The sequence below is a fragment of the Mucilaginibacter sp. P1_A3 genome (assembly GCF_056406855.1).
In genome coordinates this window covers 230,687-288,357 of the sequence record NZ_JBFTZJ010000010.1, presented here as the reverse complement: position 1 = coordinate 288,357, position 57,671 = coordinate 230,687, and the positions used below count along the sequence as shown (strand labels likewise).

Annotated in this window: 47 protein-coding genes (2 of these 47 running past the window's edge); 12 read left to right on the top strand and 35 right to left on the bottom strand. The window is 41.5% G+C overall.

All coding sequences use genetic code 11. The features are described from left to right. Positions 1-1,225 carry the 5' portion of a TCR/Tet family MFS transporter gene (locus tag AC1D0K_RS22425; RefSeq protein WP_477395220.1) on the bottom strand. 14 nt of this gene lie to the left of the window's left edge, so only the first 1,225 of its 1,239 coding nucleotides appear in the window; its start codon is at positions 1,223-1,225; its stop codon lies off the left edge, out of view. 94 nt (positions 1,226-1,319) lie between these two features. Then, positions 1,320-2,594, bottom strand: a complete 1,275-nt coding sequence (locus AC1D0K_RS22420; RefSeq protein WP_477395218.1) for a TCR/Tet family MFS transporter — start codon at positions 2,592-2,594, stop codon at positions 1,320-1,322. A gap of 141 nt (positions 2,595-2,735) precedes the next feature. Between AC1D0K_RS22420 and AC1D0K_RS22415 the strand changes: the two genes are divergently transcribed. Then, positions 2,736-3,920, top strand: coding sequence for an acetyltransferase domain-containing protein (locus AC1D0K_RS22415; protein WP_477395216.1), 1,185 nt, complete (start codon positions 2,736-2,738; stop codon positions 3,918-3,920). A gap of 87 nt (positions 3,921-4,007) precedes the next feature. Here the strand turns inward: AC1D0K_RS22415 and AC1D0K_RS22410 are convergent, their stop codons facing one another. From AC1D0K_RS22410 to AC1D0K_RS22400, 3 genes are all read right to left on the bottom strand, one after another. Further along, on the bottom strand, positions 4,008-4,715 hold the full coding sequence (locus tag AC1D0K_RS22410) for an LOG family protein (RefSeq protein WP_477395214.1): 708 nt from the start codon (positions 4,713-4,715) through the stop codon (positions 4,008-4,010). Between the two features lie 153 nt (positions 4,716-4,868). Beyond that, positions 4,869-6,362, bottom strand: a complete 1,494-nt coding sequence (locus AC1D0K_RS22405) for a sodium:solute symporter (RefSeq protein WP_477395212.1) — start codon at positions 6,360-6,362, stop codon at positions 4,869-4,871. 459 nt (positions 6,363-6,821) lie between these two features. Further along, positions 6,822-12,665 (bottom strand): carboxypeptidase-like regulatory domain-containing protein, encoded by a 5,844-nt coding sequence (locus AC1D0K_RS22400; protein WP_477463103.1) that lies wholly within the window; start codon positions 12,663-12,665, stop codon positions 6,822-6,824. 169 nt (positions 12,666-12,834) lie between these two features. Between AC1D0K_RS22400 and AC1D0K_RS22395 the strand changes: the two genes are divergently transcribed. Both AC1D0K_RS22395 and AC1D0K_RS22390 read left to right on the top strand, forming a co-directional pair. Further along, positions 12,835-14,196, top strand: coding sequence for a pyridoxal-phosphate dependent enzyme (locus tag AC1D0K_RS22395; protein ID WP_295715005.1), 1,362 nt, complete (start codon positions 12,835-12,837; stop codon positions 14,194-14,196). A 112-nt stretch (positions 14,197-14,308) separates the two neighbouring features. Continuing rightward, positions 14,309-15,184, top strand: coding sequence for a hypothetical protein (locus AC1D0K_RS22390; protein WP_477397818.1), 876 nt, complete (start codon positions 14,309-14,311; stop codon positions 15,182-15,184). A gap of 165 nt (positions 15,185-15,349) precedes the next feature. On the opposite strand, the gene AC1D0K_RS22385 is transcribed toward AC1D0K_RS22390, so the two are convergent. The 3 genes from AC1D0K_RS22385 to AC1D0K_RS22375 form a co-directional block, all read right to left on the bottom strand. Next, positions 15,350-16,915: an ArnT family glycosyltransferase gene (locus AC1D0K_RS22385; protein ID WP_477397820.1), complete on the bottom strand. Its 1,566-nt coding sequence runs from the start codon at positions 16,913-16,915 to the stop codon at positions 15,350-15,352. A 134-nt stretch (positions 16,916-17,049) separates the two neighbouring features. Then, entirely contained in the window at positions 17,050-18,357 is a 1,308-nt protein-coding gene (gene murA / locus AC1D0K_RS22380; protein ID WP_477441568.1) for a UDP-N-acetylglucosamine 1-carboxyvinyltransferase, read from the bottom strand. A gap of 425 nt (positions 18,358-18,782) precedes the next feature. Next, positions 18,783-19,526, bottom strand: a complete 744-nt coding sequence (locus AC1D0K_RS22375) for a DUF4290 domain-containing protein (protein ID WP_295714995.1) — start codon at positions 19,524-19,526, stop codon at positions 18,783-18,785. A gap of 342 nt (positions 19,527-19,868) precedes the next feature. On the opposite strand from AC1D0K_RS22375, the gene AC1D0K_RS22370 reads away from it, so the two are divergent. Both AC1D0K_RS22370 and AC1D0K_RS22365 read left to right on the top strand, forming a co-directional pair. Beyond that, positions 19,869-20,978, top strand: a complete 1,110-nt coding sequence (locus tag AC1D0K_RS22370; protein ID WP_477397824.1) for a mandelate racemase/muconate lactonizing enzyme family protein — start codon at positions 19,869-19,871, stop codon at positions 20,976-20,978. A gap of 19 nt (positions 20,979-20,997) precedes the next feature. After that, a complete protein-coding gene (locus AC1D0K_RS22365; protein WP_477397826.1) occupies positions 20,998-21,456 on the top strand; it encodes an N-acetyltransferase family protein in 459 nt (152 codons plus the stop codon). A 614-nt stretch (positions 21,457-22,070) separates the two neighbouring features. On the opposite strand, the gene AC1D0K_RS22360 is transcribed toward AC1D0K_RS22365, so the two are convergent. The 7 genes from AC1D0K_RS22360 to AC1D0K_RS22330 all read right to left on the bottom strand — a co-directional run bounded on the left by AC1D0K_RS22360 (position 22,071) and on the right by AC1D0K_RS22330 (position 25,708). Beyond that, positions 22,071-22,271 (bottom strand): hypothetical protein, encoded by a 201-nt coding sequence (locus AC1D0K_RS22360; RefSeq protein WP_477397828.1) that lies wholly within the window; start codon positions 22,269-22,271, stop codon positions 22,071-22,073. A 74-nt stretch (positions 22,272-22,345) separates the two neighbouring features. Continuing rightward, on the bottom strand, positions 22,346-23,716 hold the full coding sequence (locus AC1D0K_RS22355) for a dipeptidase (protein WP_477397830.1): 1,371 nt from the start codon (positions 23,714-23,716) through the stop codon (positions 22,346-22,348). 338 nt (positions 23,717-24,054) lie between these two features. Then, positions 24,055-24,225, bottom strand: a complete 171-nt coding sequence (locus AC1D0K_RS22350; RefSeq protein ID WP_295714981.1) for a hypothetical protein — start codon at positions 24,223-24,225, stop codon at positions 24,055-24,057. A 52-nt stretch (positions 24,226-24,277) separates the two neighbouring features. After that, the gene (locus tag AC1D0K_RS22345) at positions 24,278-25,072 is read right to left on the bottom strand and encodes a hypothetical protein (RefSeq protein WP_477441566.1); all 795 of its coding nucleotides are present in this window, start codon (positions 25,070-25,072) and stop codon (positions 24,278-24,280) included. Between the two features lie 67 nt (positions 25,073-25,139). Beyond that, entirely contained in the window at positions 25,140-25,295 is a 156-nt protein-coding gene (locus AC1D0K_RS22340) for a hypothetical protein (protein ID WP_295714975.1), read from the bottom strand. Between the two features lie 44 nt (positions 25,296-25,339). Beyond that, a complete protein-coding gene (locus AC1D0K_RS22335) occupies positions 25,340-25,483 on the bottom strand; it encodes a hypothetical protein (RefSeq protein ID WP_295714972.1) in 144 nt (47 codons plus the stop codon). A gap of 69 nt (positions 25,484-25,552) precedes the next feature. After that, positions 25,553-25,708, bottom strand: coding sequence for a hypothetical protein (locus tag AC1D0K_RS22330; protein ID WP_295714970.1), 156 nt, complete (start codon positions 25,706-25,708; stop codon positions 25,553-25,555). Positions 25,709-26,276: 568 nt separating this feature from the next. On the opposite strand from AC1D0K_RS22330, the gene AC1D0K_RS22325 reads away from it, so the two are divergent. Then, positions 26,277-27,716, top strand: coding sequence for a tetratricopeptide repeat protein (locus AC1D0K_RS22325; RefSeq protein WP_295714967.1), 1,440 nt, complete (start codon positions 26,277-26,279; stop codon positions 27,714-27,716). Between the two features lie 385 nt (positions 27,717-28,101). Here AC1D0K_RS22325 and AC1D0K_RS22320 read toward each other — a convergent pair whose 3' ends face one another. The 4 genes from AC1D0K_RS22320 to AC1D0K_RS22305 form a co-directional block, all read right to left on the bottom strand. Beyond that, the gene (locus tag AC1D0K_RS22320; RefSeq protein WP_477397184.1) at positions 28,102-28,407 is read right to left on the bottom strand and encodes a hypothetical protein; all 306 of its coding nucleotides are present in this window, start codon (positions 28,405-28,407) and stop codon (positions 28,102-28,104) included. Positions 28,408-28,639: 232 nt separating this feature from the next. Further along, positions 28,640-29,008, bottom strand: a complete 369-nt coding sequence (locus tag AC1D0K_RS22315) for a helix-turn-helix domain-containing protein (protein ID WP_295714961.1) — start codon at positions 29,006-29,008, stop codon at positions 28,640-28,642. 138 nt (positions 29,009-29,146) lie between these two features. After that, the gene (locus AC1D0K_RS22310; RefSeq protein WP_477431641.1) at positions 29,147-31,441 is read right to left on the bottom strand and encodes an ATP-dependent helicase; all 2,295 of its coding nucleotides are present in this window, start codon (positions 31,439-31,441) and stop codon (positions 29,147-29,149) included. A gap of 155 nt (positions 31,442-31,596) precedes the next feature. After that, positions 31,597-31,989 carry a hypothetical protein gene (locus AC1D0K_RS22305; protein ID WP_477397180.1) on the bottom strand — a complete coding sequence of 131 codons (393 nt, stop codon included), beginning with the start codon at positions 31,987-31,989 and terminating at the stop codon, positions 31,597-31,599. A 194-nt stretch (positions 31,990-32,183) separates the two neighbouring features. Between AC1D0K_RS22305 and AC1D0K_RS22300 the strand changes: the two genes are divergently transcribed. After that, entirely contained in the window at positions 32,184-34,400 is a 2,217-nt protein-coding gene (locus tag AC1D0K_RS22300) for a transferrin receptor-like dimerization domain-containing protein (RefSeq protein WP_477397178.1), read from the top strand. A gap of 92 nt (positions 34,401-34,492) precedes the next feature. On the opposite strand, the gene AC1D0K_RS22295 is transcribed toward AC1D0K_RS22300, so the two are convergent. Together AC1D0K_RS22295 and arsB are read right to left on the bottom strand one after the other, a co-directional pair. Continuing rightward, complete coding sequence (locus tag AC1D0K_RS22295) at positions 34,493-35,230, bottom strand: metallophosphoesterase family protein (RefSeq protein WP_477397176.1); 738 nt, start codon at positions 35,228-35,230, stop codon at positions 34,493-34,495. Beyond that, the gene (arsB, locus tag AC1D0K_RS22290; protein WP_477397174.1) at positions 35,230-36,315 is read right to left on the bottom strand and encodes an ACR3 family arsenite efflux transporter; all 1,086 of its coding nucleotides are present in this window, start codon (positions 36,313-36,315) and stop codon (positions 35,230-35,232) included. The genes AC1D0K_RS22295 and arsB overlap by 1 nt, the downstream gene beginning before the upstream one ends. Positions 36,316-37,278: 963 nt before the next feature. On the opposite strand from arsB, the gene tnpA reads away from it, so the two are divergent. Then, complete coding sequence (tnpA, locus tag AC1D0K_RS22285) at positions 37,279-37,740, top strand: IS200/IS605 family transposase (protein WP_295714943.1); 462 nt, start codon at positions 37,279-37,281, stop codon at positions 37,738-37,740. A 361-nt stretch (positions 37,741-38,101) separates the two neighbouring features. Here tnpA and AC1D0K_RS22280 read toward each other — a convergent pair whose 3' ends face one another. Further along, on the bottom strand, positions 38,102-40,258 hold the full coding sequence (locus AC1D0K_RS22280; protein WP_477397171.1) for a M1 family metallopeptidase: 2,157 nt from the start codon (positions 40,256-40,258) through the stop codon (positions 38,102-38,104). A gap of 67 nt (positions 40,259-40,325) precedes the next feature. On the opposite strand from AC1D0K_RS22280, the gene AC1D0K_RS22275 reads away from it, so the two are divergent. The 3 genes from AC1D0K_RS22275 (at position 40,326) to AC1D0K_RS22265 (ending at position 45,021) form a co-directional block, all read left to right on the top strand. After that, positions 40,326-42,335, top strand: coding sequence for a thioredoxin domain-containing protein (locus AC1D0K_RS22275; RefSeq protein WP_477397169.1), 2,010 nt, complete (start codon positions 40,326-40,328; stop codon positions 42,333-42,335). Between the two features lie 26 nt (positions 42,336-42,361). Then, entirely contained in the window at positions 42,362-42,859 is a 498-nt protein-coding gene (locus AC1D0K_RS22270) for an FKBP-type peptidyl-prolyl cis-trans isomerase (protein ID WP_295714936.1), read from the top strand. 275 nt (positions 42,860-43,134) lie between these two features. Continuing rightward, the gene (locus tag AC1D0K_RS22265; protein ID WP_477397166.1) at positions 43,135-45,021 is read left to right on the top strand and encodes a S9 family peptidase; all 1,887 of its coding nucleotides are present in this window, start codon (positions 43,135-43,137) and stop codon (positions 45,019-45,021) included. A gap of 62 nt (positions 45,022-45,083) precedes the next feature. Here AC1D0K_RS22265 and AC1D0K_RS22260 read toward each other — a convergent pair whose 3' ends face one another. The 13 genes from AC1D0K_RS22260 to AC1D0K_RS22200 all read right to left on the bottom strand — a co-directional run bounded on the left by AC1D0K_RS22260 (position 45,084) and on the right by AC1D0K_RS22200 (position 56,079). Next, positions 45,084-45,383 carry a type II toxin-antitoxin system RelE/ParE family toxin gene (locus AC1D0K_RS22260; RefSeq protein WP_295717183.1) on the bottom strand — a complete coding sequence of 100 codons (300 nt, stop codon included), beginning with the start codon at positions 45,381-45,383 and terminating at the stop codon, positions 45,084-45,086. Then, positions 45,370-45,597 (bottom strand): hypothetical protein, encoded by a 228-nt coding sequence (locus AC1D0K_RS22255; RefSeq protein WP_477397163.1) that lies wholly within the window; start codon positions 45,595-45,597, stop codon positions 45,370-45,372. The genes AC1D0K_RS22260 and AC1D0K_RS22255 overlap by 14 nt, the downstream gene beginning before the upstream one ends. A gap of 139 nt (positions 45,598-45,736) precedes the next feature. Then, positions 45,737-46,627: a polysaccharide deacetylase family protein gene (locus tag AC1D0K_RS22250; protein WP_295717188.1), complete on the bottom strand. Its 891-nt coding sequence runs from the start codon at positions 46,625-46,627 to the stop codon at positions 45,737-45,739. A 176-nt stretch (positions 46,628-46,803) separates the two neighbouring features. After that, positions 46,804-48,030 (bottom strand): Gfo/Idh/MocA family protein, encoded by a 1,227-nt coding sequence (locus AC1D0K_RS22245; protein ID WP_477441563.1) that lies wholly within the window; start codon positions 48,028-48,030, stop codon positions 46,804-46,806. A 36-nt stretch (positions 48,031-48,066) separates the two neighbouring features. Continuing rightward, positions 48,067-49,089, bottom strand: a complete 1,023-nt coding sequence (gene ruvB / locus AC1D0K_RS22240; protein WP_295717193.1) for a Holliday junction branch migration DNA helicase RuvB — start codon at positions 49,087-49,089, stop codon at positions 48,067-48,069. Between the two features lie 231 nt (positions 49,090-49,320). Beyond that, a complete protein-coding gene (locus AC1D0K_RS22235) occupies positions 49,321-50,052 on the bottom strand; it encodes a polyprenol monophosphomannose synthase (RefSeq protein WP_477396834.1) in 732 nt (243 codons plus the stop codon). Between the two features lie 45 nt (positions 50,053-50,097). Further along, positions 50,098-51,597 carry a POT-type proton-dependent oligopeptide transporter gene (locus AC1D0K_RS22230; RefSeq protein ID WP_477396832.1) on the bottom strand — a complete coding sequence of 500 codons (1,500 nt, stop codon included), beginning with the start codon at positions 51,595-51,597 and terminating at the stop codon, positions 50,098-50,100. A gap of 129 nt (positions 51,598-51,726) precedes the next feature. Then, positions 51,727-52,653 carry a hypothetical protein gene (locus AC1D0K_RS22225; RefSeq protein WP_477396830.1) on the bottom strand — a complete coding sequence of 309 codons (927 nt, stop codon included), beginning with the start codon at positions 52,651-52,653 and terminating at the stop codon, positions 51,727-51,729. Between the two features lie 84 nt (positions 52,654-52,737). Continuing rightward, a complete protein-coding gene (locus tag AC1D0K_RS22220; RefSeq protein ID WP_477396828.1) occupies positions 52,738-53,916 on the bottom strand; it encodes an acetyl-CoA C-acyltransferase in 1,179 nt (392 codons plus the stop codon). Positions 53,917-53,999: 83 nt separating this feature from the next. After that, positions 54,000-54,515 (bottom strand): hypothetical protein, encoded by a 516-nt coding sequence (locus tag AC1D0K_RS22215; protein ID WP_477396825.1) that lies wholly within the window; start codon positions 54,513-54,515, stop codon positions 54,000-54,002. Further along, positions 54,512-54,682, bottom strand: a complete 171-nt coding sequence (locus AC1D0K_RS22210) for a type II toxin-antitoxin system antitoxin (RefSeq protein WP_477396823.1) — start codon at positions 54,680-54,682, stop codon at positions 54,512-54,514. Before AC1D0K_RS22210 ends, AC1D0K_RS22215 begins: the two co-directional genes overlap by 4 nt. Before the next feature lies 1 nt (position 54,683). Continuing rightward, complete coding sequence (locus AC1D0K_RS22205; RefSeq protein WP_477396821.1) at positions 54,684-55,217, bottom strand: hypothetical protein; 534 nt, start codon at positions 55,215-55,217, stop codon at positions 54,684-54,686. Positions 55,218-55,221: 4 nt separating this feature from the next. Further along, positions 55,222-56,079, bottom strand: a complete 858-nt coding sequence (locus AC1D0K_RS22200) for an SPFH domain-containing protein (protein ID WP_477396819.1) — start codon at positions 56,077-56,079, stop codon at positions 55,222-55,224. Positions 56,080-56,388: 309 nt separating this feature from the next. On the opposite strand from AC1D0K_RS22200, the gene AC1D0K_RS22195 reads away from it, so the two are divergent. Continuing rightward, on the top strand, positions 56,389-57,671 hold the 5' portion of the coding sequence (locus AC1D0K_RS22195) for an HD family phosphohydrolase (RefSeq protein ID WP_477431681.1). The gene runs 787 nt beyond the window's last position; only the first 1,283 of its 2,070 coding nucleotides appear in the window; the start codon lies at positions 56,389-56,391; its stop codon lies beyond the right edge, outside the window.

Here is a 57,671-nt window from a genome sequence, read left to right as displayed (position 1 = left end):
CCGTAGATACTTTTTTAAAACTCTTTATAGTCAAAAATACACTGATCAGCATCAAAAACGCCCCAAGTATATATGGCGCGCCCGGGAAATAGGTACTGGTATTACGGTGTGTAAAAATGTGAAATACCGAACTCATTAACAATGGCCCTATAATTACCGCTACGCTGGTTAAACTTGTTAAGGAACCCTGCAACTCGCCCTGCTCTTTTGGAGACACCGTGCCGGTGATAAGCCCCTGCAATGCCGGGCCGGAGATACCGCCAAGGCAGTAAGGAATTATATACAGATACATCATCCAGCCACGACTAACAAAAGCAATAAGCGTCAAACCAACGGTATAAAATAGCAACCCGGCTACAATGTTTTTTTTCTGGCCAAATTTAGGTATTGTGTACCTGATGAGGCCGCCCTGTATAGCTACCAGTACCACACCAATGAAAATGCCCAGGCTGCTGATGCTGCTTAACGACCAGTTGAATTTTTCGATCAAAAAGAACGACAAAACGTATTCAACCGCTTTTTGAGCAACATATACTAAAGCGAACGCGCCAACCAGGCCGCTAAGTGCAGGATACCTGGTAAGGCTGCGCAATGAACTGATGGGATTTGATTTTTTCCACTCAAACCTGCGGCGGTTTTTGAGAGCCAAAGATTCTGGCAGTACAAAGTATCCATAAGTTGCGTTGATGAGGGCAAATGCTGCCGCTGCCATAAACGGAAGCTTAACATTCAGGTCGCCCAGGTAGCCGCCGATAGCAATGCCTATAATAAAGCCTAAGCCTGATGCCGCGCCTACCAGTCCAAAGTTTGCGGCCCGGTTTTTCCCGGTACTTATATCGGCAATGTATGCGGTTGCAGTCGAGGTGCTTGCCCCGGTAATACCCGCGATGGTTCGGCCGACAAAAAGCCAGCCTATAGTAGGGGCAAAGGCCATAAAAATATAATCAATACCAAAACCAAGTAACGAGCTTAATAATATTGGGCGGCGGCCATATTGATCGCTCAAATTACCCAATACCGAGGAGAACAGAAACTGCATGGAGGCATATGTGAAAGTTAGATAACCACTATATTGTGTGGCCAGGCTCACATCTACATGCCCCAATGTTTCCAACAGTTTGGGCATAACCGGTATTATAATACCTAAACCAAGCACATCAATAAACAGCGTAACAAATATAAAGCCCAGCGCTGCCGAGTGCTTCTTTTTAGGTTTTTCAGTCATTAATTTGATAAATGATAAATTATTATAAAAGTTTTGAAATAAGTAAAATAAATAAATTATAAAGGTTCAATTATGCTGATTTAAAAAGAAAATATCATCTCTTTTTGAAACTCCTGATAGCCAATACCGCACTCAATAGCATCAATACAGCACCTAAAATAAACGGCGCGCCGGGTATATAAAGGTGATTTTTAAAATTGGTAAAATAATAAAACAGGGTGGTCATTATCCAGGGGCCAAATATGGAGCTTAAACTCATCAGGCTGGTTAGGCCGCCCTGCAATTCGCCCTGTTCATTGGCGGGCACCTGGTTGGTCATTAAACCTTGTAGGGCGGGGCCTGCAATACCTCCCAGGGCATAGGGGATCATAAAAACAAACATCATCCAGCTTTTGCTGGCCAGGGCAAATAGTGTTAAGCCCAAACTGTAAAAGAGCAATCCTATCCAGATGCTTCGTTCCAATCCCAATTTGGGCAAGGCTATCCGGATGAGCCCGCCCTGCACCATGGCTATCATCAGGCCGATAAAGCCTAATGAGTATCCAATCAGGTCCTCGCTCCATTTAAATCTTTCAATGGTAAAAAATGTCCAGATACTTTGTACTGATTGCGCAGCAAAGTAAAGCAGGAACAATGAAATGGCCAATCCAATTACCGATGGATATTTTTTGAGCTGCAATAATGACCCAAGCGGGTTGGCTCTTTTCCACTCAAACGGACGGCGATGATCTACCGAAAGTGACTCTGGCAGTATGAAAAATCCATAGGTCGCGTTTAACAAAGCCAATCCTGCTGCTGCAAAAAAAGGATAATGAACATTCCATTTACCTAAAATCCCACCTAAAACCGGGCCGATGATAAAGCCGAGCCCAAAGGCAACGCCGATCAACCCGAAATTTTGAGCACGTTTTTCGGGCGTGCTGATATCTGCAATGTATGCTGACGCTGTTGTAAAGCTTGCGCCGGTAATACCAGCAATGGTACGGCCAACAAATAACCAGCCTATAGATGGGGCAAAGGCCAGGAAAAGATAATCTACCCCAAAACCTAAAAGCGAGGTTAACAAAATTGGCCTGCGTCCATATTTATCGCTGAGGTTTCCAATCACCGGCGAAAACAGGAATTGCATTACAGAATAGGCCAACAGCATCAACCCCGAGTAGAGTGAGGCTTCGCTTAATGAACCATGTATAAGTTTTTCTATCAGTGCCGGCATTACGGGTATGATGATGCCGAAACCGATAACATCTATCAGCATGGTAACAAAAATAAAGCCTAATGCAGCCTGTGGTTTAAGTTTGGCAGGTTGATCCATAGGCGCAAAATAATCATAAAATGTTAGCGGGATATCATGACATTCAAAAATCATTGAAATGTCTAAAATCTGTCATTCAATTTTTTATTCAATAAAAAGCTTAAAAAAATATGCAATTTGCAATACAATTTCTAACAGAAGCAGTGTAAACTCCAATTAGTAAAAATACCTGCCTAAACCTCTGAACAAAGCAAAATGATAACAACTATTAAAAACAGGATAACATCTATTGATTTTCTTCGTGGTACAATTATGATTATCATGGCGCTTGACCATGTGAGGGATTACCTGTATTCCGGATCGTTTTTATTTGACCCGCTTGATTTGGCGAAAACAAACGGACTGCTGTTTTTTACCCGTTGGATAACGCACTTTTGCGCCCCCATATTTATGCTGCTTGCAGGTACATCTGCATTTTTAATGAGCCGTAAGAAAACCCGAAAGGAATTATCGGTTTTCCTGGTAAAACGTGGCCTTTGGCTGGTTTTCCTGGAGCTGGTTGTATTAAATTTTGGCTGGAATTTTAATATTGCCTTCCCGATGCTTTTATTTATTACTATTTGGGCGCTGGGGATAAGCATGATAGTACTTGCCGCATTGATCCATCTGCCTAAGAAACTCATCCTTGTTTGTTGCCTCGTAGTAATATTTGGCCATAATTTGTTTGATGGTTTTCATGTAAATGGCAATACCTTATCCGCTTTTGGCTGGGCGATGCTTCATGATCAGCGGCCTTTTATGTGGCATAATGAAATACTTTTGGTTGGCTACCCTATTATTCCGCTAGTTGCTATAATGCCCCTTGGTTATTGTCTTGGGCAGTTGTACACTCCGGAATATAGCGTTGAGAAAAGAAAGAAGACCTTGTTCCTTTTGGGGGCTTCTTCCATTGTTTTATTTATTGTGATCAGGTACATTAACGTTTATGGCGACCCGGTAAAATGGAGTTTGCAAAAAGATGCTTTTTTTACTTTCCTATCCTTTATAAAAGTCAACAAATATCCACCTTCGTTACTATATGTATTATTAACATTGGGTGGGGCCTCTTTATTCCTCGCCATTACAGAAAAGGTTCAAAATGGGTTTGTAAAAATAGTTTCGGTTTACGGCAGGGTGCCCATGTTTTATTATATCATCCACATCTACATTATTCACCTGATAGCTATGGTGGCATCGGCATTTACGCCGGGCCAAAACTGGAAGATTTGGATATTGGATAAACCGATATGGTTTACATCTGACCTTAAGGGGTATGGGTTTTCGTTGCCGGTAGCGTACCTGGTATGGGTGATTATCGTGGTAGGGCTGTATCCGCTATGCAAACGTTATGATGCTTATAAACAAGCCCATAAAGAAAAATGGTGGTTAAGCTATTTGTAGTAGTTTAGCAAATAACTTCCATCATGGTTTCCCGGTAATAGTAAACCATGATGGAGGGTAAAGCAATTTCTGTTTGAAAACGTTTCTCTAAAAGTTTGGTTTCAATACATATTTATTGTAGAACCGTGTAATGTGTTCAACCGCTTCTTCTGCTGTATCAACCACGCGGTAAAGCATCAGATCGTCGGGGTTGATATTATGCTGATCATCCAGCATTTTTTCTTCAACCCAGCTAAACAAGCCTTTCCAGTAATCAACCCCCACAAATATAATAGGGAAACGGGCAATTTTGCCGGTTTGTATCAGCGTAATGGCTTCAAATGACTCATCCATAGTGCCAAAGCCGCCGGGCAATATAATAAAGCCCTGGGAGTATTTCATGAACATTACCTTACGGATAAAGAAGTAATCAAACTCCATGATCTTATCCCTGTCGATATACCTGTTATGGAATTGCTCAAAAGGCAACTCGATGTTTAAGCCTACCGATTTACCTCCGTTTTCGTAAGCGCCTTTATTAGCCGCTTCCATAATACCGGGGCCGCCGCCTGAGATTACGCCATAGCCATGCTCGGTAAGCAGGCGGGCTGTGTCCTCGGCCATTTTGTAATACTTATTGTCGTTATGGGTACGTGCCGATCCGAATATGGATACACAGGGGCCAATTTTTGCCAGTTTTTCAAACCCGTCAACAAACTCGGCCATTATTTTAAATATTTGCCAGGAGTCGGTAACCTTAATTTCCTGCCAGTTTTTATTCTCGAATGCTTGTCTTATTTTATCGTCTCCGGTCATATCGTTTGTTTTGTAGTCCGGAAGTCCGAAAGACGGAAAGTCCGGAAGATGTTTTGGTTTTTAGTCCGAAAGTCCGAAAGACGGAAAGTCCGGAAGTTGTTTATTTCAATGATACTGTATAATTATTACCTATCTGAGCTGTTTGTCTTACTTTCAGACTTTCGGACTTTCCGTCTTCCCGTCTTTCGGACTCGAGCTTATTAATAAGCCGACAAATGTAATTAATCCGTTTACAATGATAAGCTCATTGCTGAAAACATATCCGCCTAAAAGCGTTTTTGATTCCGCATTTAAAAAATAACAGATGGCTGGTGACGCCATGCAAATAAAGGGCACCAGTTTATCCCTAACCTGCCTGTTGCTCATAAATAGGCCAAATGAATAAAGCCCCAGCAATGGCCCGTAGGTATAGGATGCAACCTGGAATATGGCGCTCACTACAGCGTCGTTGTTTATGGCATTAAATATAATAATGGTTAAAAACATGAGCCCTGAAAAGGCAATGTGTACGGCATGCCGGGTACTTACTTTCTTTTTGCTGTTTAAGTCATTGCTTTTGTTGAAATCTAAAAAATCAACACAAAAAGAAGTGGTCAATGCAGTTAGGGCCGAATCTGTAGTGGCAAAAGTGGCCGCGGTTAAGCCGAGCATAAATACCATGGCCGGCACAATGCCCAGGTATTGCAGGGCGATGGTAGGGTACAGGTAATCGGTTTTATCCACATGAATGCCGTATTTGTTAGCATATAACCAAAGCAAGGCGCCTACGCTTAAAAAAAAGATATTGATTACCACAAATACCGCCGTAAAGCTGAACATGTTTTTCTGCGCCTCTTTGATGTTTTTAAGACTAAGGTTTTTTTGCATCAGGTCCTGGTCTAATCCGGTCATGCCTACGGTGATAAATAATCCCCCTAAAAATGCTTTAGTGAAATGGAACTTACTACTTAAGAAATTATCAAAGAAAAATATTTTAGAGTAGCTGCTGTTTTTGATAGCATCGGCAGCTTCAAAAATATTCATGTGCAGGCTGTCGCAAATAAAATAGATGGATAGAAACACCGATAATACCAGGAAAAATGTTTGCAAGCTATCGGTAATGATAATGGTTTTTAGTCCCCCTTTAAAGGTGTACGACCAGATGAGTGCCAAACAAATAAGCACCGTTACGGCGAAAGGAATATGATAGCTATCAAAAATGAATTTCTGCAATACAATAACCACCAGGTAAAGCCTGAAAGCCGAACCGATAACCCGGCTGATGAGGAAAATTCCCGCTGCGGTTTTATAGCTCCAGGTACCTAAAGCGCCTTCGATGTAGCTATAAATAGAGGTAAGTTTTAGCCGGTAGTAAAGGGGAAGTAATACGGTAGCGATGATAATAAACCCCGCGGCATTACCCAGCACAAACTGGAAATAGGAGAACTGATCGCCGGATGGGGCGCCCACTTTGCCTGGTACGGATATAAAAGTTACCCCACTCAACGCGGTACCGATCATCCCAAATGCAACCAAATACCATTTGGAATTGCGGTTGGCCACAAAAAAAGTATCATTATCAGATGCCTTGCGCGAAGTAAGCCATGATATAACCAGTAACACCAAAAAATAACCAATAATAAAAGAAAGTAATACTCCGGGCGACATATGTTTTATTTATTCCGAATGAGCCAATTTGGCTAATCCGGGTTGTTTTTTTTAAAGGTGCTTATAATATGCAAAATACGCAAGGGGAGGAGGTGGATTATTGGGTGAGAAATCTGTGAGCTGTTATGGTGAGCTTGCTAAATCGGGGAGGGTACCTCTGTGCTAACAATGACGTGTTGGATTTTGAGGCGTGTGGGCCTGTCAGTCTGAGCCTGTCGAAGACTCGCGCGCAGAGGCCTTTGCCCACATGCTTCGACAGGCTCAGCAGGACAGCCTTTTTTTTAAACGTCATTTCATCCTTCAGAGGTTTCCAAATTTTATCAACTGCCCATAACTTTTTTTGCAAAAAAAACCTCTTGTCATCCTGAACGATTTGAAGGATCTATTGTTCGCCATGCTTCTTCGCCCGGTATAGTCTGCGATTAGATTCTTCAAATCGTTCAGGATGACAAAATTTTGCTACTTACCAATGACCACCTTTTTCATCCCCTCTCTTCCATAAAATACCGGGAAATACATCATCTCGGCTTTGGCTGGATTTAAGTTGTACTTGCCATCATAGCGGGGGATGAGGTTGATACTGAAAGTGTATGTGCCTTGTTTTAGCTTGCGGCAAAATATGCTCACCTTTTCTTTAAAATATTCGCGGTGAACTTCGTTGTTGCTCCATGGCTGATCCTTGCTTTCGTAAGAGCATCCGGCCGGGATGGGTATTTCTATCATTACAAAATCGGCATCGCCTTTCGCGGTGACCTCAGCCTGCAATACAACAGATTCGCCACCCTTTAACTGCGATATAGGTTTATCATTCCTCTCGAACCAGGTATTCACCGTAAAATCCTTATTCACCTTTTCAGGCTTAGCGTTCCAGAATTGCTGGTAACCGGTGATATAAACAGGTAAGCTGCCGGATTTGCTGATACTTAAGTTGTTGGCGGTAAGTGTGGCCGAGTAGGGGAATTTATTAATGGTCTCCGTTGTCGGGCCTTTAATGGTTATAGCAGATGGTTTTACCTGTTTATCGGTAACCAGCAGATCGGGCAGTATGGTTTCCAGTATCAGGGCCGATTCATAGGTGTTGCGCCATTCGCCATGGCTGCGTTGTTCTAAAAAGTAACCACGAATCTTTTGAAGCAGCTCCGGGTGTTTACCGTCATTCTTAATTATGTGGTACGCCATCACGCTCAACTGGATAGAATTATCAAAAAAGTGATAACTGTTTTCGCCCCAATAAATATTACCAAATAGAGTGTGACGCTCTTTAGCCCATAAGCTGTCAAGTTTAACAATCTCGCCGGTTTCCTGCTTCACCAGCATCAACCTTAATTTATCGTAGGCAAATAATTGGAAGCCGTAATTTAATTTGATCGCTTTGTTTTCCTTTTCAACTATATCAATATATTTTCGATAATCAACCTTAGCATCCAGTTTATGCAATAACTCCAGGCAGGTTAATTTATCAGCACCATGGTAGCTCTCCAGTTGATACACCAGGTAATCGATAAGTTTTTGCTTATCCAGCTGAACAAGATAACCCTCTTTTTGCGCATCCAGCAAAGCCTCAACAGCATGCAGGCTGATCCAGAGCTCTTCGTCGGTATCTTTCCACCAGCCCCAGGTACCGTTACTTTTACGGTTCTCCTGCAGTTTTTTTATAACCTCCAGTATGTTTTTACCGTATTTAAAGTCTTCGCCCATGAATTTTTTAATACGACGTTCGGCCAACAGACCTTTTAGTTTTGAGGCCAGCTGTTCGTTACATAAATATTTATATTCCCTTAATTTACGCGATTCCTCTATCAGTGTAGGTAGCACTGATGCTTCGGCCCTGAACTTTACAGGTCCCATAGCCGGATCAAATTTCAGGCTCACGGTAGTATCGCCATTTAATGTTTCAAATATTCCTTTGGTTTCCTCCACACCCTGTTTTATCACCGGGATTTTGCGGCGCTCGCCATCAAAGTAGCCATTATCGCGTTTTATAGTGTACTCGAAAGCCAGGCTGTCAGTGGCCTCGGCAGTAATCGCTAAGGTGTCTATTGTTGAGTTTTTAATGGCAAGCGCATCCTGTTTAATTACTTTACCATTATAGGTGAAGTTGCGGTTAACGCTTACGGCCTGTGAGTTATAGTTCATCACTTTGCCTATCAGTTTCATTTCATCGCCGGCTACGGCAAATTGTGGCGCAATAAAGTTGGCGCTTAATGATTTAAACGACTTGATCTGGCTTTCGACTAATCCGGTTTGCTGGTGGTTGGTTATTCCCGCCACAAAGGTGCGCCAGTTGGTAATATCATCTGGGAAGGTTGTTGTGAAGCTGGCCCGGCCCTGGGCATCGGTAGTCAATTTGGGCTGCCAATAAGCATAGTCGGCAAAGTTTTTCCGGAGGGTTAGCTCGTCTCCGGGTGTGGTACCATTGACAGGTGCCGGTTCGTTTTTCTTTTTAGTGTTGATGATGACTACACCATTTGAAGCGCGCGACCCATATAAAGCAACAGCGGCAGTCGCTTTTAAAACACTTATATCGCCAATATCTGCTGTATTTATACCGGCAATACTTTCAACAACATTTCCATCAACAATGTAAAGCGGGGTTTGGCCCGGTGCTGTTGCCGTGCCCCTGATAAACATTGTTCCATTAGCTCCGGGCGCAGTCTCAATTATATTTAGACCGGCGACCCTACCAGCCAGATCATTCATAACAGTTGTTGAATATCCCAGGGCCATTGATTTTCTTTGTACGCCATAGCCCACCACAACAACCTCATTAAGATGCGCCTCGCTTGCATCAAGCGTAACCTTAATAGTTGCACCCGGGGTTATACTTACCTCTTTAGTTTGGTATCCTATATAGCTGAATATCAATTTGCCGCTATTGGGCACTTTAAGGGTAAAATGGCCGCTTGCGTTGGTTTGTGTGCCAATTGATGTCCCTTTTACCCGTATGGAAACGCCGGGGATGGTTAGTTTTCCACCTTTTTCAAACACCACTCCGGTCATCATTTCTGTAAAGTTGGCTGGTTGAATATACTTGTCATTAAATGCTTCTTTAATCCGTAAGGCATCATTTTCTATATTGGAATCCTTATAATTATAACGGCCCGCCCTGCTAATAATAACATTGTTAATCTTGATACTTACCGAATCCCGGGCATGGGTGGGTGTAATATGAACTTTATAGAAATTGATGCCATGAGGTTTGATGCTGATGTTTTCAATAATATCATATTTATCGCCTTTCAGTAGATACATAACCCGGTATTTTCCTTTTTCTACCTGGCCAAATTCGGTAGTATTACCCCGAAAGATTTTTATATAGTCAGGATCATTGTAGCGGTATAAGATGATGTTTTTTATGAGATCGGGTTTTTCGCCTTTGTGTGTTTCCGTTTCAATTTTAAGTGCCCCGGTTGCTAATAATGTAGTGTGATCATTTGGAAACAAGTCGAATGTATTACTTCGTACATCAAGGTAATTTTGCCAAAGGCTATCGGCAGTATTTTGAGTTAATACGTATTGTGTATAGTCGGTTATGGCAGCTGCATTGGATATTTTTGTATTGAAAGGATATTTGGTGGCTATGCTTTTTTGTTTAAGCAGGTTTGGCTCAAACAGATAAGTGAAATTTGGCTCGGCAAGAAACTGCCTTTGTTTTTCGCCTTTGATATCAAAAATAGTGTAGTCATCTGCCAGCGGACCGGTTAATATTTCTCTATGGCTGTTAGGTACCGGGTTAAGGTAAAATAAACCTCCTCTTTGCTTTATAACGGCCATGTTTTGGTCAAAATTGTCAATAACAGTGATGAGGTAACCGTTGATGAGATCGGCTTCATACCTGCTCAATGTATCGGCTAAGGTGTCGCTTTTAAATGCATTAGCATTAAGGCTTATAATGAGTTTTTTAGATTGCTCAACACATACGCTATCCAGCCTAATGTTTTGATGAGCAGTCCTGAACCTTAAAGTGTGGTTGCCTGGCTTTACGGCAAAACTATAACGTTGTAATTGTTGCGCCTGGCTAAAATAAACGGGCTTTTCATCGATGTACAAAATGTGTACAGGTTCAATATCTCCATCTTTCACTATAAATGGGGCAATCTGTGTAACCGTATCAATGCCCGGTTCTTCAATACTGTATATTTTTGACGGGTGGGTAAATTTGTAGTATTCGATACTATCCAGTCCCATTGCTTTGCTCCAGCGTTTCCAGTTTAGTTTGAGGCTTCCGTTAGGCTCAGCCTTATCTGTTTCATAGTTTTTTCCTGGTTTTCGGTTGCGATAGTATCTACCCATGTATGGCAGTGACGGCGCCCTGTAATTTTCAAACTTGCGGGTTAATGCCCATGCTGTTAAATCTGCATTGGCAACAGGTTTGCCGGTTGCATCGGTAACCACAATGTCTGTTTTTACCTGCTGCCCCGGATAAACCGATACAGGCTGCTTAACATTTATTGTAAGGAGGTCTTTACGGTAAACTACCACGGCCTGCACATTTTTGCTTAAGCCACCCCAGATGTAATTAACCCAGAATGTTACTTTTTTTTGCTCACGATAGGGCTTTTTGTAAAATAGATTGTTGGCTTCACCTTCATCTATCAACTTATCGTCAGCGAAAACAGAATACCAGAAATGCAGGTTACGTGGATTGTTAACTTTTATCAAAAGGGAATCTGCACTCCGTTCGCCGGCCACTGATAGATCGGCCTCAAAATCCTTCAATTCAATATCCATATCGGTACTGTCTGTTTCAATATTATAGGTAACCGCATTGGGGTTAATGAGGGTTTTTGCCGGGAGGGTTACTTTTATCTTTGAAATTGTATCATCATCGGCATTTAAGGCACTGATGGTGGCCAGGCCTTTAATGTCTTTCCCAAGCTGCTGGTAATTGGCTTTTAGGGTATCACCAACTAATTCGGTAATGATGTTAAACTTATCATTATTGAAATTTATGTATTCACTTTTGGATCGTTCTTCATTGTTGGAGTTTAAAAATTGAGCATTTATGTTGTAGTAGATATTGGCTGCCGGAAAAATAGAATCGGGAAGGATCACCTTTGTCTCTCCAAGCGGGTCAAGTGTTACATCATGCACCCATAGGGTATCAGGCACAAAAACACGTTTGCTGGTATAGGAGTTAACCGAACTGGTGGTGAGTGTAAGTGTAACGCGTCCATCGGGTACGGGCAGGTCATTTTCATCAGTAGCCTTAAGGTAAACTGCAAGCGGTGTGCCCCGCCAGTGTTCCTTTTTATCGGTACGCATATCAAACTTGGTTGATTTTAACTCATACTCCTCGTACCTGAAACTGCTGAATATCAATACAGACGGATCGTTATAGATGTTGTAATTGGCCTCTTTACCCACAGCTGTTTTTTTTGCATCGGGATCAACCAGCGCGATGGCATAATTTTCATCCAGTGTAAGGGTGTCACTTAAAGGGAAACTATATTCAAAACCGCCATCACGATAGCTGCTTACCGTGCCAATAGTTTTCCCTTCGCTTTGGCGGCCGTCATACAGTTTAACCAATAATTTTTTCTGAGTTACCGGTTGCTTTGTTTTAGCATTTAGTATAAATGCCTTAAATTTTACGGTATCATTTGGTTTATAAAGGGGCTTGTTAAATACTACAAAACCAATGTTAGGCTTGGGTTTTTGTTTATACCGGTAATGACTGTACTGATAACCGTCGTCCTTTTTAAAAAACTTTTTGATTGATGCCCATAAAGTTGCAACCCAGTTTTGGTTATTAGCGTGGCGATCGTAGCGATCTTCTTTCAGTATAAAAAAGTTGGAAACACCTGCGTAATCTGCCTGTACCATGTTTGCCTTTTTTGATCTTTTAACATGCCATGTGCTGCTTTTATCATCAAACCTGATGACCTTGCCATTAAAACGGACAACAGCATTTACAATGTTATTGCCCTGTTTATCCTGCAGTACAAAACGCTGATCGTAATCATTGTGCAAAACCTTTATAAAAACAGAATGGTTCTCGATAAGGGAGTAGCTTAAGCGGTTTTTTTCGGCATAAACTTTTAAATAATTACCGGCTGGCAAAGTGTTTTCCCAGTATGAGCCTGTTTTAAAGGAGTCAATAGGGTGCTGAAGCATCCGCTCGTCCAGGTTTTTATCGGGATATTTATAAAAATTCTGCACATTGGCCGTGGTGAGTTTATATATATAGGTATAATAACTGCGTTCTTTACTTAGGGTTAGCGGTCTTTGAGCAAAAGTGACGCTTGAGCAAAAGATCAACGATAGTAAAAGAATGGTTGCTTTTTTATAAAGTGATAACATGTTATAGGTAGTATTATGGGGGCGGTCCCCTGGTTTAAATATAATGTTTGTGCATCTACTTTTATAAGATGCACATCTATTTGCTTTTCCATAAAGAAATATCACTTTATAAAAACTATTTTTGACGAATAATCCCGCTTAACACACCGGGTTAGTAGATTTTAAATTTATGTGGTATAATAACATATTAGAAACCATTGGCAATACGCCCCTGGTTAAGTTAAATAAGGTAACGAAGGATATACCTGCAACAGTTTTAGCCAAGATTGAAACAACCAATCCCGGTAACTCCATAAAAGACCGGATGGCCCTTAAAATGATTGAGGATGCCGAAAAAAGCGGTAAGCTTAAGCCCGGCGGTACCATTATTGAAGGTACATCGGGCAATACGGGTATGGGGCTGGCCATTGCGGCGGTAATAAAAGGGTACAAGTGTATTTTTACCAGTACCGATAAACAATCAAAAGAAAAGTTTGATGCCCTGCGCGCTTTTGGCGCAGAGGTAATTGTATGCCCAACCAATGTGGAGCCCGAAGATCCGCGCTCGTACTATTCGGTTTCGTCGCGCCTGGAGCGTGAGGTGCCAAACTCATGGAAACCTAACCAGTACGATAACCTGAGCAACTCACAGGCGCATTATGAGCAAACCGGTCCCGAGATTTGGGAGCAAACCGAAGGCAAGATCACGCACCTGGTAGTAGGGGTGGGCACAGGTGGTACCATATCTGGTACAGCACGTTATTTGAAAGAGAAAAATCCAAACATCCAGGTTTTAGGTATCGATACCTACGGTTCGGTATTTAAAAAATACAAGGAGACGGGTATCATGGATAAAAATGAGATCTATCCGTACATCACTGAGGGCATTGGTGAAGACTTTTTACCGGAAAACGTTGATTTTAGCCTGATTGACCATTTTGAAAAAGTAACCGATAAAGATGCCGCCCTCATGACCCGTGAAATTGCCCGCAAGGAAGGTATTTTTGCCGGTAACTCTACAGGATCAGCAGTGGCAGGTACTATACAAATGAAGGACAGGTTTAAAGAAGGCGATGTGGTAGTGATCATTTTCCCGGATCATGGTACTCGCTACCTGGGCAAAATGTATAACGACGATTGGTTACGCGACCGCGGTTTCCTGAAGGACGAAAAACTAACGGCCCGCGATATCATCAGCAAAAAAGATGTGCAGGAGATAGTTACTATTGATTGCGAAAAATCAGTTTTAGAGGCTATCAATACCATTAAGTCGCTCAATATATCGCAGATTCCCGTTACCCAAAAAGGTATGGTGATAGGTAAAATTACAGAGACTGATATTTTGGATTCGCTGATAGAAAACCCATCTATCAAATCTCAGCCAATCAAAAATATTACCACAGCGCCGTTCCCGTTTGTTGACCTGAACACCTCTATCGATAAGATCTCGACCATGATCAACAGAGATAATATCGCAGTATTGGTGGAAAGCGAAAACGGTAAAATTGAGATCATTACCCAATACGATATTATAAACGCTATTTCAGCTTAGTTTAGAGTAAGGATAGAGGATCTTTGGATAAAGGACAAAAGGTGTTGTGCTAAGGCATGGCACCTTTTTTAGTTTAATTTAAATACCTACATTTAGATTAAATCTAAACCCTATGACCAAAATCAAATTCCTTTTTCTAAGTGTCTTTATAACAGTTAGTTCATCTGCCTTTGCGCAAACAGCCGACCATGTATTTTTGAAATGGAAGCTGAAGCCTAACGAAGTGCTATCCTATAAAACCGTTATGGAGGAAATAGATACTGCCAACCGGGTAAATTTTGGGGTAAATGGTATGTTTAAATCTATGGGTATCGATTCGGCAAATGCCGGTAAAATGCAGCAGATATTTAAAGAACTTAACTCAGTTATGCAGCAAACTAATTTAGTGACCAGCTTAACCGAAAACCGAAAAGGCATTATTGATATTGCAATGGTATCAAAGCCTGATAAATCAAAGGCCCAGGATAGTAAAGTGGGTGACCTAACTGAAATGCAAAAGCTAATGAAGCAGTTTTCGGCAGGCGTAATGTTGCGTGGGGCGATATATGAGGATGGAACTATTGAAAGTTTTTACACTAAAGGCGAGCAAAAGAACATGATAGCAATGTTGTTTGAGTTGCCTGGCAAGCCTGTTAAACAAGGCGATACCTATTCGCTAACCGTAAATTTGCTTACCGCTGATCAAAGCTTTATCTGCGATAGTTCTTACCATAAAAACCGGGTAAAGGTGCTTAAAATCGAAAATAGGGGAGGTGAGCATGTTGTAACACTCCAATACGATGTTGCTGAATATATTAAAGGAGATTTTAACTCACCAATGGGGCAGTCACCTATAAAAACAACCATGGCTATGAGCTTTCACGGGCTAGCCGAATTTTCTGTAGAAAAAGGTAAGTGGATAAGTTATAATGGATTGATCGACTTTTCATCAACAGGAATAATGTCATCTAAAACTAAAAAGCGTTACGCATTAATTGAAGAGAAATAAATTATGGTTGGAGCTCTTACCAGTTTATGGTCTTCCTCTATTCCCATTTTGGGGGCATAGTAAAAGTTAAAGCTGGTGTGATAGTTGTAAATGGTATTTAGGTAGAACACTTGCATTACGGCTAAAAGTTTTAAAGTTTCTTCTCAAGGCAAATTTAGGAGCCTATTATTCCATCCTTTTTCTCATCAACTCTTTCCGGTACCTTTCCTGTAGCGGAAACTTAATATCGGTAAGCAGGTATATGCTTGTACCTTTTTCGCGGGCAAGGTAGTATTCAACCTCCCCTAACTTTTTGTAGGAGCCTATCATGTTGCCGGCTACAAATTCCCGTATGTTTCTGCCGCCACTATCATCTATATAAATCATGTATTTGCAATTTAGAGAGTCGGGTGCCCAAAGCGTAAAACTGCTGCTTAGGGATGCTACATCGGGGTAATTATATTGTTTGTGATAATGGTGCAGTGCACCTGCCTCGCCGTAATTATCGGCGTATACGAAGGTTTGTTTTTGTTGTTCGGGTGTAAGGCTCTGGTAAGCGGCGCCTACTTTTTGGGCCATTTCATCCCAACCGAACATATCGGCATAATCCTGAGTAGTGGCATGCACTTTTTGATCTTCCCAGGTTACGGCAAATTCTAAGGCAGGCAGGTTTTTGTGGGCAAACCTAAAAAAAGCCAATGTTTGCTCCAGCGATAAAATAGGCAATACCAGTGGAAACAAGATCATATTAGGCAGGGTGAAGCAAATGATGGTTAAGGTACGTAAGACTAATCCACTTGTTTTTAACCAGCGTTCGAAACCAAAACCACCCGCGGCGAAAAGCATGGGATAGGCGCCAAACAGGTAATAATTTTTACCATCCATCTGCAGTAAAAACAGGAAGATGAGCACATAAGCAATAGCCAAAAACTGGAAATTACGCAGCCTGAACGAGAAGATGAGGAATACAAAACCGGTAAGCCAAACAAACAAGGCAATACCGTTAACGGTAAGCTGCTGCTTAATGAAATTACCGGGCGTAATGTAATCCAGCTGCTCGGCACGTAAAGCTTTCATGTGGGTGATCACCGGGAAATGATGCGTGATCTGCCATATAAAGTTTGGCATAAATATGAGCATCGCCAGGCCCATTGCTCCCAATATATGCCTATTAAACAGTAGTTTACGCTGCTTGCTAATCAGGATGCCGACAATAAGGGCAATGGTAAAAAACAACATGGTATACTTGGTAAGCATACCCAGGCCAACGGTAGCGCCCAGCCAGTAGAGGTATCTTACGTCGGTAGTGTTGAGGTATTTGATGAAAAGCCAAACGGTTAAAACCCACCAGAACTGATCAAACACCACAGGCTGAAAAAGATAATCGCTGGCTGCAAATGCCGGTGCAAATATTAATGCCAAACAAGCCAGCGTTATGGCAAACCGGCGTCCGCCAAATTCAACCACAATACGGCCGGTGAACCAGATAATCAAACCGCCAAAAATGGTAGGGAAGATCCGGGCCGCGAATACAGAATTGCCAAACAAGGTTATAGATAGCTTGGCCAGCAAAGCAATAAAAGGAGGGACTTCTTTATAGCCCCAATCCAAATGATCGGCCAGTACCAGGTGCAAAAATTCATCCCGGTGAAATCCGAAATGCCCGATTGCGAACAGGTTTAAAATAACCTTAATAAATACAAAAATCAATATGAAATAAACGTATGTCGACTTCCGGTTTTTGTAGGGCATGTTTAGGAGCTTAAGGCTGAAAGCATAAAGCTGAAGGCTCAATGCTGGAGGGTAAAGCTAAAAAATATTTAGGAAAGCAAAAAGCCTAAAGCAAAAGGCCAAAAGCTTTATGCTTTCAGCCTTTTGCTGTTAACTTAAATACGGGTGATATCAGCGCCCAAAGCCTTTAAACGGGTATCAATATGTTGATAGCCACGCTCAATTTGCTCTATGTTGTAGATGGTTGATTTACCTTGTGCCGATAGGGCAGCGATTAGCAGGGAAACCCCGGCGCGGATATCAGGCGATGTCATGGAGATACCGCGAAGCTGTACCTGCTTATCAAGTCCGATAACGGTTGCACGGTGCGGATCGCAAAGGATGATCTGCGCACCCATATCTAGTAGTTTATCCACGAAGAACAAACGGCTCTCGAACATTTTCTGATGAATCAATACGGAGCCTTTAGCTTGTATGGCTACTACCAAACAAATGCTCAGCAGATCGGGCGTAAAGCCTGGCCATGGAGCATCGGCAATGGTCATGATAGAGCCATCGATAAAGGTTTCTATTTCGTAATGATCCTGTGCCGGGATGTAAATATCATCTCCGCGCAGTTCAAGCTTAATACCCAGGCGTTTAAATACGTCTGGAATCATGCCCAGTTCTTTATAATTAACATCTTTTATTGTGATCTCTGATCCCGTCATGGCTGCCAGGCCAATGAAAGAGCCAATCTCGATCATATCTGGCAGTAAACGATGGTCGGTACCACCAAGTTTGGTGACACCCTCAATGGTTAACAGGTTTGAACCTATGCCGCTAATTTTTGCGCCCATGCGGTTAAGCATTTTGCACAGCTGTTGCAGGTATGGCTCGCATGCGGCATTGTAAATAGTGGTGATTCCTTTTGATAGTACAGCCGTCATCACAATGTTTGCGGTACCGGTTACCGAGGCCTCATCCAGCAGGATATAGGTGCCCTGCAAGTTAGAGGCATCTACATTAAAAAAGCCATCCTCGGGGTTATAATCAAACCGGGCGCCCAGCTTCTCGAACCCTAAAAAGTGGGTATCCAGCCTCCTGCGGCCTATTTTATCGCCACCGGGCTTAGGTATAGATGCCTTGCCAAACCTGGCCAGCAGTGGACCAACGATCATGATAGAGCCACGTAAACCGCCACCTTTGGATTTAAAGGCATCCGACTGGAAAAAATCCTGATCGATATCTTTGGCAATAAAGGTATAGGTATCAGGAGCTGTTTTCTCGGTAAGAACACCCATATCGCCCAGGAGCTCAATAAGTTTATTAACATCCTTAATATCAGGTATATTGCTGATGGTAACCTTTTCTTCGGTAAGTAATACCGCCGAAATTACCTGTAGTGCCTCGTTTTTTGCTCCCTGTGGAGTAATCTCGCCCTTTAGCGGCTTCCCGCCGTTTATCACAAATGCGTTAGTCATAGGTGTTTATAATTGATAGATCAATGATTCCATGTATTGCACACCTAACCCGGTTAAATGTGTTTTATTCCCGGCAAAGATTATAAAATTTCCTGACTGTTCATCAGTTCATTACTGCGCTTGTTGATAAGTCTTGCCGGTTGAATTTTCGCGATGTGATAATTAGCGCTTAAAACTTCTTAAAGTGCCATTTTGGATTAAAAATCAATGCTTAAATGATCATAAAACAGTTCAAAATGCGCGATAGTTTCCGATAAACAGTCAATAGTGGTCAATAAATTCCCACTTTTTTTTTGGTTTAAAAAGTCCTGGGCATGTGCAAAAAAATAGCCCGGTTCTTCGTTATGAAAAACCGGGCTATTTTATATTGGAAATTTATTTGAGCGGACTAATTACTTCATAACCCGTTAAACTAAAACCTTGAACTAATATTTCTTAGCTCCGGGATTACGGTTACGGTTATTTTGGTTGTTATTGTTACGTGGACCACTGTTTTGGTTATTGTTGGTACGCCCGCGGTTGTTATTGTTGTTTTGGTTACTGTTGGTACGCCCGCGATTATTATTATTGTTGTTGTGTTGAGGCTGGTTGTTAGGGCGGAATTCGACACGGTTAAGGTTGATGTTCTCTTCCAGTTTCAATGTGCCGCCTGATAAGGCGTACAGATCCGAAAGGATACTTTCATCGGTTACCGAATCTTTGTTCCATTGAACGTAGGCCATTTTCATGAAGTTGGCCACGGCCTGCACCATGTGGCGCTTGCGTTCTGGCTCTTCAATAGCTTTGGCCTTTTCAATCATCAGCTCAATGGTTTTACCATAGTGCTTGTATTTAATGCGCTGGTGAGGGTATCTTAAAGGTTGTGGTTTAAGATGGATAGCCTCCGGTGTTGGTTTCGGGTATGGCGCGTCAACATCTATCTGGAAATCAGATATAATATGCAAGTGATCCCAAAGCTTGTGCTTAAAATCGGCCACATCACGCAGGTGTGGGTTTAAAAAGCCCATCAGGTCTATTACAACCTGTGCGTAGCGGTTACGTTCTTCTTTTGTGGGCAGCGCTACAATATATTTAACCATATTTTGTACGTTGCGGCCATATTCTGACAGGATGAGTTTATTCCTGGTTGAGTTATAATCAAATGTTGCAGGCGTGTTTTCTTGTGCCATGTAATTGTAGTATTAAGAAAGTGTTAAGTTAGCCATGCGTCTTTTCCCTGCATAATTGAGGGCCCAGGAGGCTAAAATTGAATTGATATTGTATAGTAGTAACGCAAATATAATGTAATAGTATCAATGTGCAAATAAATGACTGAAAATGTTACTTTAACATTAAAGTATTATCTTAGAGGCTGTCTGAATTTAAAAATCGGGTCGTCATTGCGAGGTACGAAGCAATCTCTACATAGGCAGATCGACCTTCTAGAGCCCCTCTGTAAAGCTTAGAGATTGCTTCGTACCTCGCAATAACGATTTGTTTATTTTCAGACAGCCTCTTATAATATTTTGTCCATGAAAAATAAACTAACCATCACCCATATAGATCTTTATCGTTTCAGTATTCCGATGGAGCCTTTTACTATTGCCACCGGCACTATGGATCATGCGCAGAATGTATTTATCAGGGTACATACCAACGCGGGTTTCTATGGTGTGGGCGAGTGCTCGGCCTTCCCGATGATTGTGGGCGAAACGCAGGATACCTGCCTGGTAATGGGCCGCGAGTTTGCGAAATTGTGGATAGGGCAGGATGCGCTGGATATTCCAGCACGCCTGCAGCAACTGCATAATTTCACCGCTGGTAATACTACTATTAAAAGCGCGTTTGATATCGCTTTACATGATATAACTGCTAAAAATGCCGGTTTGCCTTTATACCAGTTTTTATCGGGCAAAAGGCGCGAGGTTGAATCGGATATTACGATAGGTATTGCAGGGCCAGCCACCATGGCATTAAAGGCCCTGGATTTTAAAGCCTCGGGAGCAAATATACTGAAGGTGAAACTTGGTAAAAATGCAATTGAAGATGTGGAGCGCATCAGGCAGATCCGCGATGCAGTTGGTCCCGAAATGAAGATTCGCATTGATGCCAACCAGGGCTGGAGTTTTGGTGATGCTGTTTTTGCACTGGAAGCTTTAGGTGATTATGATATTGAGTTTTGTGAACAGCCCATGCGTACCTGGTATGATGATCTGCTGCCCGAGTTGATGCAGCTATCGCCGGTGAAAATTATGGCCGATGAAAGTGTGTATAACCATCATGATGCCCGCCGGCAAATCAATAGCGGTAGCTGCCATTTCATCAATATAAAAATGTCAAAATCGGGCGGCTTATTTGAGGCCCGGAAAATTCATGATGAAGCGGCATCCCATAGCATTGCCTGTATGATGGGTGGTATGTTGGAAAGTCGTATTGCATTGAGTGCCTTTTTGCATTTTGTGTATGCCAGCCCCAATATCCGGTTTTATGATATGGACACCTGCATGCTTGGCCATCTGCAGGATCCCTGTGTTGGCGGCGTTACCTATGATGGGTATAAGCTGAATATTGATGATACCCCTGGCATTGGGGCCGATGCCGACGAAGAGTTTTTGAAAACCTGCGAACATTTTCGCGTTTAATTTTAATATAGTATAACCCATGCTGATAAGACAAGCCACTTTAAACGATATGCCCGTGCTATTGCAATTTGAACAGGGCGTGATCACTGCCGAACGCCCATTTGATAGCACGCTTGTTCCCGGTTCAATTAAATACTATGACCTGGAGATGTTTATCAATTCGCCCGATGTGGAAATTTTGGTGGCCGAGCTGGATGGTGAACTGGTGGGCAGCGGCTATGCCCGCATCAAAAAAAGTGAGAAGCCGTATTTTAATTTTTTGAATTATGCCTACCTGGGTTTTATGTATGTATCGCCACAGCATAGGGGAAAAGGGATTAATCAACTAATAATTGAGGAATTAAAACTATGGACACGCAGGCAGGGTTTAACCGAATTGCGATTGCAGGTGTATAACGATAATGAAGGGGCGATAAAAGCGTATGAAAAAGTTGGTTTTAAAAAGCACATGATTGAGATGCGGATGAATTTGGAATAATTATTTGTGAAAACGATCATCACACTCCACGTGCAGGGTATGATGATCGTGGTAACAGGAAACGCGATGCCCTTTGCCGTTGTAGCATTAAAAAAAAAGTAAGGGCGTGATAAAGTTTTTTAACAGTATTTTGTTAAATATCTTTCACAGAAGAGGTCTTTTCTTCCATTTGTTAATAACTTTTACGGTTTCGGGGTTGTCCTGCTTTTTAGTCTTAGAACTGAGCATTTCTTTGACTGACTCGTCTTTTGTTTTTTCCTTATTTTTCATAATAGTAAGCTTAGGTGCTCCTTTTATACGTTGCGTAAGGGTTAATTTGTTTTAATTTTTGGGATAAAATTGCTCTTTTTTATAGGTAATATGCATTTTTTTTGATTTGGGTGCCGGTACTACGCCCAGATCAAAAAAAGCAGGACCTTTATTTTATTTACTGGGAGGATGCCGGTGTGGGCTGTGTGTTATAGTAAAGATACCTCCGGACTTTTGTTTGAGTTTAATAGCTGCAATTAGCAAATACTTTGAGGTGATTGGCATGGCAGATGCAAATATGGCTCTCTAAAAAAAGTCCGCTGAGATAATTACTCAGCGGACTTTTAGCTTGGGCTTAAATTTCTTTATAATAGCGGCTTTCTTTTTCTCTTGGCCACAGTTTTTGTGCTGTCACCTTTTTCCTGTTTGGTTACTTTGGGGGCGCTCAAATCTTTGGCTGCCTCACCTTTTGATTTCTCCCTGGTTTCCATAATAATAGGTTCTAAGTTGTTATTATAAGTTACCTGGCTATCAATTTGTTTGGATAAAATGTAAAAAAAAATCATTTTAATAAAACAAATTATCGGGATGATGCCTTTTTACCTTTTATCCAATTTCTTTTGGTTTCTACAGCCTCAATTTACAAGCTCAACTCAGCAAAGTACTTATGAAATAACGGTATAGTTTCAATTCCCTTGTAATAGTTGAAAATATCATATTTTTCATTTGGTGAGTGCAGTGCGTCACTATCAAGGCCAAAACCCATCAATACAGTTTTGAGGCCAAGCTCGGCTTCAAATAGGGCTACTATCGGGATGCTGCCACCACCGCGGGTTGGGATAGGCTCCTTGCCAAACGACTCGGAAATAGCTTTTTGGGCCGCACGGTAAGCAATACTATCTGTTGGTGTTACCGCCGGTTCGCCGCCATGGTGTGGCGTTACTTTTACCTTCACGTTTGCGGGTGCTATACTCAGGAAATGTTTGGTGAAAATTTCTGTTATGGCATCTGATGTTTGGTTAGGCACCAAACGCATCGAAATTTTGGCATGAGCCTTTGATGGTAATACGGTTTTAGCGCCTTCGCCAATGTAGCCACCCCATATACCATTAACCTCAAGGGTAGGGCGGGTGCCGGTGCGTTCAAAGGTGGTATATCCTTTTTCGCCCCAAAGCTCGGCTACATCCAGGTCTGATTTGTATGCTGCCTCATCGTATGGCGCATTGTTAAGCGCGGTACGTTCGGCAGGAGTAAGCTCAATTACACTATCATAAAAACCGGGAATCGTGATATGGTTATTTTCATCGTGAAGTGAGGCTATCATTTTGGTTAAAATGGTGATGGGGTTGGCCACTGCTCCACCGTAAACACCAGAGTGCAGATCGCGGTTGGGGCCGGTTACTTCAACCTCCAGGTATGATAAACCGCGTAAGCCGGTTTCTAAAGATGGATGCTCCATGCTGATCATCGATGTATCGGATATCAGCACAACATCAGCCTTTAACTTCTCTTTATTTGCTTTTACAAAAATAGCAAGGTTAGATGAGCCAACTTCTTCCTCGCCTTCAATCATGAATTTGATATTGCAGGGAAGGGTATTGGTTTGCATCATCAGTTCAAATGCTTTTACGTGCATGTAAAACTGCCCCTTATCATCGCAGGCGCCGCGCGCGTAAATTTTGCCATCGCGAATGGTAGGCTCAAAAGGCGGGGTTTTCCATAACTCCAGCGGATCTGCCGGTTGTACATCATAATGACCATAAACCAAAACTGTGGGTTTGCCGGCATCAATTATTTTTTCGCCATAAACTATAGGATAGCCTGCTGTTTGGCAAATCTCCACATTGTCGGCACCGGCATCGCGCAGTTTTTGCGCCACATAGTCGGCTGTATGGAGTACATCTGTTTTGTATTTTGGATCGGCGCTAACTGAGGGGAAACGCAAGAGGGCAAATAATTCGTCGAGTAAACGTTGCCTGTGCTCATCAACATATTGCTTTATGTGCTGCATATTATCAAGTTTGCAGCAAATATATTGATGTTTATTGATTTGGGGCGGCTTAATTGCGGGGCGGCTTTGTAAAGTTTAAGATCACTCTTTTTAAAATTACTATCACCATGATAGCGGCAGTAAACTAATCAATTATTGAAAAAAGAAAGTGAAATTTTACAAGGACTCTTTGCCGGCCTAAAGCTCTGAAACGGTAATTAACAGAAGCTACATTATTATATGGTGAATGTAACTGAAGTTCCCTGAACCCTATAGGGATGAACATGCGGTTTTATATTTACCAGCGCCTGTAAAAAGGTTGAAGAGCACATCAACCTGCAAGCGGTTAAATTTAGTAATTAATCCGCAGTAGCAAGATCAGCCTTGGGGCCGTGGCCTGCTTTGGCAGTAAATGAGGCAGTTTCTGGTTTTGTCTTTAAGTTGGTATTGGTGTTTTCTTTAGTGCTTAATGAATAAGCAGTTATGCCCGAAGTTAATATGATGGCTATAGCGATAATTATCTTTTTCATGTTGTTGTTGCGTTAGTACGATGTTTAATTTGTTTTGCTGCAGATGATTTGATTATGCTGCAAAGTCAGCAGTAGCTAAGTCTTTTTTAGGACCGCCAGTGAAAGCAAAGTCAGCAGTAGCTAAGTCTTTTTTCGGACCGCCAGTGAAAGCGAAGTCAGCAGTAGCTAAGTCTTTTTTCGGACCGCCAGTGAAAGCAAAGTCAGCAGTAGCTAAATCTTTTTTAGGACCGCCAGTGAAAGCGAAGTCAGCAGTAGCTAAGTCTTTTTTCGGACCACCAGTGAAAGCGAAGTCAGCAGTAGCTAAATCTTTTTTAGGACCGCCAGTGAAAGCAAAGTCAGCAGTAGCTAAATCTTTTTTCGGACCACCAGTGAAAGCGAAATCAGCAGTAGCTAAATCTTTTTTAGGACCGCCAGTGAAAGCGAAGTCAGCAGTAGCTAAGTCTTTTTTAGGACCGCCAGTGAAAGCAAAGTCGGCAGTAGCTAAATCTTTTTTCGGACCGCCAGTGAAAGCGAAGTCAGCAGTAGCTAAGTCTTTTTTAGGACCGCCAGTGAAAGCGAAGTCAGCAGTAGCTAAGTCTTTTTTCGGACCACCAGTGAAAGCAAAGTCAGCAGTAGCTAAGTCTTTTTTCGGACCACCAGTGAAAGCAAAGTCAGCAGTAGCTAAATCTTTTTTCGGACCGCCAGTGAAAGCAAAATCAGCAGTAGCTAAGTCTTTTTTAGGGCCGCCAGTGAAAGCTGTATTTTGAGTTGGTGGAGTTTTAGTTTTTGCAGGAGTTGTTTCTGCGTTTACAAATGACGTTAAAAAAGTGCTTAATGCTAATGCTGCTATGATTGATGATTTTTTCATGATTATTATATGTTGTGAGAGAGTTTTGATTAATATTTTTTGTTTATAAATGATTGTTGTTTGTTAATTAGTCGGCCTGGCCTAAATCTTTTCTAAATGCTGTTGATGACGAAGCAAAGGTTGTGGCTTCGGGTTTTACAGTTTGTTTAGTTGTGGTTTGTGATGATAAAATACCAGTAGCTACTGTTAAGCTTACAATGGTTATGATGATAAATTTTTTCATGTCGTTTTTAATTTTTTAAATGTTTTTATAAATCATGTTTAAGATTAATCAGCTGTACCAAGGTCTCTTCTTGCACTTGAGCCAAATGAATGTAATGCTGCAGTTTCAGGGGCAACCCTTTCTTTTTGGCATGAGGAGATGGCGCCGGTGAATAAAATAGCCAAGATGATTGTGATTAACTTTTTCATGATCGTTAAATAATATTTTGAATACTGGACTGTCTTAATTTTTAATGTTTGTTGTGGATTTATAAAAGATTAGTCGGCAAAAGCCAGGTCTTTTTTAAACCCATGGTCGTTTTTTATAAAGCTTGTGGCCATAGGCTGTTCGGCTTTTTTTGGCGATAATAAAACCGCTGATGATAAAACTCCTGTGCCTGATGCAAGCAACGCTAAAAGGATGATTTTTTTCATATATATAAATATTTTATATTAGTATTCTAAATTGTTAAGTAATAATTAACCATATGTGCCCAATAATACGTTGCGGTAAATTTACCGGTCTGTAAAAATTGTTTTAGATTATGATTTACTCTCTTTTTTGTGAAAAAAACTGATCAAAATATGGTAAGATATTTACAGTTTTATTCATATTTTTTTTTACATTTTTGTTGAAATAAATTGTTATTTTTAAAGACTATACCCAATTGTTAAGAAAAAAGAATTGTTATACTTTTAATTTTATTCATCATTAGGTAGCATATTGGTAAACTAAGTAACATATTAATGCCGTTTGATTTTTTTCACTACTTTAAATCGTAGTTTGAAACGTTATTTTTATGTCAAAAAATATTACAAAATACACAATAATACTCAATTAATTAACTGTATATCAGTTATTTAACAATGCAAATATAAATATGTTTTTTAATTTTCTATTAATAAATATAAAATAATTTTCAACAATGTTTTTACTGATGTTTTAGGTATATATCAGTATAATTTATAACTTTCACATTCAATATAACGTAACAGTGTTTTAATGAAAAAAGCCTTTGTATTTCTTTTATTTTTTTGTACGGCGGTTACTTTACATGCGAAAGATTTAGGTGAGGCAATTACAGGAGATACAAGTGAGGTTATACGCATTAATAAGCAAGCGTATGATAACCGCTTAACCCAGCCTCAGCAAACGCTTTCAGATGCAAACAGGGCAATGGTTCTGGCTCGCAAAATAAACTATAACAACGGTATAGCCGAGGCGTACAGGGTTACCGGCTTGGCCATGTTTTACATGGATCAGGCAGAAAAGGCATTTAGCAATTATTTAAACGCGGTGGCTTTTTTTACAAAGGCTAATAACTTGGGGGGTGAGGCAAAGGTTTACAATAACATGGGTAATATTTACCGTGACCATGATACCAACAAATCACTGGATTATTTTTTTAAATCGTTGGCTATCGCGAATAAAATTAATAATGTAAGCTTAATTGCGGCCCTTAATTTAAATATAGGAAACGTTTATACACGCAGAAATAGTTATACCCAGGCTTTAAAATACTATGGCCAAAGCAAAGCGATATTTTCCAAGCTAAAAGATTCTGTAAACCTAATTCAATGCGGACAGAATATTGGAGTAGTTTATTTTAAGTTGAACCAATACGATAAAGCTTTAGCTATGTTACTGGAGGCCAACGCGGCCGCCAAGCACCTTGATTTGAACGAGCCGATTGCAAGTATCGACCTTACGCTGGCCTCATTATATATGAACCAGCAAAAATTTGATGAGGCAGAAAAGATTGTTAAGGAAGGCGTTGCCTATACCCAATTGATTAATGACCCTAAGCTTGAATATGATTACAAGCACACCAATTATGAATTGGCTTATAATCGTAAAAACTATAATGAGGCGCTGTTTTATTTGCGGGAGATTTACCGGGTTGATAGTGCAACTTTCAAGACCAATACTTCGGTGCAAATGAAACTGATTGAGGCTACCCGCAAGCAGGAAGAGCAGATAAAAGAAAATGAGCGCGTAGCCGAGCGGCAGGCGTATGATCGTACCAAGTTTTGGGCCGTAACCATAGTTGCAGGCCTTTTACTTGTTGTAATAGGGTTATTGGTTGGTAATGTAAAACGCAAAGCTAAAACCAATTCGCAGCTTACTTTGCTTAATGGGGAAGTATCCCGGCAGAAGGACAACCTCGACCGCATTAACCACCATCTGGAAGAGATCATTGATGAGCGTACCAAAGATCTCCAGATTAAGAACAGAAAGCTGTCAGAGCACTCCTCATACCTCTCGCACCAGATAAGGGGCCCTATAGCCACGCTACGCGGCCTTATCAACCTTGAAAAGGAAGGTTTGGTAGATCAACATGAATGTATCTCAATGATGGACAAATGCGTATCAGAGATTGATGAAAAGATCATTGATATGAGCGACATGCTACATAACCCATCGCGTACTACCACTACGTAGATTTTTGGAGCAAGGTTTTTTTTTGGAGCAAAGAGCAAGGATTTTTGGACGAAGGACTTTTAGACGACGGATTTTTGGACAAAAGACTTTCGGACAAAGGACTTTCAGACGAAAGATAAAGGGGGATTTCGGATTCTATGATTTATCTTGAAGGGTTAAGCCGATATGCTTTGAGCTTTCATGATGGCTAAACAAAAAACGGACGGTATACACCGGCCGTTTTTTTATATTTTATACTTTATTTTTTCGTCTTTCGTCCTTTCTCTGAAAGTCCTTTGGTTCTTGCTCTAAGAATCCTTGCTCTAAAAGTCCTTCGTCCGATAGTCCTTTGTCCGAAAGTCCTTTGTCCTTGCTCCAAAAATCCTTGCTCCTTACTCCAAAAAGACTAATTTAGATTAAAAGCTATAGGAAAAGTAGAGTGTATTTGGGCTTCAAAAAGGCCAAGGTAAATACAATACCATGATATCATTTGTAAGATAAGCAACTGGCGGTGTTTTTTGTTGTAGCCCTGGGTTTCAAAAGCGATGGTTTCATCGCCTGCAGTGACAAAAAACCTTACTTCGCCTTTACAGGGTTTAAACTTTGATTTCAGCATATCATAGGCCTTCACCTTAAGCTTGCTGTTAGGATCATGAATAGTTCCGTCCTTTAGCGCCTCGTTTTTTGAAATAGATATCAGGTAATTTGACATAAGTACATGTTTTTCTGGGTGAAAAGCATGTAACAATTTTTACTCCAAAAAGTTAAATAATAATGGTATTAACCTTTAAAGTTTAATACAACCATTAAATTTTACAAAAGTTTCTTCTTGTTAAATAATATTAATCAATATTTAACAAGAAAAATAATGCCATTAAAATAAATGTAGCAATTAGTATATCAACTATGTGTAAATGTAAGTTTTACAACACACATTACTAAAACTAAACAGCTAAAGCGCTTTTACCACGCAGTTCTTCATAAAGTAAAATCACTTTACGCTGCAGGTTTGCAATTTCCGATTCGCGGTCAACCAGCTTTTTTTGGGCGATACTGAGGTTTGATGGAGTAAGATCAATTTCCCCTGCATCGAGTGCAAGAAGGTTCACCACGTTAAGCTCAAAAATGTTTGCAATTTGTTCCAACCGTGATAAGTTAATATCCGTTACACCCGTTTCAATTTTTGAAAATGCAGGGATAGAAATACCTAAACGGTTTGCCACATCTTCCTGGCTCCAACCGTGCTGATGACGCAAGGTTCTGATGTTTTTACCTACAAATTTGTTGGTCTTTTTTTTAGTGATGTCGCTCATGTTCGGTTATCTATAATTAATCAGTTAATAAAAGATATCCAAACGTTATGCCATTATTAATTTAGCTTTAAATATATGTCTTCAAAGCACAATTATTCCAAAACGGGGAAAAAAATACACGAAAATTGGGGCGGCTTTCTAAGCCATATTATTGATAATACTCAACTTTGCAAATTTAAGTAGCAGTTGCTTTTGGCCAATTTCTTTAAAAAATATAGTAGCCTTGATATCGGGCTTCGTTCCCTCCAGGCTTTGCACCTTGCCAAAACCAAAACGCTCGTGCTCAACTTCCATACCCACCTGCAGGTTTGATGTATCAGACGGTTTAAAATCTGGCGATACTACGTGCGCTTTTGCCAAAATTGATGTGGTTTTTACAGGCGCGGATGTCGCCGGTTTTGGTTTTGAAAAAGCATCAGCTTGTTTACCACTGGTCCAGGCCTTGCGGTCGTCATCAAAAAACGGATTGTTGCTTGTAGTTGTTTTGGCGCTGTAATCCAGTTCAAGGTATTTGGCATCTATTTCATCCAAAAAGCGGCTTGGTTCGCAGCTAATGAGTGTGCCAAATTTAAAACGCGAAGTAGCATAGCTTATAGTAAGCTTAGTTTCGGCACGGGTTACAGCCACGTAAAACAGTCGTCGTTCTTCTTCCAGATCACTGCGAGAGTTGAGCGACATCTGGGATGGGAAAAGATTTTCTTCTAAACCTACCACATGCACCTGCGAAAACTCTAATCCCTTACTACTGTGAATGGTCATGAGCGATACCGTATCTGCATCTTTATTCTTGTCCTTATCATCATTAGTGAGCAGGGCAATATCCTGCATAAATATGTCCAGACCTTTTTCTTCTATGTCTTCGCGCTCGCTAAACTCCTTGATACCATTCAGTAATTCCTGTATGTTCTCATAGCGGTTTAACCCCTCTACAGATTTATCCTCGTAAAGATCTTTAAGCAGGCCCGAGTGTTGGGCTATGTATAATGCCGATTCATATGCCGATTTAGTTTTTGTCAAAACCTGGAAACTTTGAATCATGGTGGCAAAGTTGCTCAGTGATGGAGATGCTTTCCCGTCGAAATATTGAACCGGATCCACAATCACCTCCCATGGGGTAACTTTGTGATGATCGGCACTTACAATGATTTTGTCAACCGTGGTATCGCCTATGCCCCTTTTAGGGTAGTTGATAACGCGTTTAAGCGCTTCCTCATCATTGGGGTTAAAAGTTAGGCGGAAGTAGCCTATCAGATCCTTGATCTCTTTACGCTGATAAAAGGACAAGCCTCCATATATTTTATAAGGGATCCCCAGCTTGCGCAGAGCCTCCTCCATAGAGCGCGACTGGGCGTTGGTACGGTAAAGAATGGCAAAATTATTCCAGTTTTTACCCTTCAGGCTCCGATCCTGCATAATAGCTTCGGCTACCATTTTGCCTTCTTCGTTATCGCTGAAGGCGCGCATTATCTTTATTTTATCTCCGGCTTCTTTTTCGCTGAAAACGTTCTTTTTAAGTTGCTCCTTATTGTTGCTGATGATGCTGTTGGCCACATGCACAATATTTTGTGTCGACCGGTAGTTTTGCTCCAGCTTAAATACCTTCAAATCCGGGTAATCCTTTTCAAAGTTGAGGATGTTTTGGATGTTGGCGCCACGAAATGCGTAAATACTTTGCGCGTCATCACCTACAACGCATAAATTCTCGTTAACAGCGGCCAGTTTTTTCACAATAAGGTATTGCGAAAAGTTGGTATCCTGGTACTCATCCACCATCAGGTATTTAAACTTGTGCTGGTATTTGTTCAGTACTTCGGGATGCAGTTTAAGCAGCTCGTTGGTTTTGTACAGTAAGTCGTCAAAATCCATAGCGCCGGCACGGAAACAACGGGTGGCATACATTTCGTAAATTTTGCCCAGTTGCCCGCGGCCTGTCGACATATCATCGGCCTGGATCTGCTCATTTTTATTATATTCCCTAAACGAGATCAGGTTATTTTTTGATGCAGAGATACGGTTAAGTACAAAGTTTACGGCGTACAGCTTATCATCAAGGTTCAATTCTTTGATAATGGCACGCAGTACGCTTTTGCTATCGTCTGTATCATAAATGGTAAAGTTACTTGGGTAGCCAATTTTTTCGGCTTCTACACGTAACAGCTTGGCAAAAACCGAGTGGAAGGTACCCATCCAGATGTTTTTAGCCTCGCCACCCACTACATGGGTAATACGTTCGCGCATTTCGCGCGCGGCTTTATTGGTAAATGTTAAAACCAGTATATTAAATGAATCCACACCTTTACGAATAAGGTGAGCCACCCTGTATGTAATTACCCTTGTTTTGCCAGATCCGGCACCGGCAATGATCATCACCGGTCCTTCAGTTTGTTCTACCGCTGCCCGTTGTTCGGGGTTTAAACCCTGTAAATAATCCAAAATCTTTTCCTCTTTTCTTGAAACAGCGAAATTAAGGTTTTGCGACGAAAGGGGAAAGTAAGATTGCCGGTGGACGTGATAAAAATATTAACAATGGTGATTTAAAGGTGGATAAAAGAAAATTTGGCTTTTCAGCCAATCGGGAAGTCTGAAATTTAAACTTGTCTAAGATCCTCGTTATCAATATTAAATATTTGCCCTTGGTAGTTAAATTGTCCATGAAAGGCAATGTGTATTTCAAGTTCACTCGCGCTTAAAAATTGTTTTAAATGCAGCATGTCAAATTCCCTGTAAAATTCAAATACAGTGTCATTGTCAATATTATAAAAGTTAATAGTGAAGTATGGAAATGAATTGATTTGATGATATTTTACAAAAAACAAAAGCTTTAAATCTTCTTTGAAAATAAAGTTATCAGCAATACAATTGTCTGATATCAGCTTATCACCCTTGTAAACATCAACTGTATATGGACCTCCCATACTCAGTATCTCTTGAGCATTGGTTAAGGTTAGTTCAATCCCTGAAACTATTTCTTTATGTACCATTTTGTTATTTTACTAAATAACAAACAAATATTGATGAGGCATAAAGTTTATGTCTATTTAGTAAAAGGGACTAACGGTTTTATACGGTAATACCTATAATCGGCATCCAACTCAGCCCATCACCATTTTTACATCCCATGAAATACAATCTATACCAAATTTACTATCTTCACGCATCAACCATATACATTGTCATGAAGAAAACCCTTACTCTTGGTTTACTGGCGCTTTCTGCCACTGCTTTCGCGCAGCAAAAAACATTAATCGGCTTCACCCCTGCATCGTCGGCCAAACAATTGGCTGCCGAAAAATCATTTGATGCATCCCTGAGCGCGCAACGTATTGGCGAAACCATTAAAACGCTTTCGGCATTTCCGCATAATATAGGTTCGCCGGGTAGCAAGGCCGTAGCCGAAAAAATATTGGCCATGTATAAAAGCTATGGGCTTGATGCACATATAGAAACCTATACTGTACTTTACCCTACGCCCAAAACAAGGGTATTGGAACTTTCAGGCCCGGCAAGCTATACCGCTTTATTAAAAGAGCCCACGTTGGCAGAGGATGCAACATCGGGGCAAGCCAACCAGTTGCCAACCTATAATGCCTGGAGCGCGGATGGTGATGTGAATGGTGAGCTGGTGTTTGTAAACTATGGGCTGCCCGATGATTACGAGAAGCTGGCTGCCATGGGTATTGATGTAAAAGGTAAAATAGTAATTGCCAAATATGGCCGCTCATGGCGTGGCATAAAGCCAAAGGTAGCCTATGAGCATGGGGCCATTGGCTGTATCATTTATTCAGATCCTGCTGATGATGGTTACTCGGCGGGTGATGTGTATCCAAAAGGAGCCTATAAAAATGAATTTGGCGTTCAGCGTGGTTCCGTGATGGATATGGTGATCTATCCCGGCGATCCGCTTACACCGGGCGTTGTTGCTACCAAAGATGCCAAACGCCTGGATAGGAAAGATGCCACCACGATATTGAAAATACCGGTGCTGCCCATCAGTTATCATGATGCACAACCTTTACTGGCCGCTTTGGATGGGCCGGTTGCGCCTGCAGGTTGGGCCGGTTCCCTGCCTATAACTTACCATATTGGTGGGGGTAAAGCCACGGTACACCTTAAAATGGAATTTAACTGGGATATGGTACCGGCCTATGATGTAATAGCCCAAATTAAAGGTTCCACTTACCCGGATGAGTGGGTGATGCGCGGTAACCACCATGATGCCTGGGTAAACGGTGCCAACGACCCCATAAGTGGACAAGCCGCTATGATTGAGGAAACAAAAGCCCTTGGCGACCTGCTTAAAACCGGCTGGAAACCAAAGCGCAGCATTATTTATTGCTCATGGGACGGGGAAGAGCCCGGTTTATTAGGCTCTACCGAGTTTGCAGAAGATCATGATAAGGAATTGCAGCAAAAGGCTGTGGTTTATATCAACTCAGATAGCAATGGTCGCGGGTTTTTAGGTGCAAGCGGTTCGCAGGCATTGGAAAGCTTTATTGACGAGATAACCCGCGGGATAACCGACCCACAAACCAAAGTAAGTGTGTTTGATCGTAAAAAGGCAATGGAATTGGTTAACGCCAAATCAACCAGTGATAAAAAAGAAATTTTGGAACGTAAGGGCGAGAAGCTGGAAGCGCTGGGTTCAGGATCAGATTTCTCATCGTTCCTGCAGCATCTGGGTATCCCTACGCTTGATTTTGGTTTCGGTGGTGAGGATGGAGGTGGCGAATATCACTCCATCTATGATTCGTTTGATGATTACAAACGCTTTAAAGATCCTGATTTTGCCTATGGTGTGGCGCTATCGCAAACTGCAGGCCACTCGGTATTGCGTATGGCAGATGCCGATGTACTGCCATTTGATTTCAGGAGTTTGCAAACTACAATCAGCAAGTATGCTACCGAATTAACGAAACTGGCAAATGATACCCGCGACGCCACTGCTATAGATAACCAACTGATAAAAGCCAACGACTATACCCTGGCTGCCGACCCAACACACCTGTACAAGGCCCCGGCAGCTAAAAGCGAAGTGCCGCAAATAGATTTTAAACCGCTAACCGGCGCCCTGGATTCATTAAAGAAAAGCGCGGATAAACTGGCCACTTATTGGGCCGCTGCTACACTTAAAAATGGCGACCATGATAAGCTAAACAAATTGCTTTACCAGGCCGAGCAGCAATTACTTTCGGTAGATGGTTTGCCGCGTCGAAGCTGGTACCGCCACACTATTTATGCGCCGGGCTTTTACACCGGCTATGGTGTTAAAACGCTCCCCGGCATCCGCGAAGCTATTGAGCAACGTAACTGGGATGAAGTTAAGCAGCAGATAGGGGTTGTAGCCGGGAGGATTAACGCATTGGCCGGGTATTTGGCGATGGGGGCGAAGTAAGGAAAGAAATCACAAGTGAACTACCCATTTAGCAGCTTCACGAGACTACTAAATGGATAGTTGGCTTTCAGTGGAATTTATAGAATGTTGTTTTAATAGGCCTTTCTTAACCGATCGGCAAATTCATCTGGCAATAAGCTTTGTTCAATAGCCATTGCTGCTTGTTCAACATCGTAAGCAACTCTTATAAATTCCACTGTAATACTATCCCTGTCAGTTATCGAACTGGTCATATCCAGGTTTAATATTACATAGCATCCTGCTGGGTTGCCATCTTTTGGTTTGCCTACAGAGCCGATATTGATAACATGCCTGAATTGTTGGTTGCCGGCTTTGAGGATACGATGATAAGGTTTATGCGAATGACCGATACACAGAATATCGGCATTCGCTTCTGCCATCATTTCAAGTACATAGGTTTCATCCAAATCTTCCAAAACGTATTCATCAACGCTCCGGGTACTGCCATGAGCCAGTACAATATTTACGGCCTCATCTATCATTTTAAATTCAAGGCGAATATGTGCAGGTAGGGTTGATAGATACTGACGACCTGTCTCATCAATCAAATGATAGGCATGGGTTTTTCCTGGTTCACCAAGGCTTTGATCGGTGGTAACCAATTTCTTCACTTTCAGATCATGATTACCGGCGAGGGTAGCGATACCTCGTTTACGGATTTCGGCAATTACCTCGTTAGGCCAAATGTTGTAACCAACCAGATCGCCAAGGCAATAAATAGCATCAGTATTCCTGGTTGCTACATCGGCGAAGAATGCCTCCAACGCCGGCAGATTTGCGTGAATATCCGAAAAAAGGGCAATTCTCATTATTGTACTGCAGTTTGAGTTTTAGAGGTGTAATATTTTTTTCGGAAATAAAAAGCAAGGTTAACCAAAGCGATCAATGCAGGTACTTCTACTAAGGGGCCGATAACCCCTGCAAAGGCTTCACCCGAATTAATACCAAAAACGCCAATGGCTACTGCAATTGCTAATTCAAAGTTGTTACCGGTGGCCGTGAATGCAATAGAAGTACTTTTTGAGTAATCGGCACCAAACGATTTACCGATAAAGAAACTCAAGATGAACATGATGGTAAAGTAAATTACCAACGGGATGGCGATGCGCAGCACATCAAAAGGGATTTGAACAATTAAGTTACCTTTTAAACTAAACATTACCACAATAGTAAACAGCAAGGCAATTAAGGTTATGGGAGAAATAAAAGGGACATATTTAGTTTGGAACCATTGCTTTCCCTTAATTTTAATTAAAGCATATCTGCTGATAATACCCGCTGCAAAAGGGATACCGAGGTAAATACCAACGCTTTTTGCAATTTCAGATATGGTTATATTGACGGCTAATCCTTTCAAGCCAAAAAGAGGCGGCAATACGGTTATAAATACATAAGCGTAAACGCTGTAAAGCAATACCTGGAAAATACTGTTTAAGGCAATTAACCCTGCTGCATATTCACGGTTACCCTCTGCCAATTCGTTCCATACCACCACCATCGCAATACAGCGGGCAAGGCCTATCAGAATTAAACCTACCATATAAGCGGGATGATCACGTAAAAGCGTTATCGCTAATATAAACATCAGGATAGGACCAATTACCCAGTTTAATACCAGTGATGCGCTCAATACTTTTGTATCCTTAAATACTTCGCCCATGTTCTCATATCTCACTTTGGCAAGCGGTGGGTACATCATCAGGATCAGGCCTATTGCCAGGGGGATATTGGTAGTTCCGCTGGAAAAAGAATTTATAAAACCAGATGATGATGGAATAAAATAGCCTACAGCTACCCCTATAGCCATAGCAAGAAAGATCCACAAAGTAAGGTATCGGTCAAGAAAACTTAATTGTTTTCGTTCGGCCACCGGGGCACAGTTATTTGCTGCCATATATTAAAGTATAATTCGTGTTTTAATGAAGCGTGTTTAGATCTTCTATAAGATTCGTTTTTATCTAATTATTATATTGCAATATTACGATTAATGTTTGAATAAAAAAGGTATCTTTTTTAAAAGAGAGCGCAATTGATATGAGGGTATCTATTAAAACTAACTATTTAGTGAGAAGGCCAGAGGCATCGCCTTGATAAATATTATAACAACGGATTTTAATCCGTTGAAATGGGGTGAAGAATAGCAATAAGAACAGTAGGTTCGGTTTGCTAAATTATTAATATTGTCCGTGCCGATGGCACTTTTGATTTGTGGTAGGGTTACAGGCAACGGGTTAAAACCCGTTGTTACAACATGATCCGTGCCGATGGCACTTAAATGAAAAAATTGATAGGGAAATGAGAATAAACACTAAGTGCAACAGTAAAAGAATGTTGAGAAAAATGAAAATTACCTGATGATTTTCTTAGTAGTACTTATTGGTTGAGACGCGGGAATATTATTAACTTGTGATGATGAAGGGTTACGGAAAAGCAAACGGATATTAAAGAAATTGATATCACACCATCTATTAAAAATCAACTATTTAAGCGAAAAAAACGGAGGCATCGCCTCGACAGATATTGTAACAGCGGATTTTAATCCGTTGAAAAATACGAGAAGAATGCCAATGAGAACCGTAGGTTCGGCTTGTATAAATTATTAATATTGTCCGTGCTGATGGCACTTTTGATTTGTATTGGGTCTACAGGCAACGGGTTAAAACCCGTTGTTACAAAATGTATCGTGCCGATGGCACTTTTAATGAAAAAATGATTAAGCGAATGAATCAGAGGCATAGCCTCGACAGATATTGTAACAACGGATTTTAATCCGTTGAACAAGACGTGAAGGATATAAATAAGAACCGTAGGTTCGACTCATATAAAAAAACTAATTAATGATTTAACCGAAAACAAAATGGCAAATACTTACCATCAAATTTACATTCAAACAGTTTTTGCAGTTAAATACCGCCAGGCGATAATTGAAAAAGAGTGGAAGGAAAAATTCTTTGGTGTAATTGGTAATTTAATCAGTGAAGCTAATTGCAAAACCATTATTGTAAATGGAGTGGAAGATCATGTGCATTGTTTTATCGGGTTAAAACCGGTGGTTTCCGTTTCTGAATTAATGAAAACCGTAAAAGCAAAATCGTCCAAATATATTAATGATCACTCGTTAACCTCCGAGCGTTTTGAATGGCAGGAAGGCTATGGCGTATTTTCATACAGCCATTCGCAGATTGATAAGGTTTATAAATACATTCAAAAGCAGGAAGAACATCATAAAAAGCAAACGTTCAGAGATGAGTATTTAGATTTTTTAAAAAAATTCAACGTCGAATTTGATGAGCAGTATATTTTTCAGGACTTGATATAGCTATTCGCCCATACCTATTAGTAATAGAGGCATCGCCTCGACGAATATTGTAACAACGGGTTTTAACCCGTTGAACAAGAGGTAGGTTTGACTTGTATATTCGCTCTGCCCATGGCAACGGGTTTTAACCCGTTGTTACAACATGATCCGGGCCGATGGCCCTTTAATGAAAAGATAGTTTGGAGAGCTGGTTGCCCGGATGAATGAAATTCAATTCCATGACTTTCGTACGTATAACACATACTCGCCAAAAGAACGAATTGATATCACAAAAAAATAGCGATGAGCCTCAACCCATCGCTATTTAAAATGCCCAAAAGCAAATCACTAATTCACTAAATCAGCAATTCACTAATTAGAATTACTCGCCGTAGTAAACGTTGTTTTTCAGGTTAACATCGGGCAGTTCGTGATTAGGATCAATCACCATTGATTTTATTGTGGAGGTTGACTGATATTTAAACGTCCACACACCGCCGCGTTGCCAAACGTTTACAGGTAAATGCAACGTTTCGGTTTTACCGTTGGCCTGGGTAATTTTCAAATCAACAGGCATAGCCATTTTTTCGTTATTGGTGATGGTGATCAGCGCGCCGTTAGCCGCATTATCATCTATGTATTTAACGCTGCTGATAGCCTGATCAAGCTTCCATGTGGTAGTAAACCAAGCTTTCCAAAACCAGTTAAGGTCTTCGCCGCTGGCATCATTCATGGCACGGAAAAGGTCGGCTGGTAGTGGGTGTTTAAATGCCCAGTTCTTGATATATTCATGGAAGGCATAGTCAAAACGCTCTGGTCCTAATACCACATTGCGCAGCATATCCATACCCAAAGCGGTTTTTACATAATACTGGCCATAATCATTCAGGCCTATAGCCTCCGGAGCAGTCATCAGTGGATCTTTGCTGTTGCGGAACATGCCCAAAATGCGCTGAGCCATTTTGGTGGTATCGTTATACTCACCTTTATTAAATTGCTGTGAAGCATATTCATTGATGAAAGTGTTAAAGCCTTCATCCATCCACATATATTTACGCTCGTTTGAGCCCACTATCATCGGGAACCAGTTGTGGCCTATTTCGTGCGTCACGTCGCCCCAAAGCTGGCCTTTCTTTAAATTGCTCAGGCAAAATATAGCGCCCGGATACTCCATACCCAGGGCAACGCCAGATACGTTTACGGCAGAGTTCCATGGATATTCAAAATAAGCTTTTGAGTAAATTTCCATGCTGTTTTTCAGGTACTCGGTTGAGCGGCCCCAGCCATCTACACCGGCACTCTCCACAGGGTAGGCAGACATGGCAATACCTTTACGGCCCGATGGGAAATTAACCTTAGCGGCATCCCATATAAACGCGTTTGATGCACCAAATGCCACATCGCGACTATTCTCCATTTTATAGTGCCAGGTTAAAGTACCTTTAAACGGACGGGTTGATGATTTGCCAACTTCGTTTTCTTTAATCAGCATTACAGTTTTATCGCTGGTTTTGGCATCGGCCAAACGGCTCAATTGGGCCGGTGATAAAACCTCTTCGGGGTTTTGTAAATCGCCCGATCCTACAACCACCATATTGGCAGGTGCGGTTATGTAATAATCAAAATCGCCGTATTCGCAATAAAACTCGCCCAGGCCCATGTAGGGTAGGGTGTTCCAGCCTTCCACGTCATCGTAAACGCACATGCGCGGGTACCATTGGGCAATTTCGTAAACGTAGCCTTGTTTAAACTTTTTGCGGCCCATGCGGTCGGCACCATAAAAAGGGATAGCAAAATCATAGTTGATCTTTACCTGTATTTTTTCGCCTTTGCCATCCATTGGCGCGTTTAGGCGTAACTGCATGCGGGCATCAGTAATTACAGGAATAACTTTATAAGTTTGACCTTTGTAAGTAACATCAACCGAGCCTATATGATAGCCTCCGCAGCTAAAGCCACGCACATCAAAACGATCGCCCGTAACCGGGGTAACGGCAGCACCGCGAGAATCGGGTTTAAACAGGTTTTGGTCCAGTTGTAACCACAAGTAATCCAGTTGATCAGGGCTGTTATTGGTGTAGGTAATAGTTACTTCGCCGGTAATAGTAGTGTCCTTGCCTTCGTTAAGAGCAGCTTTGATCTGGTAATCGGCACGGTTTTGCCAGTAGGTTGGCGAAGGCTTGCCGCTGTTTGATCGTGTTCCCTGCCCGGTAACCGGCCAGGTGATAGGGCCAAAAAGGTCCTGGTGGTCATACTTTATAGAGTCTGTTTGTGCCGATGCCGGGTTTGCCATTGCAAACAAGCCAAAGGCGCCTAAAATGTTGATCAGTTTAAAATAGCGCATTTTTGAATTTGATAATAAAGGCGCAAAGAAAGGGAAATAATTTGTGAAATTGGTAATGGGAGTACTTATAGTGCTGTGATTGTGGTTGATTGGCGAAGTTGTAATGGGAATGTTACCGGACGACGCGGGCATTGCGAGGGTAGACCCGAACCCGGCCTGCGCCATGCAATAACACTGCGGGGTAAAACTTTTCAAATTAAAACCTATTTAACCTACAGGTACATTTATATTCGCATTTGCAAAACTTTGATACCTATTTACCATGAACAAACTGGCAAATTCCACATCCCCATATTTATTGCAGCACGCCAATAATCCTGTAAACTGGTACCCATGGGGTAAAGAGGCGCTTGATAAGGCTAAAGCCGAAAACAAGCTGATATTGGTGAGCATTGGTTATTCTGCCTGCCACTGGTGCCACGTAATGGAGCACGAAAGCTTTGAGGACGAAGCCGTGGCCACGGTAATGAACGAATATTTTGTTTGTATTAAGGTAGATAGGGAAGAGCGCCCCGATGTAGACCAGATATACATGAGCGCCGTGCAGCTGATGAGTGGTCGTGGCGGCTGGCCGCTAAACTGTATCTGCCTGCCAGATCAAAGACCCATTTATGGCGGCACTTACTTTCGTAAAAACGACTGGACATCGCTGCTCTTTAACCTGGCCGATTTTTACAAGCAAAAACCAGATGAAGCGGAAGAATATGCGGTACGATTAACTGAGGGAATCCAGAAATATGAGTCGGTACAATTTATAGCCGAACAGCCTGCGCATACTAAAGACGATTTAAAGCTGATAGCCGACACCTGGAAACGATATTTTGATAAATACGAAGGCGGCACAGGGAATGCGCCCAAATTCCCGATGCCCAATAACTGGCTGCTGCTGATGCGTTACGCGCATTTGATGCAGGATGAGGAAATTGCCAAACAGGTAAAACTCACGCTGCATAAAATGGCCTATGGCGGAATTTATGATCATATAGGCGGCGGTTTTGCCCGTTATTCTGTTGATGGCAGGTGGCATGTACCGCATTTCGAGAAAATGCTTTATGATAATGCTCAGCTCATCAGTTTATATGCCGAAGCTTATACCTGGCAGCCCGATGAACTCTACGAAAGGGTAGTTGATGAGATCATCCATTTTGCCGTTAAAGAACTGGCCTCGCCGGATCTTGGCTTTTACTCGGCGCTTGATGCCGATAGCGAAGGCGTAGAGGGTAAGTTTTATATTTTTACTAAAACACAGATAGAAGAGATCCTGGGCGATGATGCCGACCTGTTCTGTATCTACTACCATATTACCGAAGATGGCAACTGGGAGGAGGAGCAATCCAACGTATTGTTCCGCAAGGAAACTGATGAGCAATTGGCCAAAAAATTGGGGTTGGGAGTTGATGATCTGCTATCGCAGGTAAAAGCATCCCGCAAAAAAGTTTTCGAAGCCCGTCGCCACCGCATCAGGCCGGGTTTGGATAATAAGATACTGGCCTCGTGGAATGGTTTGATGCTAAAAGGGCTTTGTGAAGCCTACCGGGCATTTGATAAACCTGAGTACCTGGAGCTTGTTTTAAAGAATGCTAATTTCATCCTGGATAATCTTTTAGGTCAAAATGGCAGACTATCACGGGTTTACAATAGCAATACGGCAGGGGAAATTCCGGTTGCGTTTTTGGATGATTATGCCAACATTATTGATGGGTTGATAGCCACTTACGAGGTTACCTTTGATGAGCATTGGCTGCAACAGGCAAAAGCCCTTACAGATACCGCTATAACCCATTATTATGATGAGAAGAACGGTGTTTTCTTTTATACCGCCGATGATGATGAACAGCTGATAGCCCGCAAATCAGAAATTATGGATGGTGTTACACCGGCCAGTAATTCGGCTATGGCGCGCGTTCTGAAAAAATTAGGCCTGCTTTTTGATGATGAAAGTTATGCAGCGGTTTCGGAACAGCTGTTACGCAACATTATGCCGCAGTTGGCAAAATATGGTACGGCCTATTCAAACTGGACTATGTTATTGCTTGATGAAGTTTTTGGTATATATGAAGTTGCAGTAACCGGCCCCGAAGCTGAACCTGTAAGAAAGGAACTTGAAAATAATTACTTCCCCAATAAAATAATCTTGGGAGGTACAAAAGGAAGTTTACCTTTGTTACAGGATAAGTTTGGTAAATCAACACAAATTTTTGTTTGTAAAGATAAAACCTGCGGATTACCTGCTAATAACACGGCCGACGCATTAAAACAAATGCAGGCTTGATTGCTTATTTATAAAAATACTTTACAATGAAAATTGAACCACAGCACGTAGTGTCATTAACTTACGATTTGTATGTTGACCAGGATGGTACCGAAACGTTAACGGAAAGTGCCACACAAGAACAACCTTTAACCTTTTTGTTTGGTGCCGGCCAGATGCTGCCCAAATTTGAAGAAAATTTAAGCACCCTATCAACTGGTGATGCTTATGAATTTCGCCTGTCAGCTCAGGATGCTTACGGCGAATATGATGAAGAAGCAGTAGCCAACCTGCCTAAAGAAATGTTCCAGGGAACTGAAGTTCCTGAAATTGGCAGCATTTTACCTTTACAGGATAATAATGGCAACCGTTTCCAGGCACAGGTAGTATCAATTGCCGAAGATTCTGTAATTGTTGACCTAAACCACCCTATGGCTGGCCAGGAATTGCATTTCAAAGGCAGTATCCTTAATGTACGCCCAGCCACACCAGAAGAATTATCACATGGCCATGCACATGGCGCTGATGGTCACCACGCTCACTAATTTTAACGAACGTATAATATTTGAAAAGCCCGTTATGCAAATAGCGGGCTTTTTTTGTGCAAAAAACAAACTGCCGCGAGGTTCTAACTCGTGGCCTATATGGTTTCAGCTTTCAGCTGAACTAAGCCAAAGGCTTAAACCATGGCTCCCACGAGTTACGCTGCGCTAACCTCGCGGGAGATGAAAAATTAACCCCTTTATTTAAAATATGGATTGGATAAAGTTCCTTTGTTTTTCAAATAATTTCACATAACTTGCTGAAAATTAGATGTAAAATGAAATACCTATCCTTATTTGCACTGGCTATTTTATTTAGCGCGTGCAGCAACTCTGATAAGCCCACTGCAGTAAAATCATACTCCATTGAGCAATTGTATAACAATAAAGCGATAAATGGCGCCGGTTTTAATGCCGACGAAACCAAGGTGCTGGTTGATGATAACAGCACAGGGATATTTAATCTCTCCGCCATAAACATTGCTGATACCGCCTCAAAACCACTCACGCACTCGGTAAAGGATTCGTACTTTGCAATTGGGTATGTGCCGGGTACCAATGACTTTTTATATAGCGCAGATCAGGGAGGTAACGAAAATTACCATATCTATCTGCAAAAGGCTAATGGATCGGCGGTGAAAGATCTTACACCGTGGGCCAACACCACCAATGGTACCGATGGATGGAGCGCTGATAAAAAGTTCCTGTACATTACCAGTAATAAACGCGACCCCAAATTCAACGATATTTACAAGCTGGATGTAAAAACCTGGAATGCAGAGCTGCTTTATCAAAATGATGGCGGGTATTCACCTGGGCCGGTTTCCAAGTCGGAGCGGTACATTTCCCTCATCAAATCTATCACTACCGATAAAAATGAGCTTTATATTTACGACAGGACGACAAAGGCAGTCAAAAAACTAAGCAACGATAAAGAGGCTACCTGGTACCCTGCCGCGTTTACCAAAGGCGATTCGAGCCTGTACTATATTACCAACGATGGCAGCGAGTTTAGTTATCTGGTAAAATACAACCTGAATACAGGGGCAACTTCAAAAGTTTATTCAACCACCTGGGATGTGGTTGGGATGGAACTTAGCGACCTGGAAAAGTACTATACCGTGTACGTAAATGCAGATGGTAAAACCAACGTGTTGTTGTTTGATAATAAAACGGGCAAGCAACTCGATTTTCCGGAAGTAAAGGATGGTGAAGTTAAATCGGCTGTGTTTTCGCCAAGTGAAAAAAATATGATGCTTACGGTAGGCAGCAGCGTTAGTCCCAATAATCTATACGTTTATAATTTCGAAAAAAAGGAGTTAAAACCAATTACTCGTACACTTAACCCGGCAGTAAATACAGATGACCTGGTATCGGCCGAAGTGGTTCACTTTAAATCTTTTGATGGCCTGGAGATTCCTGCCATTTACTACAAACCCAAAAATGCAACCAAAGAGCACCCGGTGCCTGCTATATTGTTGATACATGGTGGTCCGGGCGGGCAAAGCAATTTCGGCTTTAGTAACCAGATTCAGTTCCTGGTAAACCATGGTTATGCTGTGCTGGCGGTTAATAACCGGGGCAGTAGCGGTTATGGCAAAACGTTTTATAAGCTGGATAACAAAGACCACAGCAATGGCGACCTGAAAGATTGCATCTGGGGTAAAAAATGGCTGCAGCAACAGGCTTATATTGATACAGCAAAAATAGGCATTATGGGCGGCAGCTATGGCGGGTGCATGGTATTGGGCGCATTGGCTTTTCACCCTAATGAGTTTAAAGTGGGAGTTGATATGTTTGGTGTTGCCAACTGGATGCGCACGCTCAAAAGTATCCCTCCATACTGGGAAGCCGAGCGTAAGGCTTTATATGATGAGTTAGGCGACCCATACACAGCCGATAGTGTACACCTTAAAAAAATATCGCCGCTGTTTCATTACCAAACCATCAATAAACCATTAATTGTTTTTCAGGGAATGAATGATGTGCGGGTATTACCTATAGAAAGTAAGGAAATTGTAGATGGCGTTAAAAAGAACGGAGTACCGGTTGAATATATTACCTACCCCAATGAAGGCCACGGTTTCCAGAAAAAAGAAAACCTGATTACTACCGCTAATAAGATACTGGCGTTTTTGGATAAGTATTTGATGGAGAAGAAGTAAGAAAGACACGCATAGCTTAAAGAGAAAAGGTTTCATACCGGGACCTTTTTTCTTATGCATATTTATTTATTTTCAAAACGTTCCGGATCTCTCTTGGTATGAAAAATTGATGTGATAAATATAGTGGATAGTTGCTCATCGTACCAGTAAACAATGATGTATGGAAATATTCTTACCGGTACGAAACGTAGATCCGATTGATACCTTTTTGCATAGAGTTTGGGATTTAGATCAATAGAGTGAATGGTGATTTTAACTTCTCTTCTAAAATTTGCCGAAAGACCTCTTTGTTGTTTTTCGTACCATTCACAAGCATCAATCAATTCAAGTTCGGCACGTTTTAGAAGTTTAATTGTAGGCACGGTTCAGTTCTTCTTCTATGTCTGTCCAGTTTCGGGCAGTGGTTTTTCCATCCAAAAAGTCCTGCCTGGTTTGCAGCAGATCCTTCATTTCATCTTCAGAAAATGTGTGGTCATTATCTGAATCAATATGATAACTTAAACCAAACCTATTTAATATCTCTTGCAAAACAGGCAGATCTTTTTCGTTTTGAATATTTACTGTCAGCGTGGTCATACACAAATTTACTAAACATATATTTCAAAATGTTGGAATTTGAAATATTTATTGATTCATTATCAAAATAAAAGCGGCCTTTCTCAACAAGAGAAAAGCCGCTTAAATATGCTGATCAGCCCCTTCAAAAGGCCGGGTATTAGAAACTATTTCTTACGCTATTGCTGAAAGTTTTGGTTGTCCAATATCCGCTATCCAAAATACGGCGAACGGTCATCAACGGATAATCAGGGTCACGTTTATCAGCCAGTTGGAAAGCAATTTTGAAACCTTTTTTCTCAAACTCCGGCAAAACAGGTTTTTTCCAGATGCCGAATGGGTAGGCGAAATAATCTATTTTTTTACCGGTAATTTCTTCCAGCTTTTTGGTTGGCTTATCTATTTGTGTAACCCAATCATCAACCGGCCTGGTGGTTATTTTACCATTTTTTCCGATGATTTTAAGTTCAGAATTGTGCGAGTATTTGTCAACCCGGTGATGGTCCCAGGTATGGCTTCCAATTACGTTGCCTTCGTCAGATAGTTTTTTAACCATATCGGCGGTCATGTAATGCGGGCGGCCTAATGATACAGTCATTACAAAATAAACAGCCTTAAAACCATATTTTTTCAAGGTAGGGTTAGCTATCGTGAACTGATCAAGGTCGGTATCGTCAAAAGTAAGCATGATCGGTTTTTTGGGCAGGGGAGCTCCAGTTGTAAGATAAGCATACAACTGATCGGGCAGTATGGTATGGTAACCGCTATCGGCCAGCATTTTAATATGTTCTTTAAAGGCAGCTATCTGTACAATATAGTCTTTAGCATTTTTTGAATCAGTAGGTTTCCAATCGCGTATCTGGTGGTAACAAACAACCGGTACCTGTTTGCGGGCCATAATGGCGGCTTTATCTGCCGGTTTGCCGGCAATTGTTGTTGCGGCGGCTGTACCTGTAGCAGGTGTTCCTGCTGATTTATCGGTAGGTTTACTCTGGCAAGACATTGTGCCTAAGGCACATACGGCTAACCATACAAAAGCTTGTTTAATCATGGTATGATGATGATTTTTTAATTAATAGAACAACGGCGAAAATAATATAATTATATAGGATGTAAACCAGCTTTGTAAATAAAATTAATTTATACTTTAACCCCAAACGTTAATAAGTAAAATTATTATTCGCTTTGATTGATGATTTGCCTTAAATATTAACCCCTTTATTGTATTTATAAAACTATCCGTTTGCCCTCCTTGATTGATCTTTTTGCCGCGTCAAGTATCAGCATTACAATCATATTGTTTTTCAGGGATGAGCGGTCATTCCTGAATTTAAGCGGGGTTTTAAGGGCGGCAGTAAAGTAGGGCACCGGTGCATCTGCCGGGGATGGCAAAGCCGGGGCTTTAAAGCTTTTTACGTCATTATTAATCCTTACCTCAACGCTGTCTTTATCAAATGTATGGATATAGCCTTTTGCCCCAAACACCTCCATATCCTTAATACCGAAAGGCCAGTTCCATGATGCTTCTATCATCCCGGTAGCGTTAGGGTATTCCACAATAATAGTTACGTCGTCTTCCACCTTAGGATATACTGATGGCTTGTAATGCCTGGCAACAGCGGTTACAGCTATAGGCTTTTGTCCCTGCATCATCCAGGTCATCATATCTGCGCCATAGCAGCCAAAATCGTTTAATGCACCGGCGCCATTAAGCACGGGATCTGTAAGCCAGGTTAAGAAATCCTCGCTGCAGCCAATTTCACGTGGGCCCTGGTGACCATCATGAAACACCATTTTGCGAATCATGCCCACACTATCGGCTTTAATAGTATTGTATGCACTTTGTACCGATGGGTACCAGGTAGTTTCATAATTGGTAAGCAGGTTTATGTAATACCTTAAAGCTAAAAACTCCATGCGTTTGGCCTGTTCAAGCGTGGCGGCCAATGGTTTTTCAACCATTACAGAGATGCCCATAGGGGCGCAGGTTTCTACAATATCAATGTGTTTGCCAACAGCATTATAACCCAGTACAATAACCGGTTTGCGGGCAAGGCACATGGTTTTAAGGTCCTCGAAGAATAAAGAATCGGGTACGCCATACATTTTGCCATATTTTGCCCACAGCTTTTTGTCTGGTTCGGCAATGCCCACAATGTTTACGTTACCATTACGGTATTCATTTAATATCAGGTGAATATGGTCGTGGTTTAGCCCTGCGATGCCTACTTTTGGGCCGGTTGCTTTTTTTTTAACCAGAATAGTGTCTTTCTTTACACCCGCGGTATCTTTTTTAAGCTTGCGTGCAGTATCGGCAGGCAGCGCTTCTGGTTTGGTTGGTACCATTGGCGAAGCGGGTGTGGGCAGCGTTGTTTGCGCTTTGGTTATTGCGGCGCAACCTATAAACGTTAGTACAAATAATAATTTAAGACCTTGTTTTAATTTTGTTCTCATGGTAGTAATTAGGTAGCTGATGTATTATCGGTTTTATTAAAATAACGAAGGATTGCCCCCAAGCTTTATTTTCCCCAAATGTTTATAGGCGCTTTCTGTACACTCCCTGCCACGGGCGGTGCGCATTAAAAAGCCTTCCTGTATTAAAAACGGTTCGTATACCTCTTCAATTGTGCCTTCATCTTCGCCAACGGCGGTGGCAATGGTTTTTAAGCCAACCGGCCCACCTTTAAACTTGTCAATAATGGTAGTTAATATCTTGTTGTCCATTTCATCAAGGCCATGCTCATCAACATTGAGGGCGTTAAGCGCATATTTGGCAATGGCGGTATCAATATTACCGTCGCCTTTTATTTGGGCAAAATCACGGGTGCGGCGCAGCAGTGCATTGGCAATACGTGGCGTGCCGCGGCTGCGGCGGGCAATTTCATAAGCCCCCTCATCAGTTATCGGGGTTTTAAGGATAGATGATGAACGCAGTACAATAGTAGTAAGCAGTTTGGCATCATAATACTCCAAACGGGCGTTAATGCCAAACCGGGCCCTTAAAGGCGCGGTAAGCAGGCCCGAGCGGGTGGTAGCGCCAACCAATGTAAAGGGATTAAGGGAGATTTGTACCGAACGGGCATTTGGGCCACTCTCCAGCATTATATCTATCTTAAAATCTTCCATGGCCGAGTACAAATACTCCTCAACCAGTGGACTTAAACGATGGATTTCATCAATAAAAAGGATATCGCCTGTTTCCAGGTTGGTGAGTAAGCCTGCAAGATCGCCTGGCTTATCCAGTACCGGGCCCGATGTGATCTTGATGCCTACACTCATTTCATTGGCTATGATGTAGGAGAGGGTGGTTTTACCCAAACCCGGGGGGCCATGCAGTAACACGTGGTCAAGCGCTTCGCCACGCTGGCGGGCAGCCTGTACAAATATTTTTAAATTGGCTAATATTTTATGCTGACCGGTAAAATCCTCAAACTGCTGCGGACGTAAAACTTTTTCAATATCACGCTCGGCATTACTGAGACGTTCCGGCGCCGGATCAAGATGCTCATTCATTACCAACGAAATTAGCTTTTTTTAGGCGAAAGGTGAAAGGATAAAGGTAAAAGGTTTGTTTCATTGGAGGTGAAAGGCAAAATGCGAATGCAAAAGGTTTGTTTCATTGGAGGTGAAAGGTAAAGGGTGAAAAGTTTTTGCCTGGTTGATTCACCTTTCACCTTTCACCTTTCACCTTTCACCTTTCACCTTTCACCTTTCACCTTTCACCTTTCACCTTTCACCTTTCACCTAACCTTCGGGATATTTCCTGAAAATACTGTTTATCTTCATCTGGATCACCCCGAAAAATGCCTCCTTGAATATTCCTGTCGACATTTTGGAGGTGCCTGCAGTACGATCAGTGAATATAATGGGGATCTCTACCAATTTAAAACCGTGTTTAATGGTAGTGTATTTCATTTCAATCTGGAAGGCATAGCCCACAAATTTTATTTTTTCCAGGCTGATGGTTTCCAGTACCTTGCGCTTATAGCACATAAATCCTGCCGTTGAGTCGGCTACATCAATCCCGGTAATAAATCTTACGTATACCGATGCAAAATAGCTCATCAGTACCCGGCTCATGGGCCAGTTAACTACATTTACGCCGTTGCTATAGCGGGAACCTATGGCGGCGTCCGCGCCCTCAATACAAGCCTGCCTTAGCTTTAACAAGTCATCCGGATTGTGTGAAAAATCACAATCCATTTCAAAAATATAATCGTATTTATGTTCGATGGACCATTCAAAACCGCGGATGTAAGCGGTTCCTAAGCCCTGTTTCCCCGCGCGCTCTATTAAAAAAAGCTGCTCGGGATATACGCTCATCAAACTTTTTACAATGGCGTTGGTGCCATCCGGCGATCCGTCATCAATGATAAGCAAATGAAAATCATGCGGGAGGGAAAATACTTTGCGAATCATTCGCTCTATATTTTCCTTCTCGTTATAAGTGGGTATAATTACTATACTATCTGGCACGTATTAAGTTCTGATGTTTAATAAAGCACAAAACAACAACTTTTATTACACAATTGGGTTATCGGGATGAATTTCTGTTGTATGATCGCCCCTGATATCTAATCCGCCGCCAATCATATCGTCAACCAAATAACTTTTTTCTTTAATATATGGACTCACAATCATGAACAATACAACAAAGAAAGCCATGATGCCTACAAATAGCCAGTAGTAACTTGCGCCGGTAAACCACGCAAAAATACCGTTTTTTGACATGTTGTGATTAAGCAGGGTGGTAAAAAACGTACCAATGGCATAGGTTAAATACCATAATGCTGTCATGGTGCTTTTCATCGATGGGGGCGATTGGGTATAAGCATACTCAAGTCCGGTTATGGATACCAATACTTCGCCTGCCGAAAGTAATACATAAGCAAAAATCTGCCACCATACCGATGGATGACCGCCATGATCAACATTGGTTTGCAGTATGGCTATTATTACAAAGCTTAAACCGGTAAGGAAAAGCCCAAACCCTATCTTTCTTATGGAGGTAAGTTTTACGCCCATTTTTTCAACCAGCGGATATAAACCATAATTGAATATAGGGATCATCATCAACAGGAAAAGGGCATTTACAAACTGAATTTGTGATGGCAATATATGCAAGCCAAACACGCCTAATGATAGGTCAAGATTTTGAGCCTGCAATATCCATTCAGATCCGTTCATATCCCACATGGCCCAAAAAATAGGGATAAACGCGAATACACCCATCACACTCCATACCGCTTTAATGGCTTCAATTTTATCAATTCCATATTTATCAACAGCCATAGCCCAGCCAGATTTACCGGTTTTGCCTTTGTTTAAAAATGAAGATAGCACATAAAGATTGACCGCTGCAAAATTGTCTTTTTTAATGCCGCTGGCAGGAACTTTAACATAGCTTTTACTGCCCGAGAAAAAGATTAAGGTAGCTGCTGCCATCAAAATTCCCGGTACACCAAAGGCCCATCCGGCACCAAATTTGGCATAAATAACGGGGATTAATAAAAGGCTGATCATGGAGCCTGCATTGATACTGAAGTAAAACCAGCCATAAATACTGCTCATTAAATGCTGATTTTTATGATCAAACTGATCGCCAACGTTTGCAGATACGCATGATTTTACGGCACCTGCAGAAAATGCGATGATAAGTAAGCCTATCTCAAAACCAGGAAGCGACTTATCAAACATAGATAGCACAAAGTGCCCTACAGTGTAAATTAACGATCCTATTAATATAACACGGTATTTGCCAAAAAACCAGTCGGCCAGTATAGCACCCAGCAAGGGGGTAAAATATACCAGGGTTGAAAAAGCATGGTTTATTTCGTTTGCCTTGGCATTGGCAATAGCGGTTGTTTCGTGACTAAAAAATTGGTGAGTTAAAAAAACAGCTATGATGCTCCGCATCCCGTAAAAGCTAAAACGCTCTGCAAACTCATTCCCAATAATGAACGGTACCGCTCTTGGAATTTTCCCTATCGACCTGGATTGTGCTGCTGTTTTTTCCTGCATTATTATGAATATAAAATTTGCCTAAATTAATATAAATCTTCCAAATCAGAATTTAATACCGAAAGTGTTACAAATTAGGATTGGATTGTTTTGATTATTAAACGTTAACGTTTGTTTAATTCTTTAAAATTAATGTGATTTTGGAACAAGCTTTTTATCGCGCAAAGCTTGTTGTTTGGGGTCTACGTACTCTTTATCGGGCGTGCTGCTGGTATTATCGGGTACATTGCGCATATCCAACTGCTCCACATACACCCAGCGGCCATTTTTTAATTTATAGCCATCATAGCTAAGGTCGGGGCCAAAGGTTTCGGGTTTGTCTTTTAGTTTGGCATCCGGCGGGGCCAGGTGATCAAATACAATAAGGTTTTGCCCTGGTACATACCTTAGCAGCATGGATGCCTGGCGGGCATATTCAAATATGACTCTTTTGCGGGTTTTGCCATTGCCATCAAAAACAGGCATTCCAAATATGGGTTCGCCATTGTTGAAGGATAGCACATCAATAACCCTTTTGTTTGATTTTACAGTATTTCCTTTCCAGCCAATTAACACATAATAAGTTTTTGCTGCATAAACCGGGATGATTTTATAATACTGTGCTCCATACCACTTGCGGGAATTAATAATAGAATCCTCGGGGTTTTTTAGCAGGGGTGAATAATCCTCAAGCGGATACATTTTTAAAAATCCACCGGTGTTCATTTGCACCGTGCCATAGAAACGAAAACTGCCATCCTGGTTCATGATAGACCAGCTTAATATCCGGAACCGATTATCGGGCGAATTTATAATGCTGATGGTTTTAACAGAATCAAAAGGGAAGAGGAAGGAGTTGGGTACCTTTAACGCATTTACCATTGTTTTGATAAACTTGTAATTGGCATTTTTACGTTCCAAATCGTTTTCATCGTTAATGAAGGTTTTGCCAAGGGTTTTAAGCGTATCCTCGTAAAGCTTTAGCTGTTTGATCCGCACATTCTCGTCTGAGTGCTGAGCATGGCTGTGTAAAAAAAACAGGAGGGATAGGAGGGATACAAAAAGCTTCTTTATCACGATGCTGATTAGTTGTTATTATAAAAGTAACAATTTATTGTTTGAACGTATAGCCGCAATGGCACTTATATTATTTTCTCTTACCTAACGTAAATTTTCGATAACCATTGCGCTGGCCCCACCGCCGCCGTTACAAATTCCGGCTGCGCCAAATTTGCCCTGGTTTTGCTGTAACACATGCAATAGCGTTACTATGATACGTGCGCCCGAAGCGCCCAGTGGATGACCTAACGCAACAGCACCGCCATTAACATTTACTTTGGCAGGATCGAGTTTTAAAAGGTCGTTATTGGCGATGGCGACTACGGAGAAAGCCTCGTTGATCTCGAAGAAATCAATTTGCTCTGCTGATAAGCCTGCGCGGTGCAATGCCAGTGGAATAGCTTTTGAAGGTGCCGTGGTAAACCACTCCGGTGCCTGCTGCGCATCGGCGTAGGATACTATTTTGGCCAGTGGGGTAATGCCCAGTTCTTCGGCTTTTTCACGGCTCATTAAAACCAAAGCTGCAGCGCCATCATTTAAAGTTGATGCATTGGCCGCGGTTACAGTACCATCTTTTTTAAATACCGGTTTTAAAGATGGGATTTTGTCAAACTTAACCGCTTTAGGTTCTTCGTCATCGGCAAACAGGGTAATGTCGCCTTTTTTATCTTTCAGTTCTACTGGCGTAATTTCGTTTTTGAATTTACCGTCGGCTTGTGTTTTTTGAGCCCGGTTATACGATTCTATGGCGTATGCATCCTGCTCCTCGCGACTGATGTTGCAATCAACCGCGCAAAGCTCTGCTGCGGAGCCCATGTGGTAGTCATTATATACATCCCAAAGGCCATCCTTTATTAATCCATCAATAATTTGCCCGTTTCCTAAACGGTAGCCGTTGCGTGCTTTATCTAAATAGTAGGGTACATTACTCATGCTTTCCATCCCCCCGGCAACCACAATATCATTTTGACCGACGGCTATGCTTTGGGCTGCCAGCATGATGGCTTTCATGCCCGATGCGCAAACTTTGTTAACGGTAGTGGCGGGTGAATAAGGAAGGCCGGCAAATATAGCTGCCTGGGTAGCTGGCGCCTGCCCCAAATTGGCCGACATTACGTTGCCCATATAAACTTCCTGAACCTGGTCTGGCCGTAAATCAGCCTTTTCAACTGCCGATTTGATAACCTGCGCGCCAAGCTGTGTGGCGCTTATAGCGGCTAAGCTGCCCCCAAAACTGCCTATAGGCGTACGGGTGGCGGCTACTATTACTACTTCTTTCATGTGTCCCTCATTAAATTGGTAGGGCAAATTTAGTTATTTTGAGGAGAGTAAAAAGCTATGCATGCATAATAAATTAATAAAAGCTATCTTCTCCTTCTGTCTTTTAATATCAGAAGATGCTGGGCAAGGAAACACAATAATGCTATTTTTTGCCGATCGATATTTTTTTCGACAATAGAAATGGGATTAGTTAGCGAAAATATCGAGTTTTTAATATCGATTATGCATCCCAGCTTATCCGTTGTCCATTCGTATTTACTTGAAAATATATTTTCGTTTAAAAAAACTGCTTTAAAGCCGTCGTTCATTAGCAAATACGGGCTATCTTGCAGATGACCTGGTGTCCAGGTTATTTTGCCCAATAACTGTGCGTTATCATCAAAAATCAAAACATAGTTTTTGCCAAAGGGTTCAAAATCATAATCTAATTTCCAGTTGTTATGCGCTGTGGAAATTACAGCTGTTTCTCTTGCTAAGCCATCATATATTAATGTGCCAAAAAACTGGTTGTGATCTGTTAAAATATATTCACCGTTAAACAAATCCTGTCTGATTAGGTATAAAGTTTGGTGGTCTTTTATCTCATGGAATTCCATCAATCCGTTCCCTTTTTCTTCTTTATAGTTTTTTTACGCGAAAGCAAAGCCTGTTGCATCAGGTACTCGATTTGGCCGTTGGTGCTTCTGAATTCTTCGGCAGCCCATGCCTCCAGTTCCTTTAATACATCCGGATTAATGCGTAATACAAATGCTTTTTTCTCAGCCATATCAACTCCCTGCCGCGTTTGCGGCCTGCGCTTGTTTTATCAAAATTAAATTTACTCCCAATAGGGCCAGTAGGGGCATATCTGGTATGGATTTTAACTTATCCAGGTCAATCGATACGTCAAATGGTTTTCTAAAACCCCACATATTGGCTTTTACACCCAATATATCGCCATACTGGTCGCTCATCAAACTAAAAGTGCGTGTGAAAAGCTTTTTGTAAGCGTACATAGCCTCAAAGCCATTGTTCATGCTCAGTTTTACTTTACGCGATAGTATCTCGGGCGTTATAGCTCCCAATTCCATTTCGTTGGCATCTTTTATCAATAACGTTCGGCTAAAAATGCGTTTACGTTTGATGAACCATTTATTTTGCGCCGACTCCAGGATCATGGTGGTTTTCCATAAATTGCCATAGCTTAGTTTACCATAAACAAACTGCCCGTCGGTAAGGTCAAAAGAAGGCCTGAAAAAGCCGTTCCGGGTAACCGAAAGCTCATTGGTACGCAGCTGATCAAAACTTCTGAACTGATCCATATTATTAATGATATAACGTACCTGTGTTAACTACCGGATTAACGCTTCTGTCGCCACATAATACCACCAGCAGGTTGCTTACCATGGCAGCCTTGCGTTCCTCATCCAGTTCTACTATGTTTTTTTCTGATAGTTTATTAAGGGCCATTTCAACCATACCCACGGCGCCTTCTACTATCAGCCTTCGGGCAGCAATAATGGCAGATGCCTGTTGCACCTGGAGCATTGAGTGTGCAATCTCTGGCGCGTAGGCCAGGTGCGAGATTCTTGCTTCCAAAACCTCTATTCCGGCTCGATGAAGTCGTTCGTTTAATTCTTTCTCCAATAAAAGGCTTACCTGCTCGGCACCACCACGCAGGGTGATTGTAGCGGTTTCATCCTCCAGGTTATCATAAGGGAAGGAGTTGGCCAGGTGTCTTACAGCAGCTTCGCTTTGTATGTTCACGTATTGTATATAGTTTTCAACCGCGAAAACCGCGCTGGCGGTATCTTTTATCTGCCATACAATTACAGCTGCAATTTCAATTGGGTTGCCAATACTATCGTTTACCTTTAGTTGCTGACCGTTAAGGTTAAATGCCCTTAAGGAGATTTTTCTTTTTACGGTGAAAGGGTTCACCCAAAAAAAGCCGTCCTTTTTAACGCTGCCTACATATTTACCAAAAAGCGTAAGCACTTTTGATTCGTTTGGGTTTACGATAACCAAACCGGGGAGTATAAAAACAACGCCCAGTATACCCACAGCGGTACCGATGGGTTCTTCGCCGGTAGCAAAGCAAATTGCAGCAACTGCAAACAATACCAATAACAAAACAAAGGCTAAAAAGCCAGAGGGCGGGTTGATGGTTTTTTCAGAGTCCATAGTGATTTAAATTGATTTTAAATTGATATCATAAAGATATCAATTTTCATTTGATAAAAGCAAATAAAAGAATCGGGAATTGAGAGTCAGGAATCAAGAGTTAAGAATCAAGAGTCAAGAATCAAGATGGGATTGGGGGGATAAAAGATTAAAGAGTAAAAATTGGTGGTTTATTTTTGATAATCAGTAACTTGTATTGGTGTTTTAATCGCGCTAAATGTCGAAAAAGCTCCTGTCTTGGTTCTTGACTCTTGATTCTTGACTCTCATTCAAAAAACTTATATTATTTTTGAATGGTTAATTAAATAAATGGCAAAACTATCCACCTCGCGGCAAAAGGCATTAATGCGTAAATACGCCCGAAACGTTAAGTTTTTGATGATGCTGTTCAGCATTAGTCTAATTGTTTTCTTTTTGCCCAAACAGGCAAAATTTAGCTATGAGTACGAAAAGGGGCGCATCTGGAATCAAAAGGACCTGGTATCGCCCTATAACTTTGCTATACTTAAAACCGGGCAGGAAATTGATAATGAAAAGAAAACTGCTTACGAAAGTATAACCCCTATTTACCAGCTTGAGGCAGCCACTGAAGGCCAGCAGATTGAAGGCTTTAAAAACGATCTTGAAATAAAATGGCATAATGCCGGTATTAATGATCGTTTAAAAATAAAATATATTGACGCCGGCACCGCATTGCTAAAAGAGGTGTATGATACGGGTATTTTAAAGCTGAGCGATAAATATTTGGTACACGGCAATAATTACCCGGTTACCATTTTAAACAAAAATGTAGCTACGGATAAAAATACCAATGAGCTGTTCACCAAAGAAAAAGCTTTAACATACTGCGATAAAATACTAACCAAACGCACCGATATTGATAAGGCTTTTATGCTTGATTTGTTGCAGAACAGGATTCAAAGTAATTTAAACTACGATGATAACCTTACCCTGCGCCTGGAAAAGGAGGTTTATGATGGCCTTTCTATAACCCGCGGCATGGTACAAAAAGGGGATGTAATAGTTTATAAAGGATCGGTGATCAATGATGATGTTTATCAAAAATTAGATTCGTACAAAAAAGCTTTTGAGAACAATGCCCGCGTAAACGGTAACCATACACTGGTGCTGGTGGGGCAGTTTTTACTGGTATCCATAGCCATATCATTGCTGATGATATTTCTATACCTTTTCCGTAAGGATATATATGCCGATAACCGTCTTGTGGGTTTAATATTGCTGGTAATTACGGCTATGCTGGCTACTTTATCAGCAGCTATCAAATTTCAGTTCCCTACAAACCTGTATTATATACCTTATTGTATAGTGCCAATCATCATCCGTATTTTGTTTGATACGCGTTTGGCGCTTAATATTCATTTGCTGGTAGTATTAATAGCAGGCTTTTTTGTGCCAAACAGTTTTGAGTTTGCTTATTATGAGATCACGGCCGGCATGGTGTCTATTTACAGTATTAAAAACCTGATACGCCGCGAGCAGTTCCTGATCTCGGCTGCCATTATCATCTTTACTTATTTCGCGGCTTTCCTGGGGATCACCTTTATTAGGGAGGGTACATTCCTGGATATCGA

Bases quoted from the DNA above. Each gene is read 5' to 3' on its own strand.
- AC1D0K_RS22420 (WP_477395218.1), bottom strand. From the start codon at position 2,594: ATGATTTTTGAATGTCATGATATCCCGCTAACATTTTATGATTATTTT.
- AC1D0K_RS22415 (WP_477395216.1), top strand. From the start codon at position 2,736: ATGATAACAACTATTAAAAACAGGATAACATCTATTGATTTTCTTCGT.
- AC1D0K_RS22410 (WP_477395214.1), bottom strand. From the start codon at position 4,715: ATGACCGGAGACGATAAAATAAGACAAGCATTCGAGAATAAAAACTGG.
- AC1D0K_RS22405 (WP_477395212.1), bottom strand. From the start codon at position 6,362: ATGTCGCCCGGAGTATTACTTTCTTTTATTATTGGTTATTTTTTGGTG.
- AC1D0K_RS22400 (WP_477463103.1), bottom strand. From the start codon at position 12,665: ATGTTATCACTTTATAAAAAAGCAACCATTCTTTTACTATCGTTGATC.
- AC1D0K_RS22395 (WP_295715005.1), top strand. From the start codon at position 12,835: ATGTGGTATAATAACATATTAGAAACCATTGGCAATACGCCCCTGGTT.
- AC1D0K_RS22390 (WP_477397818.1), top strand. From the start codon at position 14,309: ATGACCAAAATCAAATTCCTTTTTCTAAGTGTCTTTATAACAGTTAGT.
- AC1D0K_RS22385 (WP_477397820.1), bottom strand. From the start codon at position 16,915: ATGCCCTACAAAAACCGGAAGTCGACATACGTTTATTTCATATTGATT.
- murA (WP_477441568.1), bottom strand. From the start codon at position 18,357: ATGACTAACGCATTTGTGATAAACGGCGGGAAGCCGCTAAAGGGCGAG.
- AC1D0K_RS22375 (WP_295714995.1), bottom strand. From the start codon at position 19,526: ATGGCACAAGAAAACACGCCTGCAACATTTGATTATAACTCAACCAGG.
- AC1D0K_RS22370 (WP_477397824.1), top strand. From the start codon at position 19,869: ATGAAAAATAAACTAACCATCACCCATATAGATCTTTATCGTTTCAGT.
- AC1D0K_RS22365 (WP_477397826.1), top strand. From the start codon at position 20,998: ATGCTGATAAGACAAGCCACTTTAAACGATATGCCCGTGCTATTGCAA.
- AC1D0K_RS22360 (WP_477397828.1), bottom strand. From the start codon at position 22,271: ATGATTTTTTTTTACATTTTATCCAAACAAATTGATAGCCAGGTAACT.
- AC1D0K_RS22355 (WP_477397830.1), bottom strand. From the start codon at position 23,716: ATGCAGCACATAAAGCAATATGTTGATGAGCACAGGCAACGTTTACTC.
- AC1D0K_RS22350 (WP_295714981.1), bottom strand. From the start codon at position 24,225: ATGAAAAAGATAATTATCGCTATAGCCATCATATTAACTTCGGGCATA.
- AC1D0K_RS22345 (WP_477441566.1), bottom strand. From the start codon at position 25,072: ATGAAAAAATCATCAATCATAGCAGCATTAGCATTAAGCACTTTTTTA.
- AC1D0K_RS22340 (WP_295714975.1), bottom strand. From the start codon at position 25,295: ATGAAAAAATTTATCATCATAACCATTGTAAGCTTAACAGTAGCTACT.
- AC1D0K_RS22335 (WP_295714972.1), bottom strand. From the start codon at position 25,483: ATGAAAAAGTTAATCACAATCATCTTGGCTATTTTATTCACCGGCGCC.
- AC1D0K_RS22330 (WP_295714970.1), bottom strand. From the start codon at position 25,708: ATGAAAAAAATCATCCTTTTAGCGTTGCTTGCATCAGGCACAGGAGTT.
- AC1D0K_RS22325 (WP_295714967.1), top strand. From the start codon at position 26,277: ATGAAAAAAGCCTTTGTATTTCTTTTATTTTTTTGTACGGCGGTTACT.
- AC1D0K_RS22320 (WP_477397184.1), bottom strand. From the start codon at position 28,407: ATGTCAAATTACCTGATATCTATTTCAAAAAACGAGGCGCTAAAGGAC.
- AC1D0K_RS22315 (WP_295714961.1), bottom strand. From the start codon at position 29,008: ATGAGCGACATCACTAAAAAAAAGACCAACAAATTTGTAGGTAAAAAC.
- AC1D0K_RS22305 (WP_477397180.1), bottom strand. From the start codon at position 31,989: ATGGTACATAAAGAAATAGTTTCAGGGATTGAACTAACCTTAACCAAT.
- AC1D0K_RS22300 (WP_477397178.1), top strand. From the start codon at position 32,184: ATGAAGAAAACCCTTACTCTTGGTTTACTGGCGCTTTCTGCCACTGCT.
- AC1D0K_RS22295 (WP_477397176.1), bottom strand. From the start codon at position 35,230: ATGAGAATTGCCCTTTTTTCGGATATTCACGCAAATCTGCCGGCGTTG.
- arsB (WP_477397174.1), bottom strand. From the start codon at position 36,315: ATGGCAGCAAATAACTGTGCCCCGGTGGCCGAACGAAAACAATTAAGT.
- tnpA (WP_295714943.1), top strand. From the start codon at position 37,279: ATGGCAAATACTTACCATCAAATTTACATTCAAACAGTTTTTGCAGTT.
- AC1D0K_RS22275 (WP_477397169.1), top strand. From the start codon at position 40,326: ATGAACAAACTGGCAAATTCCACATCCCCATATTTATTGCAGCACGCC.
- AC1D0K_RS22270 (WP_295714936.1), top strand. From the start codon at position 42,362: ATGAAAATTGAACCACAGCACGTAGTGTCATTAACTTACGATTTGTAT.
- AC1D0K_RS22265 (WP_477397166.1), top strand. From the start codon at position 43,135: ATGAAATACCTATCCTTATTTGCACTGGCTATTTTATTTAGCGCGTGC.
- AC1D0K_RS22255 (WP_477397163.1), bottom strand. From the start codon at position 45,597: ATGACCACGCTGACAGTAAATATTCAAAACGAAAAAGATCTGCCTGTT.
- AC1D0K_RS22250 (WP_295717188.1), bottom strand. From the start codon at position 46,627: ATGATTAAACAAGCTTTTGTATGGTTAGCCGTATGTGCCTTAGGCACA.
- AC1D0K_RS22245 (WP_477441563.1), bottom strand. From the start codon at position 48,030: ATGAGAACAAAATTAAAACAAGGTCTTAAATTATTATTTGTACTAACG.
- ruvB (WP_295717193.1), bottom strand. From the start codon at position 49,089: ATGAATGAGCATCTTGATCCGGCGCCGGAACGTCTCAGTAATGCCGAG.
- AC1D0K_RS22230 (WP_477396832.1), bottom strand. From the start codon at position 51,597: ATGCAGGAAAAAACAGCAGCACAATCCAGGTCGATAGGGAAAATTCCA.
- AC1D0K_RS22220 (WP_477396828.1), bottom strand. From the start codon at position 53,916: ATGAAAGAAGTAGTAATAGTAGCCGCCACCCGTACGCCTATAGGCAGT.
- AC1D0K_RS22210 (WP_477396823.1), bottom strand. From the start codon at position 54,682: ATGGCTGAGAAAAAAGCATTTGTATTACGCATTAATCCGGATGTATTA.
- AC1D0K_RS22205 (WP_477396821.1), bottom strand. From the start codon at position 55,217: ATGGATCAGTTCAGAAGTTTTGATCAGCTGCGTACCAATGAGCTTTCG.
- AC1D0K_RS22200 (WP_477396819.1), bottom strand. From the start codon at position 56,079: ATGGACTCTGAAAAAACCATCAACCCGCCCTCTGGCTTTTTAGCCTTT.